This is a genomic window from Pseudomonas sp. AC193 (genome assembly GCF_979258075.1).
In genome coordinates this window covers 1270172-1325768 of sequence record NZ_OZ409832.1, presented here as the reverse complement: position 1 = coordinate 1325768, position 55597 = coordinate 1270172, and the positions used below count along the sequence as shown (strand labels likewise).

At 58.0% G+C, this 55597-nt stretch carries 55 protein-coding genes and 3 pseudogenes (2 of these 58 cut by a window edge); 27 read left to right on the top strand and 31 right to left on the bottom strand.

Annotation, left to right across the window (positions count from 1 at the left end; translation table 11 throughout):
- Positions 1–221, bottom strand: the 5' portion of a protein-coding gene (locus ACZZ0D_RS06240; protein WP_463552699.1) for a hypothetical protein. 178 nt of this gene lie to the left of the window's left edge; only the first 221 of its 399 coding nucleotides appear in the window; it begins with the start codon at positions 219–221; its stop codon lies off the left edge, out of view.
- Positions 222–395: 174 nt separating this feature from the next.
- Entirely contained in the window at positions 396–1556 is a 1161-nt protein-coding gene (locus ACZZ0D_RS06235; protein WP_463552698.1) for an MFS transporter, read from the bottom strand.
- Between the two features lie 98 nt (positions 1557–1654).
- On the opposite strand from ACZZ0D_RS06235, the gene ACZZ0D_RS06230 reads away from it, so the two are divergent.
- The 3 genes from ACZZ0D_RS06230 to ACZZ0D_RS06220 all read left to right on the top strand — a co-directional run bounded on the left by ACZZ0D_RS06230 (position 1655) and on the right by ACZZ0D_RS06220 (position 5217).
- Positions 1655–2419: an AraC family transcriptional regulator gene (locus ACZZ0D_RS06230; protein ID WP_463552697.1), complete on the top strand. Its 765-nt coding sequence runs from the start codon at positions 1655–1657 to the stop codon at positions 2417–2419.
- Positions 2420–2515: 96 nt separating this feature from the next.
- Positions 2516–3625 (top strand): HlyD family secretion protein, encoded by a 1110-nt coding sequence (locus ACZZ0D_RS06225; RefSeq protein ID WP_463552696.1) that lies wholly within the window; start codon positions 2516–2518, stop codon positions 3623–3625.
- Positions 3622–5217 carry a DHA2 family efflux MFS transporter permease subunit gene (locus ACZZ0D_RS06220; protein ID WP_426619621.1) on the top strand — a complete coding sequence of 532 codons (1596 nt, stop codon included), beginning with the start codon at positions 3622–3624 and terminating at the stop codon, positions 5215–5217. Before ACZZ0D_RS06225 ends, ACZZ0D_RS06220 begins: the two co-directional genes overlap by 4 nt.
- Positions 5218–5368: 151 nt before the next feature.
- Here the strand turns inward: ACZZ0D_RS06220 and ACZZ0D_RS06215 are convergent, their stop codons facing one another.
- Positions 5369–5809, bottom strand: coding sequence for a carboxymuconolactone decarboxylase family protein (locus ACZZ0D_RS06215; protein ID WP_129391721.1), 441 nt, complete (start codon positions 5807–5809; stop codon positions 5369–5371).
- A gap of 187 nt (positions 5810–5996) precedes the next feature.
- Here ACZZ0D_RS06215 and ACZZ0D_RS06210 point away from each other — a divergent pair, with 187 nt between their 5' ends.
- On the top strand, positions 5997–6296 hold the full coding sequence (locus ACZZ0D_RS06210; protein ID WP_159815834.1) for a hypothetical protein: 300 nt from the start codon (positions 5997–5999) through the stop codon (positions 6294–6296).
- 156 nt (positions 6297–6452) lie between these two features.
- On the opposite strand, the gene ACZZ0D_RS06205 is transcribed toward ACZZ0D_RS06210, so the two are convergent.
- Positions 6453–8021 carry a sensor domain-containing diguanylate cyclase gene (locus tag ACZZ0D_RS06205; protein ID WP_053121966.1) on the bottom strand — a complete coding sequence of 523 codons (1569 nt, stop codon included), beginning with the start codon at positions 8019–8021 and terminating at the stop codon, positions 6453–6455.
- Between the two features lie 312 nt (positions 8022–8333).
- On the bottom strand, positions 8334–8999 hold the full coding sequence (locus ACZZ0D_RS06200) for a ribonuclease T2 (protein WP_463552695.1): 666 nt from the start codon (positions 8997–8999) through the stop codon (positions 8334–8336).
- 165 nt (positions 9000–9164) lie between these two features.
- Between ACZZ0D_RS06200 and ACZZ0D_RS06195 the strand changes: the two genes are divergently transcribed.
- From ACZZ0D_RS06195 to ACZZ0D_RS06180, 4 genes and pseudogenes are all read left to right on the top strand, one after another.
- A complete protein-coding gene (locus ACZZ0D_RS06195; protein ID WP_159815491.1) occupies positions 9165–9635 on the top strand; it encodes a hypothetical protein in 471 nt (156 codons plus the stop codon).
- 102 nt (positions 9636–9737) lie between these two features.
- Positions 9738–9986: pseudogene (locus ACZZ0D_RS06190) on the top strand (twin-arginine translocation signal domain-containing protein); the annotation flags it as partial.
- A pseudogene (locus ACZZ0D_RS06185) lies at positions 9982–10395 on the top strand (CopD family protein); the annotation flags it as partial. The pseudogenes ACZZ0D_RS06190 and ACZZ0D_RS06185, both read left to right, overlap by 5 nt.
- Before the next feature lie 58 nt (positions 10396–10453).
- A complete protein-coding gene (locus ACZZ0D_RS06180; RefSeq protein ID WP_463552694.1) occupies positions 10454–11245 on the top strand; it encodes a transporter substrate-binding domain-containing protein in 792 nt (263 codons plus the stop codon).
- A gap of 150 nt (positions 11246–11395) precedes the next feature.
- Here the strand turns inward: ACZZ0D_RS06180 and ACZZ0D_RS06175 are convergent, their stop codons facing one another.
- Positions 11396–11611: a hypothetical protein gene (locus ACZZ0D_RS06175; RefSeq protein ID WP_463552693.1), complete on the bottom strand. Its 216-nt coding sequence runs from the start codon at positions 11609–11611 to the stop codon at positions 11396–11398.
- A gap of 136 nt (positions 11612–11747) precedes the next feature.
- Here ACZZ0D_RS06175 and pseH point away from each other — a divergent pair, with 136 nt between their 5' ends.
- The 4 genes from pseH (at position 11748) to dusA (ending at position 14229) form a co-directional block, all read left to right on the top strand.
- Entirely contained in the window at positions 11748–12299 is a 552-nt protein-coding gene (gene pseH, locus ACZZ0D_RS06170; protein ID WP_463552692.1) for a UDP-4-amino-4,6-dideoxy-N-acetyl-beta-L-altrosamine N-acetyltransferase, read from the top strand.
- 16 nt (positions 12300–12315) lie between these two features.
- Positions 12316–12684 (top strand): DUF7079 family protein, encoded by a 369-nt coding sequence (locus ACZZ0D_RS06165; protein ID WP_463552691.1) that lies wholly within the window; start codon positions 12316–12318, stop codon positions 12682–12684.
- 40 nt (positions 12685–12724) lie between these two features.
- On the top strand, positions 12725–13087 hold the full coding sequence (locus ACZZ0D_RS06160; RefSeq protein ID WP_463552690.1) for a DUF7079 family protein: 363 nt from the start codon (positions 12725–12727) through the stop codon (positions 13085–13087).
- Between the two features lie 155 nt (positions 13088–13242).
- On the top strand, positions 13243–14229 hold the full coding sequence (gene dusA / locus ACZZ0D_RS06155) for a tRNA dihydrouridine(20/20a) synthase DusA (RefSeq protein ID WP_463552689.1): 987 nt from the start codon (positions 13243–13245) through the stop codon (positions 14227–14229).
- Between the two features lie 49 nt (positions 14230–14278).
- Here dusA and ACZZ0D_RS06150 read toward each other — a convergent pair whose 3' ends face one another.
- Positions 14279–15112 carry an undecaprenyl-diphosphate phosphatase gene (locus ACZZ0D_RS06150; RefSeq protein WP_053121998.1) on the bottom strand — a complete coding sequence of 278 codons (834 nt, stop codon included), beginning with the start codon at positions 15110–15112 and terminating at the stop codon, positions 14279–14281.
- 572 nt (positions 15113–15684) lie between these two features.
- Between ACZZ0D_RS06150 and ACZZ0D_RS06145 the strand changes: the two genes are divergently transcribed.
- From ACZZ0D_RS06145 to ACZZ0D_RS06135, 3 genes are all read left to right on the top strand, one after another.
- The gene (locus ACZZ0D_RS06145; protein ID WP_463552688.1) at positions 15685–16422 is read left to right on the top strand and encodes a winged helix-turn-helix domain-containing protein; all 738 of its coding nucleotides are present in this window, start codon (positions 15685–15687) and stop codon (positions 16420–16422) included.
- A 279-nt stretch (positions 16423–16701) separates the two neighbouring features.
- The gene (locus tag ACZZ0D_RS06140; RefSeq protein ID WP_463552687.1) at positions 16702–17352 is read left to right on the top strand and encodes a winged helix-turn-helix domain-containing protein; all 651 of its coding nucleotides are present in this window, start codon (positions 16702–16704) and stop codon (positions 17350–17352) included.
- 437 nt (positions 17353–17789) lie between these two features.
- Complete coding sequence (locus tag ACZZ0D_RS06135) at positions 17790–19184, top strand: undecaprenyl-phosphate glucose phosphotransferase (protein ID WP_212551146.1); 1395 nt, start codon at positions 17790–17792, stop codon at positions 19182–19184.
- Positions 19185–19785: 601 nt separating this feature from the next.
- On the opposite strand, the gene ACZZ0D_RS06130 is transcribed toward ACZZ0D_RS06135, so the two are convergent.
- The 6 genes from ACZZ0D_RS06130 to galE all read right to left on the bottom strand — a co-directional run bounded on the left by ACZZ0D_RS06130 (position 19786) and on the right by galE (position 25989).
- Positions 19786–21864 (bottom strand): YjbH domain-containing protein, encoded by a 2079-nt coding sequence (locus tag ACZZ0D_RS06130; protein WP_053122006.1) that lies wholly within the window; start codon positions 21862–21864, stop codon positions 19786–19788.
- Complete coding sequence (locus ACZZ0D_RS06125; RefSeq protein WP_463552686.1) at positions 21861–22622, bottom strand: capsule biosynthesis GfcC family protein; 762 nt, start codon at positions 22620–22622, stop codon at positions 21861–21863. Before ACZZ0D_RS06125 ends, ACZZ0D_RS06130 begins: the two co-directional genes overlap by 4 nt.
- On the bottom strand, positions 22619–23284 hold the full coding sequence (locus tag ACZZ0D_RS06120; RefSeq protein WP_463552685.1) for a YjbF family lipoprotein: 666 nt from the start codon (positions 23282–23284) through the stop codon (positions 22619–22621). The genes ACZZ0D_RS06125 and ACZZ0D_RS06120 overlap by 4 nt, the downstream gene beginning before the upstream one ends.
- A gap of 12 nt (positions 23285–23296) precedes the next feature.
- Positions 23297–24412: a polysaccharide biosynthesis/export family protein gene (locus ACZZ0D_RS06115; protein WP_178124222.1), complete on the bottom strand. Its 1116-nt coding sequence runs from the start codon at positions 24410–24412 to the stop codon at positions 23297–23299.
- Between the two features lie 90 nt (positions 24413–24502).
- On the bottom strand, positions 24503–24739 hold the full coding sequence (locus tag ACZZ0D_RS06110) for a hypothetical protein (protein WP_007910552.1): 237 nt from the start codon (positions 24737–24739) through the stop codon (positions 24503–24505).
- Positions 24740–24972: 233 nt separating this feature from the next.
- On the bottom strand, positions 24973–25989 hold the full coding sequence (galE, locus tag ACZZ0D_RS06105; RefSeq protein ID WP_053122014.1) for a UDP-glucose 4-epimerase GalE: 1017 nt from the start codon (positions 25987–25989) through the stop codon (positions 24973–24975).
- 389 nt (positions 25990–26378) lie between these two features.
- On the opposite strand from galE, the gene galU reads away from it, so the two are divergent.
- Positions 26379–27212 (top strand): UTP--glucose-1-phosphate uridylyltransferase GalU, encoded by an 834-nt coding sequence (galU, locus tag ACZZ0D_RS06100; protein ID WP_158955768.1) that lies wholly within the window; start codon positions 26379–26381, stop codon positions 27210–27212.
- 35 nt (positions 27213–27247) lie between these two features.
- On the top strand, positions 27248–27658 hold the full coding sequence (locus tag ACZZ0D_RS06095) for a mannose-1-phosphate guanylyltransferase (RefSeq protein WP_053122019.1): 411 nt from the start codon (positions 27248–27250) through the stop codon (positions 27656–27658).
- Between the two features lie 111 nt (positions 27659–27769).
- Here the strand turns inward: ACZZ0D_RS06095 and ACZZ0D_RS06090 are convergent, their stop codons facing one another.
- The 8 genes from ACZZ0D_RS06090 to ACZZ0D_RS06055 form a co-directional block, all read right to left on the bottom strand.
- Positions 27770–28897 carry an SGNH/GDSL hydrolase family protein gene (locus tag ACZZ0D_RS06090; RefSeq protein WP_463552684.1) on the bottom strand — a complete coding sequence of 376 codons (1128 nt, stop codon included), beginning with the start codon at positions 28895–28897 and terminating at the stop codon, positions 27770–27772.
- A 207-nt stretch (positions 28898–29104) separates the two neighbouring features.
- Positions 29105–30151, bottom strand: a complete 1047-nt coding sequence (locus ACZZ0D_RS06085) for an acyltransferase family protein (protein ID WP_463552683.1) — start codon at positions 30149–30151, stop codon at positions 29105–29107.
- Between the two features lie 12 nt (positions 30152–30163).
- Positions 30164–31267: a hypothetical protein gene (locus tag ACZZ0D_RS06080; RefSeq protein ID WP_053122025.1), complete on the bottom strand. Its 1104-nt coding sequence runs from the start codon at positions 31265–31267 to the stop codon at positions 30164–30166.
- Complete coding sequence (locus ACZZ0D_RS06075) at positions 31258–32490, bottom strand: MATE family efflux transporter (protein WP_463552682.1); 1233 nt, start codon at positions 32488–32490, stop codon at positions 31258–31260. The genes ACZZ0D_RS06080 and ACZZ0D_RS06075 overlap by 10 nt, the downstream gene beginning before the upstream one ends.
- Positions 32487–33599, bottom strand: coding sequence for a polysaccharide pyruvyl transferase family protein (locus ACZZ0D_RS06070; protein ID WP_212551155.1), 1113 nt, complete (start codon positions 33597–33599; stop codon positions 32487–32489). Before ACZZ0D_RS06070 ends, ACZZ0D_RS06075 begins: the two co-directional genes overlap by 4 nt.
- Before the next feature lie 15 nt (positions 33600–33614).
- A complete protein-coding gene (locus ACZZ0D_RS06065; protein WP_053122031.1) occupies positions 33615–34697 on the bottom strand; it encodes a glycosyltransferase family 4 protein in 1083 nt (360 codons plus the stop codon).
- Positions 34698–34737: 40 nt separating this feature from the next.
- Complete coding sequence (locus tag ACZZ0D_RS06060) at positions 34738–36966, bottom strand: polysaccharide biosynthesis tyrosine autokinase (protein ID WP_053122037.1); 2229 nt, start codon at positions 36964–36966, stop codon at positions 34738–34740.
- 39 nt (positions 36967–37005) lie between these two features.
- The gene (locus tag ACZZ0D_RS06055) at positions 37006–37446 is read right to left on the bottom strand and encodes a low molecular weight protein-tyrosine-phosphatase (RefSeq protein WP_053122039.1); all 441 of its coding nucleotides are present in this window, start codon (positions 37444–37446) and stop codon (positions 37006–37008) included.
- Between the two features lie 292 nt (positions 37447–37738).
- Between ACZZ0D_RS06055 and ACZZ0D_RS06050 the strand changes: the two genes are divergently transcribed.
- Positions 37739–38695, top strand: coding sequence for a glycosyl hydrolase family 5 (locus ACZZ0D_RS06050; protein WP_463552681.1), 957 nt, complete (start codon positions 37739–37741; stop codon positions 38693–38695).
- Positions 38696–38897: 202 nt separating this feature from the next.
- Positions 38898–39824, top strand: coding sequence for a transaldolase (tal, locus tag ACZZ0D_RS06045; protein WP_053122043.1), 927 nt, complete (start codon positions 38898–38900; stop codon positions 39822–39824).
- A 213-nt stretch (positions 39825–40037) separates the two neighbouring features.
- Here tal and rssC read toward each other — a convergent pair whose 3' ends face one another.
- Both rssC and rssB read right to left on the bottom strand, forming a co-directional pair.
- The gene (gene rssC / locus ACZZ0D_RS06040) at positions 40038–40520 is read right to left on the bottom strand and encodes an anti-sigma factor antagonist RssC (protein WP_042560140.1); all 483 of its coding nucleotides are present in this window, start codon (positions 40518–40520) and stop codon (positions 40038–40040) included.
- Entirely contained in the window at positions 40520–41701 is a 1182-nt protein-coding gene (rssB, locus tag ACZZ0D_RS06035) for a two-component system response regulator RssB (protein ID WP_053122045.1), read from the bottom strand. Before rssB ends, rssC begins: the two co-directional genes overlap by 1 nt.
- Before the next feature lie 273 nt (positions 41702–41974).
- Here rssB and ACZZ0D_RS06030 point away from each other — a divergent pair, with 273 nt between their 5' ends.
- The gene (locus ACZZ0D_RS06030; protein ID WP_463552679.1) at positions 41975–42274 is read left to right on the top strand and encodes a PilZ domain-containing protein; all 300 of its coding nucleotides are present in this window, start codon (positions 41975–41977) and stop codon (positions 42272–42274) included.
- 53 nt (positions 42275–42327) lie between these two features.
- Here ACZZ0D_RS06030 and ACZZ0D_RS06025 read toward each other — a convergent pair whose 3' ends face one another.
- Complete coding sequence (locus ACZZ0D_RS06025; protein WP_053122049.1) at positions 42328–43017, bottom strand: MlaA family lipoprotein; 690 nt, start codon at positions 43015–43017, stop codon at positions 42328–42330.
- Positions 43018–43213: 196 nt separating this feature from the next.
- Here ACZZ0D_RS06025 and ACZZ0D_RS06020 point away from each other — a divergent pair, with 196 nt between their 5' ends.
- Both ACZZ0D_RS06020 and ACZZ0D_RS06015 read left to right on the top strand, forming a co-directional pair.
- Entirely contained in the window at positions 43214–43834 is a 621-nt protein-coding gene (locus tag ACZZ0D_RS06020) for an HAD family phosphatase (RefSeq protein ID WP_212545638.1), read from the top strand.
- Between the two features lie 109 nt (positions 43835–43943).
- Positions 43944–44207 carry a DUF4404 family protein gene (locus ACZZ0D_RS06015; RefSeq protein ID WP_053122053.1) on the top strand — a complete coding sequence of 88 codons (264 nt, stop codon included), beginning with the start codon at positions 43944–43946 and terminating at the stop codon, positions 44205–44207.
- Between the two features lie 173 nt (positions 44208–44380).
- Here the strand turns inward: ACZZ0D_RS06015 and queF are convergent, their stop codons facing one another.
- Both queF and copI read right to left on the bottom strand, forming a co-directional pair.
- A complete protein-coding gene (gene queF, locus ACZZ0D_RS06010; protein WP_159814267.1) occupies positions 44381–45211 on the bottom strand; it encodes an NADPH-dependent 7-cyano-7-deazaguanine reductase QueF in 831 nt (276 codons plus the stop codon).
- A gap of 61 nt (positions 45212–45272) precedes the next feature.
- Entirely contained in the window at positions 45273–45800 is a 528-nt protein-coding gene (gene copI / locus ACZZ0D_RS06005; protein ID WP_463552678.1) for a copper-resistant cuproprotein CopI, read from the bottom strand.
- Positions 45801–45964: 164 nt separating this feature from the next.
- On the opposite strand from copI, the gene ACZZ0D_RS06000 reads away from it, so the two are divergent.
- Together ACZZ0D_RS06000 and ACZZ0D_RS05995 are read left to right on the top strand one after the other, a co-directional pair.
- Positions 45965–46645 (top strand): heavy metal response regulator transcription factor, encoded by a 681-nt coding sequence (locus tag ACZZ0D_RS06000; protein ID WP_463552677.1) that lies wholly within the window; start codon positions 45965–45967, stop codon positions 46643–46645.
- The gene (locus ACZZ0D_RS05995) at positions 46645–47994 is read left to right on the top strand and encodes a heavy metal sensor histidine kinase (protein ID WP_463552676.1); all 1350 of its coding nucleotides are present in this window, start codon (positions 46645–46647) and stop codon (positions 47992–47994) included. The genes ACZZ0D_RS06000 and ACZZ0D_RS05995 overlap by 1 nt, the downstream gene beginning before the upstream one ends.
- Positions 47995–48167: 173 nt before the next feature.
- Here ACZZ0D_RS05995 and ACZZ0D_RS05990 read toward each other — a convergent pair whose 3' ends face one another.
- From ACZZ0D_RS05990 to ACZZ0D_RS05980, 3 genes are all read right to left on the bottom strand, one after another.
- Positions 48168–49412, bottom strand: a complete 1245-nt coding sequence (locus tag ACZZ0D_RS05990; protein ID WP_053122062.1) for a lipoprotein-releasing ABC transporter permease subunit — start codon at positions 49410–49412, stop codon at positions 48168–48170.
- Between the two features lie 63 nt (positions 49413–49475).
- Entirely contained in the window at positions 49476–50174 is a 699-nt protein-coding gene (gene lolD / locus ACZZ0D_RS05985; RefSeq protein WP_463552675.1) for a lipoprotein-releasing ABC transporter ATP-binding protein LolD, read from the bottom strand.
- Positions 50167–51417, bottom strand: a complete 1251-nt coding sequence (locus tag ACZZ0D_RS05980; protein ID WP_053122066.1) for a lipoprotein-releasing ABC transporter permease subunit — start codon at positions 51415–51417, stop codon at positions 50167–50169. The genes lolD and ACZZ0D_RS05980 overlap by 8 nt, the downstream gene beginning before the upstream one ends.
- A gap of 94 nt (positions 51418–51511) precedes the next feature.
- On the opposite strand from ACZZ0D_RS05980, the gene ACZZ0D_RS05975 reads away from it, so the two are divergent.
- Together ACZZ0D_RS05975 and ACZZ0D_RS05970 are read left to right on the top strand one after the other, a co-directional pair.
- Positions 51512–52093 carry a PilZ domain-containing protein gene (locus ACZZ0D_RS05975; protein ID WP_463552674.1) on the top strand — a complete coding sequence of 194 codons (582 nt, stop codon included), beginning with the start codon at positions 51512–51514 and terminating at the stop codon, positions 52091–52093.
- 14 nt (positions 52094–52107) lie between these two features.
- A pseudogene (locus ACZZ0D_RS05970) lies at positions 52108–52829 on the top strand (glycerophosphodiester phosphodiesterase).
- Between the two features lie 42 nt (positions 52830–52871).
- On the opposite strand, the gene sthA reads toward ACZZ0D_RS05970, so the two are convergent.
- Positions 52872–54266 carry a Si-specific NAD(P)(+) transhydrogenase gene (sthA, locus tag ACZZ0D_RS05965; RefSeq protein WP_038362239.1) on the bottom strand — a complete coding sequence of 465 codons (1395 nt, stop codon included), beginning with the start codon at positions 54264–54266 and terminating at the stop codon, positions 52872–52874.
- 197 nt (positions 54267–54463) lie between these two features.
- Positions 54464–55513 (bottom strand): FAD:protein FMN transferase, encoded by a 1050-nt coding sequence (locus ACZZ0D_RS05960; RefSeq protein WP_463552673.1) that lies wholly within the window; start codon positions 55511–55513, stop codon positions 54464–54466.
- A gap of 73 nt (positions 55514–55586) precedes the next feature.
- Between ACZZ0D_RS05960 and tcuC the strand changes: the two genes are divergently transcribed.
- A protein-coding gene (gene tcuC, locus ACZZ0D_RS05955; RefSeq protein WP_463552672.1) for a tricarballylate/proton symporter TcuC crosses the window boundary here: on the top strand, positions 55587–55597 show its 5' portion. The gene runs 1291 nt beyond the window's last position; the window shows 11 of its 1302 coding nt (coding positions 1–11); the start codon lies at positions 55587–55589; its stop codon lies off the right edge, out of view.

Here is a 55597-nt window from a genome sequence, read left to right as displayed (position 1 = left end):
TCTTCTTCGTTAACAAATCGACCGATAATTTTTTCCGTACCTGGCAACTCTTCAGAATGGGTTGAACCGATCCATGTAGTCTGGATTGCATCTCCAAGCTTTAAACCTCGAGCTGGCCGGATTTCAAAGGTAACGCCTCTCGTCGGCGTGTCGGAGCTACAATTGATAAACTTTGTGCCGCTCGGATTTTCATAAGTCCGCAGAAAAGTGATCTCGCTCATTTTCTCATCTCCTTGAATTGGCGTTAACGTGGCGGTACGGTCGATATTGAGAAACAGAATTTGGCCATTCCCCACTGCTCCATTAGAGGCAAATACCGAACAACTAACTACTGTCAGAAGTAACAGGCAACCGAGATCAATTTGCTATTAAAAAAACTACTGTCATAACTTGAGTTAACGTGACGTTTCACCCGCCGTAGAAGTTCGATTGCTCCGGCTGTTTCCTGCGGTCAGCAGCAACGCCAGGGCGCTGCACACGATCAAGGTTTCGCCAAGCGCCTGCGACCAACCGGCAAGCATCAACCCCGCGCCAATCAACAGGTAATAGAACAGCCCCAACAACGCCCCGGCGGTACCCAATCGATCCGAATAATCAACCAGCGCCATCCCCAGAATATTCGGGATCGCCATACCGAACGCCAGCACGATCAGCAACATCGGCAGCACAAACGCCGCACTGTCCTGCAGCCACCAGACACCGAGTCCACCGAGCAAACCGCTGACAGCCGCGAGGCGAATCAACTGCATCGCCGCGACCCCGGCCTTCAACAAACGCTTGTTGAACCACGCGCCTAACCCCGAGCCCAGCGCGAGGATCACGCCGCTGTAGCCGAACAACGTGTCACTCAAGCCCAGCCGCTGAAACTGGAACGGCGCGAGGCTGTAATAACTGAACAGCGCCACATTGAACGAGGCAATCCACAACGCCGAACGCCAGATACCCAGGTCACGCAACATGCGCCCAAGGGTTTCAAACAGACTCACCGGCGGCAGTTGCTCCGGCCGGGTTTCCGGCAGGGTGTACATACTCCAAAGCAAGAGCAGCACGGCAAGCACTAGCAAAGCGCCGAGCACACCGCGATAACCAAAGGCCTGCACCAGACTGGCACCGCTGAACAAACCGATCGCCGGACTGGCGGCCAACGCGATGCCCATTATTGAAAAAACCTGCGCGAGTTCTGCGCCCTTGAAGCGGTCGCGCAATACGGTTTGCGTCACCACCGAGCCGACCGCCGCACCAAACGCCGCCACCGCTTGAACCGCTAACAACCCGGTAAAACTGCCAACCCGCAAGCCGATCACCGTCGCCGATGCATAGATCGCCAGCCCTGCAAGCATCGTTGGACGCCGGCCGATGCGATCGCACAACCGCCCCCACACCACCACGCCTACGGCAAACGCGAGGAAATACACCGATAAAGTTTGCGCCGCCGCTTCGGGGCCGACGTCAAACACCCGTCCGATATCGCCCAGCGCCGGGCTGTACAGGGTTTGCGCAATCTGCGGAAACATCAGCAGCGCGATCGCCAGCAGCAACAGATTTCTGTTGTTCATCCTTCGTAACTCCTCAAGTAAACCGCAGAGGAGTTTAAGAAGCGGCGACTGGCGTATTATCCGAATCCTGCCAACTTATCGCTGAAATCGGACAACCCATGGCCTGGCTCGATGCCGACGCAACGTTTGACGCTGACAGTTACCGCGCGCCGGTGATCGGCATCGCCGCGACCCTGGGTGATCACGATTCCGGCCTGCATCAACATCAACGCGGGCAACTGCTATTCACCCGTCAGGGTTGCACGCGCATCACCCTCGCCCAGCAATTGTGCCTGCTGCCACCGTCGCGGGCGGCGTGGATTCCGCCGGGCGTGAGTCATCGCGCGGTGATGCAGCACAGCGTCGATTACCGTTCGATCTACCTGACTGCCGAACTGTGCGTCGAGCTGCCGCAGCAAGTCTGCGTGATCGAAGTCAGCCCACTGCTGCGCGCCGTGCTGGAGCCGATCGCAACAGCGGATTTCGACACCGATTGGCAACAGGGCAAATTCGCCCATTTACTCGGTCTGTGCCTGAGCGAAATCGCCGAAGCGGCGCAGCAACCGATGCTATTGCCGCTGCCTCGGGACAAGCGTCTGGCGCCGTTGCTGACCACGCCGGAACGATTGCCCCCGGAGATGCAAACGCTGGAACAACAGATCGGCGCCAGCAGCCGCACGATCGGGCGGATCTTCCAGCGCGAAACCGGCATGAGCTATCAACAATGGCGTCAGCAATGGCGATTGATGCGCGCCATGGAATTGCTCGCCACCGGGCGCAGCCTCAGCTATTGCGGGTTCGAACTGGGTTTCGCCAGCGACAGCGCATTTATCGCTTTCTTCAAATCAATGACCGGCAGCACGCCCGGACACTGGCTCAAATAAACAACTGACGATCGGCATCCGAAATAAATTGCCAGCAAATATTACCTGCGTCATATTACGGCCGTAATAACGAACCATTTGCGCAGGTATTCCGCCATGACCAGCATGCCCACCCTCGAACCTGTTGCGATGAAGGCCAAGCCTCCCCTGCTTAAACGCGTGCTGCTTGCGGGCGTCGGTTTACTCGCGCTGATTTTCGCCGGCGTGTACGCCGTGCATTGGTGGGGCGCTGGACGTTTTCTCGAAGAGACCGACGATGCCTACATCGGAGGCGACGTCACGGTGATCGGGCCGAAAGTCGCCGGTTACATCGACGAAGTGCTGGTCAGCGACAACCAGCACGTCAAGGCCGGCGATGTGCTGATCCGTCTCGACGCGCGCGACTACCGCGCCAATCTGGCGAAAAGCGAAGGCGCGGTCGCCGCTGAAGAAGCGCTGCTGGCCAACCTCGACGCCACTGAACAACTGCAACAAGCGGTGATCGGCCAGGCCCGCGCCGGCATCGATGCGGCGGGCGCCGAAACCGCGCGTTCGCGGGATGACAACGCCCGCTACAAACGCCTGGTGACGACCAATGCCGTGTCGGTCGAAAGTGCGCAACGCGCCGACGCCACCTTCAAAACCGCGCAAGCCTTGAGCGCCCGCGCCCAAGCCGAGCTGCTCGCCGCACAACGCCAACTCGCGGTGATCGATACGCAAAAACAACAGGCCCGCGCCGCCCTTCAGCAGGCTCGCGCCGAACGTGATCTGGCGCAGTTGAATCTCGGCTACACCGAATTGCGTGCGCCGGTGGATGGCGTGATCGGCAACCGCCGCGCACGGGTTGGCGCCTATGCGCAGGCCGGTTCGCAACAACTGTCGGTGGTGCCGGCCAGCGGCTTGTGGGTCGATGCCAATTTCAAGGAAGACCAATTGGCGCGGATGAAACCCGGCCAACGCGTAAGCATCCGCGCCGATGTGCTGTCCGGACAGGAATTCCACGGTCGTCTCGACAGCCTCGCTCCCGCCACCGGCTCGCAGTTCAGCGTGTTGCCGCCGGAAAACGCCACCGGCAACTTCACCAAAATCGTTCAGCGGGTGCCGGTGCGCATCCTCCTCGACCCGGCGGACGGCGTGCTCGGCCACCTGCGCCCGGGGCTGTCAGTGACAGCAGAAGTCGACACCCGCGCCCAGCCTGAAACCAGCGCGGTGGCCGTCGCGCCATGAGCGCCGCCGCCCTCGCCGCCCCTGCGCAACCGTTCAACGCGGCGGACATGGCCACCGCGACCAAGGTATTCGCCTTCGCGACGATGTGCATCGGCATGTTTATCGCGTTGCTCGACATCCAAATCGTCTCCGCGTCGTTGCGCGATATTGGCGGTGGATTGTCCGCCGGCACCGATGAAACCGCGTGGGTGCAGACCAGTTATTTGATCGCCGAAATCATCGTGATTCCCTTGTCGGGCTGGCTGTCGCGCGTGTTCTCGACGCGGTGGTTGTTCTGCGCGTCGGCAGTCGGTTTCACCCTCGCCAGTCTGCTCTGCGGCATCGCCTGGAACATCCAGAGCATGATCGCTTTTCGCGCCCTGCAAGGTTTTCTCGGCGGCTCGATGATTCCGCTGGTGTTCACCACCGCGTTCTTTTTCTTCACCGGCAAACAGCGAGTAATCGCAGCGGCAACTATTGGCGCGGTCGCCTCATTGGCGCCAACCATGGGCCCGGTGATCGGCGGCTGGATCACCGATATTTCGTCGTGGCACTGGCTGTTCTACATCAATCTGGTGCCAGGGATTTTCGTCGCCGTGGCGGTGCCGATGCTGGTGAAAATCGATCAGCCGGAATTGTCGCTGCTCAAGGGCGCGGACTATCTGAGCATGGTCTTTCTCGCGCTGTTTCTCGGCTGCCTCGAATACACCCTCGAAGAAGGCCCGCGCTGGAACTGGTTCAGCGACCAGACGATTTTGACCACGGCGTGGATCAGCGGGCTCGCCGGATTGGCCTTCATTGGCCGAACCTTGCACGTGGCCAATCCGATCGTTGATCTGCGCGCCTTGAAGGATCGCAATTTCGCCCTCGGCTGCTTCTTTTCCTTTGTCACCGGCATCGGCCTGTTTGCGACGATTTACCTGACGCCGTTGTTTCTCGGCCGGGTGCGCGGCTACAGCGCGCTGGACATTGGTCTGGCGGTTTTCTCCACCGGCGTGTTCCAGATCATGGCGATTCCGCTGTACGCCTTTCTCGCCAATCGCGTCGATCTGCGCTGGATCATGATGGTCGGGTTGGGGTTGTTCGCGGTGTCGATGTGGGAATTCAGCCCGATCACCCACGACTGGGGCGCGGGGCAATTGATGCTGCCGCAAGCACTGCGCGGAATTGCTCAGCAACTGGCGGTGCCGCCGGCGGTGACATTGACCTTGGGAGGGTTGGCGCCAGCACGCTTGAAGCATGCCTCGGGCCTGTTCAACCTGATGCGCAATCTCGGTGGGGCGATTGGGATTGCGGCGTGCGCGACCATCCTCAATGACCGTACCAACCTGCATTTCACGCGGTTGGCCGAGCATCTGAACAGCAGCAATGAGGCGATGAATCAGTGGCTGGCGCAGGTCGGCGGCAACTTCGCCACGCTGGGCCAGAGCGGTGACGTCGGCGTCACCGCCAGCCTGCGCCAATTGTGGTTGCTGACGTACCGCGAGGCGCAAACGCAAACCTACGGCGACACCTTCCTGATGATCATGGTCTGCTTCGTCATCGCCACGGCGATGGTGCCCTTGATGCGCAAGGTGCAACCACCGGCCGCGCCGAGTGCGGATGGGCATTGATCAGAATTCGGGGCGCCTGCACTGTCCCCTGTGGGAGCGGGCTTGCTCGCGAAGGCGGTGTGTCAGTCAGCATTGTTGTACCTGATACACCGCCTTCGCGAGCAAGCCCGCTCCCACAGGGGTTATGTGTTGGGGGCTTATGTGTTGATAGTTAGGCTTGCGGGGTTTTGCGGAAGCCGACGGCCAGGCGATTCCAGCTGTTGATGGTGCTGATTGCCACGGTCAGGTCGACCATTTCTTTCGGGCTGAACTGCGCCGCGACGACTTCGTAATCTTCATCCGGCGCGTGGGTCAGGCTCAGTTGGGTCAGCGATTCAGTCCACAGCAGCGCGGCGCGTTCGCGGTCGCTGAAGAACGGTGCTTCACGCCATGCGGTCACGGCGAACAGACGACGCGGGGTTTCGCCGCCCTTGATGGCATCGGCGGTGTGCATGTCGATGCAGAAGGCGCAGCCATTGATTTGCGAAGCGCGCAGCTTGACCAGTTCAACCAGGGTCTTTTCCAGTGGCAGTTTGGAAACGGCGGTTTCGAGGGCGATCATCGCTTTCAGGGCGTCTGGGGAAGCGGTGTAGAAATCGGTACGAGCTTTCATGGTGAGTATCCGGGGGCGAGTGAATGTGTGACTACGGTAGTCCCGGCGCGGGGTTCGGCAAATAGCCAATATTCCAGAAGAACAGTAGGCCACTTGGCCACGCCGTCGACCGCTGGTCAGCCGACCGGCACCAACGCTCAAACGCGTCAGACCAATATCAGGTAAATCCCCTTTTTGGAGACGTACCATGAAGACGCGCACTTTCACTTCGTTAATGCTCGCCGGCCTGCTCGCCACGGCTTCGGCCGCCAGCTTCGCGGCCAACGATGGCGCTGACGCCACTGGCACCAAATCCGGCGCCACCAGCGGCTCGACCATGCCACCGGACAACACACCGGGCGCGCCTTCTGGCGGCAACGGTTCCGACGGCGCAGGTTCGGGCACCGGCACCAATGGCGGTTCCAGCGGTTCGGGCTCAGGCGCGGGCGGCGGCACCGGTTCGGCCGGCGGCGGGACTGGCGGTGCGGGCGGTGGCACGGGCGGCTGAACGAACAAGAGCCATCCGTGGTGAGCCATTGACGCCGATTCCATGTGGGAGCGGGCTTGCTCGCGAAGGCGGTGTGTCAGGTAGAAATTGTTTATCTGACACACCGCCTTCGCGAGCAAGCCCGCTCCCACAGGGGGTTTTGCATTGATTTGGGAGTTAGCGATCGGAGCGCATCAGTTCGGCGATTCCGCCGTCCAGCGATAACACCGCCGCGCGATTGCGCCCGGCATTTTTCGCTTGATACAACGCCGCATCAGCGCGGTGGATGAACGTTTCCAGACTGTCATTGCCGCTAGGAATAAACGCATAGCAACCCAGGCTCACCGTCAGATACCCGGTGGGCGAGCCGCTGTGGATGATGTGTTTATCGATCACGCTGCGGCGAATCTGCCCGGCAATCGCCAATGCGCCATTGATGTCGGTGTCCGGCAGCAACACCGCAAACTCTTCCCCGCCATAACGCACCGCCAGATCGGCCTTGCGCTGGCAGCAAGTCTTGACCACTTGCGCCACCTGCATCAGGCAATGATCACCGGCGACATGGCCGTAGGCATCGTTGTAGCGCTTGAAGAAATCGATATCGAGCATGATCAGGCTCACCGGACTCACCTGCCGTGCGCCACGGGCAAACTCAATCTCCAGCGAACGTTCGAACAAGCGCCGATTGGCCAGTCCGGTCAGGCTGTCGTGGGTCGCGATCTGCTCCAGCGCGAGTTGTGCCCGGCGCAGATTTTTCTCGATGCGCTCGCCGTTGCGCACCTGATGGATGAACACCCAGCCGAACAGCCCGACGCCCAGAATCACCAGCGCAATGATCACGCTGGACTGAAACGCGCGCTCGTACCAACCCTTGAGAATCGTGTCGCGCGACGACGCCGCCGCGACCACCAATGGATACGACCCCAGTTGCCGATAGCCATACAAACGCACGACGTCATCGACCACCGACCTGATCATCGCCGTGCCGGACTGGGCTTCCGGCAGCAACTTCTGATAAATCCGCCCCTGCGCCAGCGACGTACCAATGAGATTTTCTTCAAACGGTCGGCGCGCCAACAGCGTGCCGTCCGTCAGGCCGAGGAACATGATGCCGTTGTCGTCGAGGCTGAAGCTTTTGAAGAACTGATCGAAGTACGCCATCTTGATCCCGGCCATCAGCACACCCTGAAAATTGCCGGCGTGGTCATTGACGCGTTTCGAGATCGGGATGATCCATTCGCCGTTCTCACGGCTGCGAATTGCCGGGCCGATGTGCGCCAGCGTCGATTCATTCTGCTGATGAAACTTGAAGTAATCGCGATCGGCCACGCCGTTGCCACGGGGCAAATCGGCGAACGAAGTGATGATCCACTGGCCCTGTTTGTCGAAGAAAAAGATGCCGTGCAACTGCTCCATCTGCTGCACGCGCCGGGCGAAGGTTTTCTGCAAACGCGGCTTCTGCGTCGCGCCGTAACCGTCGTCCTCAATCCAGTCGACCAGACTGGTCATCACCAGATCGGCGGAGTGAAACGTGTCCTCGGCCTGTTGCGCCATCGCCCGGGTCAGGTTGCTCGATGCCACTTTCGCCACGGCCAGATCCTGACGCCGCGACTGCTCCAGTTGCAGGTAGAGCAAGCCGAACAGACACAGGCACACCGCAACGATAAACAGCACAGCCGCTTTACGCAGTGGCAAGCGCTTCAGCGCGCCGGGAGCCTGTTGCGGATCGTGAATGGGAATAGGCAAAAGCGTGTCCTGGGCAGGTACGACAAGGGCGTAGGCCCGAAACCCTTACGGTCTGAGCGTAGTCCACCGGGGTGCTCGGGGCAAACGCCACGATCCCGCCCCGTTGTATCGGCGCGCCGCGAATTAGGATGATCGCTGTTGGCAGATTTATTTTCGATTGCTTCTTTACGGTTAATCCATTCTGAAGCGCCAGACATCACACAACCCCCTGTGGCGAGGGGATTCATCCCCGCTGGGCTGCGAAGCGGCCCCAAAAAATCTCATGAGCGCTGAGCACTCAAGCAGGAGCAAGCGCCCTCACCACAGATGGCCTCAACGCTTCGGCGGCACCCGAATATCCCCCTTCCGACACTGCGTCCTCACCCCTTTGCCACACGCTGCAAAGCGCAAATCCTTGTCCAGACAAACACGCACCTCCGACAACTCCGGCCCGCTGCAAATCACCGCAATGCCATCCGCCGGAATCTTCGGATTACTTTTACGGAACAGATCAGCAATTTCCTGTGCCTTGAGGTAATAAGAATCGCCAAACGGCTGCAACTGCTCAGGGATGTTCACCGCCGCCAGCGCTTTGTCCGCCGCATCTAAGTAGCCCGTCGCACCGAGCCCGCTGCACGTGCCGTGCTTGCGCCATTCGTGATAAAGCAACTTCTGCGTCGGGAACAACGTCAGGCCTTTGCTACGTTGTTCAGCCGAAAGCTTGCTCAGCGGCGGACACGACTGCGGCCAGCCGCCTTGCGCATACTGTGGCCACAATCCATGCAAAACAAAGCCATAACCCTTACCGGAGCACTGCGCGTCATCCTTGTGCGTCAGGCAAAACGTCGGCGACCAGGACAGCGTCAGCAAGTAATAATCGAACGCCCCCGCCGCTGCTTCCGGCCGCTCCTTGTGGCTCGGCGACTGACGTGACGACATCAGCCCGATGCTACCGGCCGTCAGCACGATCAGCGCGAAAATTGTAAACAGCTTTTTCATGTACCCGCTCCCTGAGACGCCTGCGCCCGTGGTTTTCGATGCTGACCTGACGTGATTTGTAATGAATGAGGCACGCTGACAGCGCCGGCGCATGACGCAAGGCAAGGCCGTACGCCGCTGCAAGGTCTACGATTAACAGGCAGACATCAAACCAAGGGAACCGAAATGAGTAAAGCAGACGAACTCGCCGCGAAGCTCAAGCAAACCCGGCACACCCAAGCGGACGCGACGCTGGAGATCGATTGCTGGGCCAAACAAGTGGACAGCCTGTACCACCGCATCGAGGCGTGGTTGCAACCCGTGGCGGAAGTCGGCCTGAAGATCCGGCGCAACCCGACCCACGTGTGTGAAACCTCCCCGGATGGCGAGAGTCATGACTACGCGGTGGATCAATTGGTGATCGAAGGCAATGAGCACAGCCTTACGTTTGATCCGATTGCGCGGTTTACTGAGGACGGTGCGGGTCGGGTTCAGATCCTCGTGCCGGGCAGAGACACTTTTCTGCTGCGCACTGTTGACGAACATGGCGAAAGCCATTGGTGGATGCAGTCGATCGAAACCGGGCAACAGCTGGATGCGATTGCGTTGACCGAGAACAATTTGTTGTTGGTGGTGCAGGAAGGTCTGGGGCTTTGAAGCGAACGCCCAACCTGTCAAAACTGTAATCCCGCCCTCATACAACTGAAAGCCAGCGCTGGTTAGCCTCCCCGTCATGTGTCAAACGGGGACTTCCAGCGCATGCCTTCCAACACTTCAAGACGCACCTTCGTCAAAGGCCTCGCAGCCGGCGGTTTGCTCGGCGGCCTCAGCCCGTGGCGCGCGCCGGTCTGGGCGCTGAATGGCCCCGGGCAGATCAATGAGCTGAACGGCAGCGAGTTCGAGCTGTTCATCGGCGAAACCCCGGTCAACTTCACTGGCAGTCCACGCACCGCGATGACCATCAACGGCAGCCTGCCCGGCCCGTTGCTGCGTTGGCGTGAAGTCGATGCTGGCGCTGGTGTTGCTGGCGCGGGGGCTTGTCGATGAAACGCGTATTCGGCTGCTGATGTTTTCAGTGAAGCGCTTTGAATGGGTGGGTGCGGTGATTGTGCTGACGCTGTCGGTGACTGGCGTGGTGAATTACCTGTTTATCGTTGGCCCCAAGCTTAATGAGATCCTGCTCAGCACGTATGGGATATTGCTCACGCTGAAGATTTTACTGTTCGCCGGGATGCTGGTTTTGGCGGCGCTAAACCGCTTCCATTTAGGGCCTTCGCTGGAGCAATCGTTGCGCGACGGCCAGCCTGTCATCGCCGCGAACGCACTCAGACACAGTGTTCTGCTGGAACTGGCGATCGCGCTGCTGATCGTGGCATTGGTGGCGTGGCTGGGCACGCTGAGTCCGGACGCGGGATGACACCCGCGAAAGCCTTTCACTACACTGGGCCACCGTCCCTCTCAGAAGCCCGATCTCAATGACAACACTAAAAAGCACGATGATCTTCTGCAGCCTGCTGAGCCTGGCCGCCGGCGCACAAGCCGAGCAATCCCCTTCGCACCTCGACAGCATCCAGCAACAAGGCCAGTTGCGCGTCTGCACCACCGGCGACTACAAGCCCTACACCTTCAAACGCCCTGACGGCGAATTCGAAGGCATCGACATCGCCATGGCCCGCTCGCTGGCCGACAGCCTCGGCGTCAAAGTCGAATGGGTGCAGACCACCTGGAAAACCCTGATGCCCGACATGCAGGCCGGCAAATGCGACATCGGCATGGGCGGCATTTCGGTAACGCTCGAGCGGCAGAAAAAAGCCTACTTCAGCAACACCCTCGACACCGACGGCAAGATCCCGTTGGTGCGCTGCGCGGAGGTGAGCAAGTACCAAACGGTCGAACAGATCAACCAGCCCAACGTGCGCCTCGTCGAACCCGCCGGCGGCACCAACGAAGCTTTCGTCCACGCCTTCCTGCCCAAGGCGCAACTGGCGTTGCACGACAACGTGACGATCTTCCAGCAACTGCTCGACAACAAGGCCGACGTGATGATCACCGACGCCTCGGAAGCGCTGTATCAGCAGAAACTCAAACCGGGATTGTGCGCGGTGAACCCGCATCAATATATGCAGTACGGCGAGAAGGCTTATTTACTGCCGCGCGATGACATCAGCTGGAAACAGTATGTCGATCAATGGCTGCACCTGAGCAAAGCCACCGGCAAATACCAGCAAACCCTGAGCGAATGGATTGCCGTACCTGCCGTCCAATAACCCTGCGGCTTCACTCAAAACCCTGTGGCGAGGGGATTTATCCCCGTTGGACTGCGCAGCAGTCCCGGCTTCTTATGTCATTAGAAGCAGGGGGCCGCTACGCGACCCTTCGGGGACGATTCCCCTCACCACAAGTTATGTGTTCCCCCATCAATCCTCATGCAACATCCCGGAACTGTACTGATTCAAACTATTGCCAATACTGTTCCCGCCAAACTTCAACGTCGTCGCATTATTACGTCCATTCGGCGACTGACAATCAGTAGAAAAACAACTGGTCGTGGTCAACCCTCCCGCCCCCGAACAAGCACTCAGAACCGACACAACAGCGGCAACCAACAGCACTTTGGCAACATTCAGGCGCATGGCACGATTCCCCTCGGGATGAAAAACGACGATCTTGTGCCAACATCCTAGGCCCGCCCCGCACGCGCTTACATGAAACTTTGCCGATCGACAGCAGCGGTTCAGAATCGACCCTCCGCCCGACAAGGACATCCCCATGCAATTCCTCCCCCTCACGGACGCCAGCCCCGCCATTCAGGCCCACGTCCGCACCCTGCGCAACCAGCCGGACGTGCGCAAATACATGTACACCTCGCACGAAATCAGCGAACAGGAACATGCCAATTGGTTGGCCTCATTGCAGGGCAACCCACGCCAGCAAGTGTTTGTGGTGATCAAGGATGAGCAAGCGGTTGGGGTTGTTTCGTTGAACGCGATCAATGATCTGCAGAAAACGGCGGACTGGGCGTTTTATCTGGATGTTGGTTTGCAGGGTAAGGGGCTGGGCAGTGTGGTCGAATTCTGGATGCTCGATTACGCATTTGGTGTCGCAGGTCTGGAGAAGCTGAATTGCGAAGTGCTGGCGATGAACTCGGCGGTGGTGAAGATGCATCAGAAGTTTGGCTTTGAGGTGGAAGGTGTTCGGCGACAGAACATCCTGCGCGATGGCGCTCGGATCGACGTTGTCCTGCTGGGAATCACCAAAGAGGAATGGCAAAACAAGCGTCCAGCGCTGGCGCCGGTGATCGACCGAATCAGCGCCGTTTAACGCCGGGAGCCGGATTTTGAAACGTGAACTGAGCCCGGACGATCTATACAAAATCAGAGAGGCGTTGTCGTGGATCTTTGTCGACACCGCAGTTGAATTTGCCTACATCGCCAGACAAGTCGAAGGCTACGATCCGGAACAGATCAGAGAGATTTTGTATTCGGAAGTTGCCGTCGTCTGCGCCGGGAATCTTGCAGGGCCATTGCCTCCGATCTGGACGGGGTTTCAAAGCGATGAGTTGAATCGGGATATCGAGGAAATGTTGCTGGCGAAGAACACAAGCTGGATTCGTAAAAAGCGCTATCGCCTACACGTAGCCTGGTTGCGGTTTACCTATAAGGAGGCTTGGAAAGAGCTTTCAGCGCACCTTAAACAATCGGAATGAATCCTTCCAAGGCAACTTTAATTTCCAAATGGGACACTCTATGACGAAGCAACAAAGAGCGGATATTCGCTGGGCGTTGTCAGACGCTTTCGTAGATAACGAAGTCGACTATGCTGCGATCGCACGACAGACGGAAGATTTTGACAAGAATGAAATAAAACGCATCTTATTTGAAGAAGTGGCACCAGTTTGCCACTCCAACCTTGAAAGCACACTCCCTACTTTATGGATTTGCTTCAATAGAGAAGAGCTAGAAAGTGACATTGAAAAAATGCTGTCCACAAAGAGCGAAAACTGGGTACAAAGAAAAACAAATGACATATTAGTCAAGTGGTTGAAATACAAATACAAATACATTTGGCAAGAAATTGAAAAGCAGTACCAACATATTGGTAAATCATGAAAAATCAGTACCAACATATCGGGTGCAAACCCCAATACTCAGCCGATCCGTGTCCACGTCATCAGTGAGGATGACCATGTGACGATACGTAAGCCTCTGCCCCATCCCATACCTGATAAACTCAAACACCTTCGCCCCTCTGATTCAGATTTCCCATGTCTCTAGAACACGCCCCACTCTCCCGCCGCTTCTCCGTCGCCCCGATGATGGATTGGACCGATAGGCATTGCAGATACTTCCTACGACTCCTGTCGAAGAACGCCCTGCTCTACACAGAAATGGTTACCACCGGCGCTCTGCTCAACGGCGATCACGAACGCTTCCTCCGTCACAACGAAGCCGAGCATCCATTGGCGTTGCAACTCGGCGGTAGTGTTCCCCTCGACCTGGCCGCCTGCGCACGCATGGCGCAAGAGCACGGTTACGACGAAGTAAACCTCAACGTCGGCTGCCCAAGCGATCGCGTACAGAACAACATGATCGGCGCCTGCCTGATGGGTCACCCACAGTTGGTGGCGGACTGCGTCAAAGCCATGCGCGACGCGGTGTCAATTCCAGTAACGGTCAAGCACCGCATCGGCATCAATGGTCGCGACAGTTACGCAGAGCTGTGCGATTTCGTCGGCACCGTCCGCGATGCCGGGTGCACGAGTTTTACCGTGCATGCGCGGATTGCGATTCTGGAGGGGTTGTCGCCGAAGGAGAATCGCGACATTCCGCCGTTGCGTTATGACGTGGCGGCGCAGTTGAAGGCGGATTTTCCGGAGTTGGAGATTGTGCTGAACGGCGGGATCAAGACGATGGAGGCTTGCCATGAGCATTTGCAGACGTTCGACGGCGTGATGTTGGGGCGTGAGGCTTATCACAATCCGTATGTGCTGGCGGAGGTGGATCAGCAGTTGTTCGGCAGTTCGGCGCCGGTGATCAGTCGGGCTGAGGCGTTGGCGCAATTGCGTCCTTATATAGCCGAGCATTTGGCGGCCGGCGGCGCGATGCATCACATCACGCGGCATGTGCTGGGCCTGGGCACGGGGTTCCCGGGGGCGCGTAAATTCCGTCAGTTGTTGTCGGTGGATATTCACAAGGCCAAGGATCCGCTGGCGTTGCTGGATCAAGCCGCCGAGTTGCTTGAAGGGCGTTGATGCCCTCCCCCAGTTTCAACCAGGCGGTTTGATCCGCCTGGCTTGACCTTCACCCCGCCGCTGCCGCTGTCCAGTTGACCCAACCAAACGCCCACGTCGCCAGAATCAGTAAACCAAACGCGATCCGATACCACGCGAACGCGGCATAGCTGTGGTTGGCAATAAACTTGAGCAAACCGCGCACGGCGATCATCGCGAAGATGAACGCGGTGACGAAGCCGAGCGCGAACACCGGCAGGTCGTTGGGCTGAAACAAGTCGCGGTATTTGTAGCCGGAATACACGGCGGCGCCGACCATGGTTGGCATGGCGAGGAAGAACGAGAACTCGGTAGCGGCTTTGCGTGACAGGCCGAAGAGCAAGCCGCCGATGATGGTCGAGCCGGAACGCGAGGTGCCGGGAATCATCGCCAGACACTGTACGAAACCGACCTTGAGCGCGTCAGACCAGCGCATGTCGTCGACGTGCTCGACGCTGATCACATGACTGCGTTGTTCGGCCCACAGCATCACCACGCCACCCACCACCAGCGCCACGGCGACGGTAATCGGGTTAAACAGGTAATGATGGATGGTGTCGGCGAACAGCACGCCGAGTACAACGGCGGGTAGAAAGGCGATCAGTAAGTTGACGGTGAAGCGTTGTGCATTGCGCTCAGTGGGCAGGCCTTTGATGATTTCGAAGATCTTTGGCCGAAACTCCCAAACCACGGCAAGAATGGCACCCAGTTGAATAATAATGTTGAACGCCATAGCGCGTTCGCCACCAAAGTCCAGCAAGTCGGCGACGATGATCTGGTGACCGGTACTGGAGATGGGCAAGAACTCGGTCAGGCCTTCTACCGCACCCAATATCAACACCTGGAAAAAAGTCCAGAAATCCATTAATCCTCCGTCAGAGCGCTCGGGTGAGCGACCGGGTAATAACACTCAGGGGTTGAGTATCTGCAATTAAACAATTGGCCAAAATGAAAGATCAAAAGATCGCAGCCTTCGCCAGCTCCTACAATTGAAATGCATTCCTCTGTAGGAGCTGCCGAAGGCTGCGATCTTTTGATCCCGAAAGAATAGGTCTAATGAAATGCCACACTCAAGCCATGTTAGTAATCGTCGGACGACGAACTACGCAGAAAATATTTAGGGGCTGAATGGCAAAAAGTTAGTCCAGCCAATAAAGCGTGATGAATCTCACATTCACGCAGATGGCCAAACAATGGCAATTGGACATTAACAAAGCGATGGCCAGCGATTCAAAATAGTGGCACCATTGCATATCGCCACCATCTAAGCGCTAGTTCACCTACTCGACAAAATCAACTAAAAGCTTGAAAAGCTTAATTATTGTTAGAAAACTCGGGAGCCACGTCTAAAAAGCGCGTGAATGTTACCAATTGTCAGTCACAGATGAGAACCGGTGCTTTAACATCCCGATGTCAGCACTTAATTCGAGTCAATGCATGATGCTCTCTGGGAACTTAGCGACTAGAAGTCCGCGCCCGCAAAACGAAGACCCCGGTGTTCTCACTTTGGGTCGTACCCGTGGCGTGGCCGAACATTTTAGAACGCTGGTGGCCAGGCATGTGCGTAGCGATATGGCACTAGAGGTCGATTCGTACACTTGTTCATTTCAGCAGAATGATTATTCTGGCTATCGCGCCATTTTCCTGGTCATCGACAGCCCTCAGGCCCTCGAAGACAATTTGGCGCTGGTGCAAAGCGTTCGCAGCGACAACTTGAAACCGATCATTTGCGCAGTGATCACTGGGCGCGGCGCCTTCAACAAGATCAAGTATTTTCTGGCCGGCGCTGACTTTTGTATCAAACTCAATACCCTCTCTGAGGACAGCGCCGAGTTGCTTGCCGAGTTCTTCAACAGTGAAGAGTGGCAACGCGATATCAATCTGACACTCGACCCGACGCGCATTTGCCTGATGGGCTCCCGCCAGAAACTTGATATCTCGTTTGCCGAAATGAAGATCCTCGAAGCCTTTGCGCAAACTCATAACCACATTCTGAGCCATGATGAAATTGCCAACATCATGGGCCTCAACCCCAATTTCTACGACCCTCGAGCGCTGGAGAAATCGATCAGCCGCTTGCGTGGAAAAATCAAGGACATGTATGGTACCAACGCGATTCAGAGCATCCGCGGCCATGGCTATCGCCTGCTGCGGGGTCTGATATCGACTGCCTGACTCAAGGGCAGCCATCCCTTTTGCATACGTACGAAGGATCGTCCCATGCAACGCTATCGTTTTATCTGTACTGCACGCCTATTAGAAATCAAGCGACTGAATGAGCGCGACAACACTAACCATAACAATAACTCCATAACATAGCAGCAGATCGAGTGGAACTTATCGAGGGCCATCATTGGGCCCAGACCCTGCCTATCGATTACTTCCGAGGAAGTCATTGCTCGCCTGCCGATTGACCCTTTTTAGCCAATTTTGGTGTGTATTCAGGAGAGAGACATGGAAACTAGTACAACCCTCCCAAGAAAATATTTTGTTGTCGTGACTAATAGCACAACGTCGCAACGTGAACTGGAAAGCATTTTGTCCAGTGAACGCTTCAATTCATTTGGCACGTCTCAGGCACAAATGTTTATTGAAGGTTCAGCTTCGCCCTCTTCCGCCCCGACCGTGATGGAGTTCACATACCCAAGCGTTAGTCGAAAGAACGTCGCACGCACGATTGAATATGACACCCAGAAAATCATCGCCACCCTCGAATCCGAATGGCGAGCCGCGCAAATCGCTAATCCCTTTCAGAGCAATCCATCGGTAACCGGCGAGATAATTCCCGCCAATGCTGACGATACGCCTGGCAACGAAACCTGGCATCTGGACAACGATCAAGGCGCACTGGTCAAAGACGATGTCGAGATCAGTCTCACCGGACTTGAAACAGCACTGGTCAAAAAAATGCTCAGCCATGAAGAACGGGTTGTCAGTCGAGACGAGTTGATTCTGAGCATTGGCCGAGAGCCGGAGCAATATCGCGGACTGGAGATGTGCCTGAGCCGCCTGCAAGACAAGTTCAAAATGGCCAGTAACGGTGAACGACTGTTCCGTGCCGTCAGAAACCGTGGCTATTGCCTCATCCAGGAAGTCGTCGCCTAAACACAGCCGACCGCCCAGACCAGATAAACAGATAAACAGATAAACAGATAAACAGATAAACAGATAAACAGATAAACAGATAAAAGTGCGATTACAAAAACAACAAGAGCACTCTGTTTGGTTTCAACTCCCTCCTTTAATTAACACTCCCTGCCTCCACCCCTCCAACAGTAACAAATACGACATCCTTTATTCACCCCCTGCTATTCGACCTTTTCTAACAATCAGCTTTCAAATATTTAAAAGTTGGCACTGTGCCATCTTGTTAGAACTCGTCAGACACCCTTATCGCCAATAACTTAGTCTATTGACTGACGACAGTTCGACCTATCGGCGTTGTTACCTCAGGACACTCGCTACAACAAAAACAATAAGCCTGTTTAACAACTCGGATTTCAACTGTTGAAACCTGAATGGACGTCTTTTGGGGATATCGTATGGATCTTTCTCTTAGTATTAATCGAAGCACGGGCCTCAAGGGACTGACCTTTTGGGGCCAATGGGCGCTGGCGCAGGGCTTCGTTGTAACGCTGTTGTTCGTACTGGCTGAACAGCACACTGGAAGCGTCGCGTTCTATTACCGGATGTGCGCAACCCTGGCGGTTTTGGCTTCGGTGCCGGCTTATACGTTTAGCGGTGTTTATCGCAAACGCGACAACTACCTGACCGGGTTGGGTCGGTTGTTCATGGGTTGGTCGATGACCATGGCAGCGCTGGCCTGCATCGCGTTTGTCTGCCAGGCCGATGAGTTGTTTTCGCGCCAGGTGATTCTGAGTTGGGCGGTTTACGGCTTCCTCGGTCAGGCGTTTTTGTACGCACCGTTGCATGCGTTTTCGAAGTACTACCAGCGTTCGCGTAAAAGCGAGCACAAGACCCTGATCGTTGGCACTGGCGAACTGGCTCTGGGCTTGGCGAAGAAGCTCAGCCTCTCGGAAAACCTGCCGCTGGTGGGGCTAGTGAGCAACGGCACCCTGCCCGCTCTCGACGCCGATGCACCGCGCGTCGTCGGCGCTCAGGAGCAATTGCTGGAGCTGATCGAAGCACACGATATCCGCCGTTTGTACATCACGCTGCCGCTGTGCGAAGCGGCGCAGATCGAGGCGATGTATGTCGATTTGCTCGGCGCCAACGTCGATGTGGTGTGGGTGCCGGATCTGAACGCGCTGACGCTGCTCAATCACTCGGTGAAAGTCGTGGATGGTTTGCCGGCGATCTACTTGAACGAGAGCCCGCTGACCAGTCGCCCTACCGCTGCGTTGAGCAAAAGTCTGGTTGAAAAAACCGTGGCGTTGCTGGCGATCATCGCGTTGAGCCCGATCCTGCTGATCATCGCTCTGGCGGTAAAGCTCAACTCGCCGGGGCCGGTGTTTTTCAAACAGGATCGCCATGGCTGGAACGGCAAGGTGATCAAGGTCTGGAAATTCCGCTCGATGAGCGTGCACGACGACCGCGAAGTGAAACAGGCCAGCCGTAACGACTCGCGCATTACTGCGGTTGGACGCTTTATTCGCCGCACCTCGCTGGATGAATTGCCGCAGCTGTTCAACGTGCTGCAAGGGCATATGGCACTGGTCGGGCCGCGTCCACATGCAGTGGCACACAACCACTTCTACTCGGGGAAAATCCTCGCGTACATGGCACGCCACCGGATTAAACCGGGGATCACCGGGCTCGCACAAATCAGCGGCTGCCGGGGCGAGACGGACACGATCGACAAAATGCAGAAGCGTGTCGAGATTGACCTGCAGTACATCAACAGCTGGTCGTTGTGGCTGGATCTGAAGATCCTGGTGAAGACACCGTTTACGCTGTTGTCGAAGGATATTTACTGAGGCCGGTTGCGCAAATGCACGGGGACGAAAGTCCCCTTTTTTGTGCCTGGGATTTGGGTTGGAATCGAGATTTTCGGTTCGGCCAATATCCCTTGTGGGAGCGGGCTTGCTCGCGAAAGCGGTGGGTCAGGCAACATCTATGTTGGATGTGCCGACGCCTTCGCGAGCAAGCCCGCTCCCACAGGGGATTTGTGTTGGTCTCGGGATAGCGGGAATGCCACAGATCATTGTAGGAGTGAGCCTGCTCGCGAAAGCGGTGGGTCAGGCAACATCGATGTTGAATGTGCCGACGCCTTCGCGAGCAAGCCCGCTCCCACAGGGGGTTTGTGTTGATCACTGGATAGTGGGAATGCCACAGATCATTGTAGGAGTGAGCCTGCTCGCGAAAGCGGTGGATCAGGCAACATCAATGTTGAATGTGCCGACGCTATCGCGAGCAAGCTCGGCTCCTACAGGGGATTTGTGTTGATCACGGGATAGCGGGAATGCCACAAATCATTGTAGGAGCGGGCTTGCTCGCGAAAGCGGTGGGTCAGGCAACATCAATGTTGAATGTACCGCCGCCTTCGCGAGCAAGCTCTGCTCCTACAAAGATCACGGGTTACTCGGTGATTTTCTCGAAGTTGCGATAGAACATGTCCCCTTCCCGGCTATCCGTCATCGAGTGCAGCTGGAAACTGCGGCTCAGTCGGGCGCCACCGTCTCGGGTCAACGGGGCCCACACCAGGTTGGCGCGGCGCATGGTCGACATGCTCATCATTTCGTCGAACGGGATCGACAGGTACAGGCCTTTGTCGAAGCTACCTTCACCGTATTCGGCGCTGTTGGCCGTGGTGATCGTCGCCCACGCACCAAAGCGCACGCCGTTGAAAAACTCTCGCGAGATATCCACGGTACCGCCCCAATCCCCCGCCAGATAACGACCGACACTGACGGCTGCTAACGTATCAAACGGCAGATCCGTATACCCAGTGATATGCCCGGTCACCACCGAGTAATCACGCAAACCCAAACCCTGATCAAAATCACGCTGGCGCACCCAGTTCAGATCCGCGCCCACCGACCAGCGTTCACCGGTCGGGCGGAACAACACCTCCCCGCCCACACCGGCAAACATCGACTCCAGATAACCGCCGTACACCATGCCGTAGAGGTCTTTATCCAACTGCTCGGCGTGGCTGACCTGGAACAGCGGCATGGTCACATCGGAGGTGGTCAGGTACTGGCGCAAATCCGTGCGCACACGCGGTAATCCGCTCGGTGCGTCGTAGGTGAATTTGTCGAAGTTGTTCGCCAGATTGGCGCTGAGCAGACCGCTCCACCAAGTGTTGCGATTGAAGCGATATTCGGCGTCGGCATCCGCACTGAATTGATAGAGCAAACCATCCGGGCCGCCGACGTTCTGTTTGAAGCCCAGACCGACGCCGTAACTGAAATGCTGCGGCGCTTCGGTGTAGAGGGTTTTCTCGTTGTGCGGCATCGCCGGATTGATCTCGGTGGTGCGGTGCAGCGACTGCAGCGGCTCCTCGTTGTTGATCACTTCGCGGAAGGTCTGGCGCGGCACGCTGGTTTCTTCCAGCGGCAGGTCGTAGCGCTTGTTGACCACGGTGAACCAGTCGATGTCGTCGTTGACGCTGTTATCGAGAATCCGGCTCGCACGCCCGACTGCCTTGGACGAATGGAAGTATCGCTGCTGCTCGCCGTACACGATCAGCTCGGAATCGCGCTGGGCAATGCGCTCGACTTTGTAGCCGGCATTCTGCTGCAAACGCTGCGAGACGTTGGCCCAGTCAACCTGCTCCATCGACGTGGTCGGTGCCTTCGCCGGCAGCGGTTCCGGGGTCGGGTCGTAGGTCTTCGCCGGCGCTTTGCGGCTGACGAAATTGGTGTGAAAAGTCACGCCAAACATCGCCGTATTACCGCGCTCCCACGCCGCGCTGAGGTCGATCGAATCCGTGACTTTGAACACGGCGCCGAGGTTGATCGGCGAGTCCTGTTTGATCTCGTTGTCCTTAGGCTCGTTTTTATAATCGTTGCCTTCGTATTCCAGCTTCAGGCTAAGACGATCCCACGGCGTCTGATAGCTCACACCGCCGAACAGCGAAGGCCGGCCACGGAAGTACGAACCCGCGTTGACGTCACCGGTGCCTTCGGTTTCCGGACGGGTTTTGAAGCGATCACTGGCGAAGCCCAACGGGTTGTCGAAGTCGCCGCGATTACCGATGTAACCCCAGGCGATGCCGGCGCTGAAATCAAAATTGTCGAAGCGTTTGTTGGCGACGAAAAACTCACTGGAGAACAAACCGGTACCGCCGATATCTCGGAAGCCCAGCGCCACTTCCGGCGCCCAGTGGCTCTCCTGCCACAGCCGGACTTTGGCGTCGACCGCCTTATCCTTATAGCTTTGGCTGCCGCTGAGGGCCTCCGAGCCGTAGGGCCGGTTGGTGATCGCGGTGTAGCGAAACGAGCCTTCGAGCCAGTCCAGCGGCTGCAACGAAACGCTGTAGCGGCTGTACGGATCGGTACGGTTGGCGTTGACACTCAACTCGCCGGCCGGGGCCATGCGTGCGGTCGGCGTCTGCCACAGACCGGCGCCGCCGAAGTCATTCTGGGTAATGCGCGGCTCTGCATGAGCCAGACCACAGGGCAATAACAACACAGCTGCAAAACGTAACTTCAACGAACCACCTCGGCCAGCTGCGTGGCAATAAATTCGGCCAACTGCTGATTCAGCTCAGGGATAGGCGGATCAAGATCATCATTTTTCAGCGGCACCAGAATCTTGCTGCCGGCCACGGGAAAGTGCCCGGACTCGCGATTCCAATGCGCAATACCGACGCGCTGCGAAGCGCCGTTGGGCTGGATCAGCCACAGATAATCGGCCTCGGCATCGCTGGAAATCGCACAGCCTTGCAGGTACTCGCGAGCTTCCTGCAACGGCTGATACGGCAAGTGACACGGCGCGTCGACAGCGCCCAGCACTTCCACCTCATCGACGCGTGTCGGGTAGATCAGCCGATCGCCATCGTCGAGACGGATGTTGCGGGCGAAGCCGACTTCCAGCGCCACCGGATCCAGATCGGCAATTTGCCGCCCGGTCACCGGCATTTGTCGAACCTCATCGGCAACACGCTGCGCCAGCGCCGCCCGGCTCGGTCTGTCGAAGAGCAACGCCATGCGCCGCAGCACATCGAGATCGAACAGCACGCCGACCTTCAGCCGCGTCTGTTGCTCAATCAGCGATTGGCGCAGCAAGCCGCCCGCCAGCCAGTAACCTTCGGCATTCGGTACGGCAACGCTGATCACATCGAGCAAACGCCCACCCGCCGGCAACTCGACCGGGCCCGGGTTGGCGACATCGCCGCTGACAATGACGGCGGCCTGACTCGCACCTGCGACCAACAGCAAAAAAGCGGAAAAAACCCTCAGGCGCTTCACGGCAAATGCCTGCGATCAGGGGTCAGTTGCACGAGCTTCACACGCAGTTGCGAAGTGAGTTGCTGCTCGCTCTGCACGATGAAACCGTCACGCGGATCGACCCAATAACGGTTGGTCGCACTGAGACCAATGGCCGGCGCATCAATCTGCTCGTCGACACGCAGCACGGCGTAGTCCTTGTCCAGAATGGTCAGGGTTTCAGTGGCGCGGCGGGTGAAGCGACTGTTGACGATCACCCCCACTTCCTGGCCCTTGTAGAGATCGATCCAGCGCCGCGTGGTGAAACCATCCGGCACTTGATGCAGGCCTCGTTTGAACGGCGAGTTGTCAGCCAGGCGTGTGCCATCGAGATCGCCTTCGAGGCCAAGGCCAATGCTGCGCACGGCGAGGCCATCGCGCAGCAATAACACCTGTTTGCCGGAGGCGACCCAGAACTGCAGATCCTCGCGCTCGCGCACCAGCGCCAAAACGCCGGAGCCGGAGGGCGTGGTCAGTTTGAGTTGCGGGTAATTGACCCCGGCCACTTCGGCGGGCGTCACCTCGACTTCATCCGGGCCGACGACCGCGGCCTTCAAGTTGTTCAGCGATGCGCTCATCAGCGGGTTACAGCCGCACAGCAACGCGGTCGCCATCAGGCAGACGCCGATTTTCAATATTTTCACGGACGGGCGGCCTTATTTGCTGTTGTTGCTGTATTCGCTCCAGTTCTTCGCAGCGGAAGCGCCGGTGCCGACAATCGATGCCGACGGCACCAGTTGGCTGATCAGACGGTTCCAGCGAGTCACGTTGGCAGGGCCGACATACACGACGTCCTGAGGACGCACTTCGAAGTGCGAAGCGAGCGCCATGGCGGTCGGCGATTCAGCTTCGAGTTGATAGATTTTTGCGGGCTCGACATCGAGGTTTTCCACGCCGCGAATGACGTACACCGCGTTGCCGTTGGAGGTGGTCTGGCTCAAGCCGCCGACCGAACCGAGCACGTCGGAAAGGTTCATCGTCGCGGTCTTGAAGCTCAACGCGCGTGGCTGATTGACTTCACCCATCACGTAGATGCGCTTGTTGTCGTTGTACGGCAGATACAACTGATCGCCGCCCTTGAGGTAGACGTTCTGCAACTCGGAATCCGCTTGATTGAGCGAATCCAGATTGAGCGGATACACCCGGCCCTTACGGTTGAGCAGCAGCCCGGACAAGTCGGCATTATTGGTGTCGATGCCGGCAGTGCCCAGCGCCTCGACCACGCTCAGCGGGTTGGTGGAAATCGCTTGTGGGCCAGCCTTGGTGACGGCACCGGTGACCACGACTTTCTGGCTGGCGAAACGCAACACCGCGACATCGACCTGCGGCTCGGCGATGAACGCCGACAGCCGTTGTTCGATGTCCGAGCGCAGTTGCTGGATAGTCCGGCCGGTGGCCTGAACTTCCTTGATAAACGGGTAGTACAGCGTGCCATCGGAGCGCACCAGGCGGCCGTTGGCATCGATCTGTTGTTGCGCGCCGGACGGTGCGGTCAGTTCCGGGTGATCCCACACGGTGATGTACAGCACGTCGTTGTTGCCGATGCGGTATTCCGCGGGCGTCGCCAACAACTCTGCCGGCAGCGACTCACGTTTCTGCGTGGCGCGGTTCATGGCAATCAGCTTGGGCGTGATCGGAATCAGCTCGACCCGGCTGCTTTCACTGGCACCCTGACGCGTGATGTCCTGGGTGCTCAGGTATTGACCGGGGGAAAACATGCAACCTTGCAAAGCGAGACTTGCCAACATTAAAAGATAAACACTACGAGTCATAATGGCACTACGCTATTCAAGGGCGAATCCAAAAACAAAGTCACCCGACTCACGTCGGGCGACCTTGTACTGCACTAACAGAACTTCCTGTTAGTTATGCGTGCCGGTTGTACCGGTGGTACCCGTTGTACCGGTGGTACCGCCGTTGGCACTGCCACCGCTGTTAGACGCCGCGACTGCACTGGCGACCATTGCAGTACTGGCTGCCGGCGCTTGAGAAGCCGCCACGTTGCCACCTACATTGGTCACCGCAGTAAGCGGTGCTTCAGCGGCGGCAGCCCAGTTGCTCAACATCGTCAACAGGGCAACTGCCATCACTTTTTTCATAACAACTCCTTTCTAACATTCAGCCTGTTAAAAAACCGGCGTGTGTTAGAGGTGGTAGCGTTCAAGCCCGCAAATAGCGCGAACAAGATCCGTTGTTCTTTCACAGTCTTACCCAACTGATAAAAGTCGAACGGCAGGTTTATATCTACGGACTTGCAAAAGGCATTGCCAGTGTAATTTCCCGACGGAATCTAACAACCTGACTGAAAATAACATTGGACTTTAAATGGCCATCATCCCAAGTAACCATTGGGATGCGTGGATTGCCAGCGCCAGGTGTCGGTGACCATGTCCTGCAAACTGCGCGTGGCTTTCCAGCCAAGTTCTTTGGCAGCCTTGGAGGCATCGGCCCAACTCTCGGCAATATCGCCGGAACGACGCGGCATCATCCGGTACGGCACCGGTTGCCCGCAGGCCTGTTCGAAGGCATGTAGCACCTGCAACACGCTGTAGCCATCGCCAGTGCCGAGGTTCCAGGTGTGAATGCCAGTGCGCCCGGCAATCGATTGCAGCGCCTTCAGATGGCCGTCCGCCAAGTCGACCACATGGATGTAATCGCGCACCCCGGTGCCATCGATCGTCGGGTAGTCGTTACCGAAAATCGACAGCTCTTGAAGGCTGCCGACCGCGACCTGACTGATGTAAGGCACCAGATTGTTGGGGATACCGTTGGGGTCTTCGCCCATCTGCCCGCTGTCGTGGGCGCCGATCGGGTTGAAGTAGCGCAGCAAAGCGATGCTCCAGCGCGGCTCGGCCTGGCTCAGATCGCGCAACACGTTCTCGACGATCAGCTTGGACTGGCCGTAGGGATTGGTCGGATTGCCGGTAGGAAAATCTTCGCGAATGGGCATTTGCTCGGGTTCGCCGTACACCGTGGCGGACGAACTGAACACCAGACGAAACACCCCCGCCGCCGCCATTGCCTGACACAGCGTGATGCTGCCGCTGACGTTGGTTTCGTAGTACTCCAGCGGCTTGCGCACGCTTTCGCCGACAGCCTTGAGACCGGCGAAATGCAGCACGGCCTCGATGTTGTGTTCGCGGAAAATCCGGTCGAGCAAGGCCCGATCACAGACATCGCCGCGAATCATCCAGGCACTCTTGCCGCAGATGGCCTCTACGGCATGCAACGCCGCATCGCTGCTGTTGCAAAGATTATCCAGCACTACAACTTCATAACCTGCTTCCAGCAACGCAAGTGTGGTATGCGAACCGATATAGCCGGCACCGCCGGTCACGAGAATCTTCATGGCGCGATCCGTCATTTGATAAATGCCAAGTAGCGTGTCAAGCCCGACTGCATGGATATGTGTCGCAATCCACACAAACGAACGACAACAACCGAAAACAAAACTAGTTCAATGACTGGCAATAAATATTTTTGCAGGTCACACTGTATTGCCCGCTACTTATTAGCACTGCAAGTGCACGAATCACTATCAACAGATACCGACTAAAAATAACTAATCACGCACTCACCGACATCTCATAACATTGTCGGGTTTTATCCTCATGAACAATTGCCATTAATAACCTGACTCAGGTATTAAAGTAAGCCTTCAATCATCATTGAAACTTGCAGACCGAAGTTATGGCCTGCATGCGTCGCCTGTGTTCCATGACTGTCCAGGATACTTTTATGATTCGTAAATGTTTGTTCCCCGCTGCCGGCTACGGCACGCGTTTCTTGCCGGCCACCAAAGCCATGCCGAAAGAGATGCTGCCGATCGTCAACAAGCCGTTGATCGAATACGCCGTTGAAGAAGCACGGGACGCCGGCCTGCAACACATGGCCATCGTCACCGGCCGGGGCAAGCGTGCGCTGGAAGACCATTTCGACATCAGCTACGAACTCGAACACCAGATTCGCGGCACCGAAAAAGAGAAGTTTCTGGCCGGCACTCGCGAGCTGATCGACACCTGCACCTTCTCCTACACCCGTCAGGTGGAAATGAAGGGCCTCGGCCACGCGATCCTCAGCGGCCGTCCGTTGATTGGCGACGAGCCATTCGCCGTGGTACTGGCCGACGACCTGTGCCTGAACCTTGAAGGCGACGGCGTGCTGACGCAGATGATTCAGCTGTACAAGAAATTCCGCTGCTCGATCGTCGCGATTCAGGAAGTCCCGGCCGACCAGACCCACAAGTACGGCGTCATCGCCGGCGAGCTGATTTCCGACGGCATCTACCGCGTCAACAACATGGTGGAAAAACCGGCGCCGCAAGACGCACCGTCGAACCTGGCGATCATCGGTCGCTACATCCTCACGCCGGATATTTTCGACCTGATCGCCGACACCGAACCGGGCAAGGGCGGCGAAATCCAGATCACCGACGCGCTGATGAAACAGGCGCAAAACGGCTGCGTGCTGGCTTACAAATTCAAGGGCCTGCGCTTCGACTGCGGCGACGCCGAGGGTTACTTGCAGGCGACCAATTTCTGCTACGAAAACGTCTACCTCAAGGGCCGCTGAGACGGCTCCCTCCTTTTCATTTCAGGCAGGCCACCATGAACATTGCACAACATTCCGTAGAGATTGAACGCGAGGTGGGCAACCTCGGAGTGATGAGTTGGCTGTCACGCCATCAGCCATTGCCCAGCGCCAACGAAACCTGGCTGGGCACGATTTTGCTGGTGGAGCGCATTGGCGTGTTCCCGGCGTCCGGGGATATCCGCCGGCCGCTGCGCGATCCGTATCCGCTGCTCGCGCATTTGAAAAAGCGCTATGGCGAGCAGGCGCTGGAGATGGATGACAGTGATGGGCTGAAAGTGATCTTCAGCGACTGGCGCTTCCGCGTGCGGATTTGCTGCAACGACCCGGCGATCATCATCAACGTGGAAACCCGTTGTGATGCGCGGCTGATGCCGCAGAAGCTTGCGGAATTGCTCGAACAAGTCGACGCCTTCACGCAAGACTGACCTGATCGTTCCCACGCTCTGCGTGGGAATGCATCCTGTGACGCTCTGCGTCACCCAGCGAAGGAACGCGGAGCGTCCCGGGCGGCATTCCCACGCGGAGCGTGGGAACGATCATTTTGGGGCATCGCAGCGATTGTTGGCGCCAGTGATCCAGCCGTAGAAGTAATCTGCAATCACCTTCCCGCCCGTTGCCGGCAGCGGATGAATCTTGTCCGGGCCGATCATCGCAGCAGCGTAGCGCTTCACGTCCGGGCCAAACGCGCATTGCAGATTGGCGTAACCGAAACCCTGCTCCCGCGCCCAAGGCTCAAGCACCTGCGCATACGCCGACATCGGATAAGCGCTCGAACGCGTGGTGTCCTGACGCATGATCAGGTTGATACTCGCCGCCGGTTGAATCTCGCGAAGCATGCCCACCAGACCTTGAACGTTCTGCAGATACTGCGCGGGTTTCACGCCAAAGCCCTGATCATTGCCACCCAGCATGATCAGATAAACATCGGCAGGGATCTTCGACACAGCGGCTTTCCACTGGGTCTGCCATTGCGCATCGTTGTGATAGAAGTCAGAGGATGCAGCGCCGGACGCTGCGAGTTTCGAGACGCGCACGCCGTTCTGATCGTTGCTCATCCACAGTCCAAACAGGGTTGGCGCGCCTTTCACGACTTCCAGTTTGAATGACCAGTCCGCTGCTGCCGGAAGACCCGAGAGGGTTGCTTCCTGAACGCCAGAACCTGCCAACGTCATCGGCTGCCAATCTTCTGAGGGTGACCAGCGATAGCGGATCTCGACAGGTTCGCCATTGCCCAGGTAAAACAATTTAGCCTGAGTGACGGCGGTGTTGATCGCCGGTGTCGGGCTGGCGTCGACTTGCAGCCATGCACCTGGCCGGCCCTTCACCGTGCGGCTGTCCGGACTCGCCTGGCCCAGACCTGAAACCGTCCAGTCCCCGCCGAAGTATTTTTCACTGCTGCGGGTGTATTTGAAATGCGTGCCGCCGAGCGCGGCGCCATGGTTGAAGCCGATATAGCCGGGCCCGGCAAAACCTACCTCCCCGGCCACGCGCTGCACCAGTTTGTTCAGATAGAAATCCTGCCCGGCGCTGTAACTGTCGCCGATCACCGAGACCGACAACACCTTGCCGGCCTTGCCTTCACGCCACTGGGCAAACCGCTCACGCGCATCACCCACCTCAACCACCGACGCTGCAACGGGTTGAGCGTCATTCACTGCCAACATGCAAAATTTCCTTCCGTCCGTAAGGGCCCCTTCGCGAGCAAGCCCGCTCCCACACTGGATCGGCGTCATACCCAAATCCCCCTGTAGGAGCTGCGGCACGCTGCGATCTTTTGCTGTTGCTTCTAAAGATCAAAAGATCGCAGCGTGCCGCAGCTCCTACAGGAGATCTCTATATCCACTGTGGGAGCGAGCCTGCTCGCGAAGCTTCTAGCTATTCTGAACCGGCACCACCGGGGCAACGACCACCACAGGTTTCTTCACCGCCGCACGCTCACCAAGAAACAGCACCGAGGTGAAATTAAACCGGCTGAACACCATCGACAACACCACCGGCCCCAGCAGCCCACCAGTCAATCCACCCAGCAACAACAAGCTCTCATCCTTCACACCCAAACGCCCCAGCAGCACCCGCGACGTCGCCGCGAACAGCACATGAAACAGAAAAATCGCATACGAATACCCACCCAACCACGTCAACGCCTTCGAGCGCATCCCACTCGACAACAACGCAAAGCAAGACACACACCCCACCGTCAAACCGATCAAGCTACGGCGATCAACAATCAGCTCACGATCCAGCGCCGCCACATACAGCAACGTCAGCGAAATCAGCACAAACACCACCGGCCCAATCATCGCGAACCGTTGCTTCAGCGCCTCGACATTCTCCTGCCCGATCATTCCCGCAACAAAAAACGGCAGCAGGTAAATCGCACCGTTAATCCCGAACGCATCAAGCTTGAACGGCGGCAGCAAAAACAACAGCACCGCAAACGCGAACAACCCATACAAGCGCGTCGCCGAGCGCAGCATCCCGCGCCACTCCAGCAGCCCGACGAACATGAAAATGATGAACACCGCCTGCAAAAACCAGAAGTGGTTGATCGGCACCCAGAACGACAGCAACGCGTCGATCACGCCGACGTCCTTGTTCACTCCCGGCCCCACCGCTTGCAGCACCGAAAACGGCACACCGACGCAAAACAACGGCACGATCAAACGCCGCACTTTGCCGCTGAAGAACGCGGAAAAGTCGTTGCCACGGATTTTGTAGATCGAATAGATGTACCCGGAAATAAAGGTGAACAGCGGCATGCGCACGTACACCATCGAGTCGGCGATCACCCGGAACGGCGAGCCGATATCGATCTTCAAGCCGCCGCCCAACGGCCCGATGACGTGGTAAAGCACCAGCAGCAGGCACGCCAGACCGCGCAGGGTTTCAATCTCCAGGGACTTTTTCTTGCTCGACATAAAGCACCTGCCTCAATTCAGAATTCTTGATTCAACCTGCACCGGTTTGTTCGCCCGCAGCATCAAGCCCAGCCCTACGAACAGCACCGGCACCACCATCGAAAAGTGCCGGGCGAAGGAGCCAAAGTCCGGCTCGAACAAACCCTGCACCAACAGAAAAGCCAGCGGAATCGCGATCAGTTCCTTGGGTTTGGTCTGGATCGGCGCGCCTTTGTAATCGGTCGAAGTGATGACTTTGAACAGCAGCAGCGCGGTCATGATCATCAACGCCACGAAGATCACCTGCCCCGGCCCGGACAGCAGAATCAGCTCCACCGGGAACGACAAACGGAAGAAGATGATCATCGAGTCCAGCGCCTGCGAAACGAAGTCGCTGCCGGTGAGCCACGAGACGATCAGCGACTTCGAGCCCTCCTCGCCCGCCGTGCGCAGTTCGTTATTGCTGGCGCGAATCGACGACACCGGGAAGCCCAGCGCCAGCTGAATCGCCATGGCCACTGCCAGGTAGAACAGAAACAGCATCAGAAAGAACGTCGTGCGTGATACGTACTTTTTCATCACGCAGACGCCGACCCACGACAGTGAAAACAGAATCCAGTACGGGCGGATCAGCACGCCGTAGATCACCGCTGAGAGAAAGAATCCGCCACGATATTTGCGCGTCAACGAGCTGAGCAAAATGCTCAACACCGCCACCGACACGATGATTTCCTTGGTCAGGTTCTCAAGGAAAAACGAGCGGACAATGCCCCACAGACACAGGGTGCCGAAGATCGCCAACGGCATGCGCCGAAACACCACCACCGGAATCGCCGTGAGGAAGAAATTGCAGAACATGCCGTAGGCCCAGGCATTGGTCAGGTTGATCCCGGTGGGCCGCAGCAGGAACGCCGAACACTCGTAGGACGAGCGATCCGGCGAGAACGGATTCCAGAAGTTGCAGTTGTCGGCGCGCGCGTAGGACGACCACAAGGTCATCGCATCCGGCCCCGGATCGCGAGGAATCAGCAGCGGCATGGCCACCGACAAAAACAACCCGGTGAACAGAATCAGGAACGACACATACGAATCGAGTCGCTTGCCGCGAAACTCGATGCACGGCAGCTTCAGGCCCATGACACGGCAGCCTTTTTCGCAGCGGTCACGCGCGTAAAAACGGCAATAACGCCGAGCTGCACGATGATCGCGAAGACATTGCCCCACGCTGCGCCATAAATCGAATAATGCTTGATCAACACGTAGCTGACCGGCACCGAAACCAGCAGGCAGATCGCCGCGCTGGCAAGCGATACACGGCTGTTTTTCGAGGCAATCAAACCGCCCCAGACGATGTCGCCAATCGCCCGCAAGGCGAAGGAAAAGATCAACACGCCAAGAATCGCATTGTCCGGACGCGGCACGCTGGTGGCGACGTAATCGAGCACCACGTTGAAGAACAGATAAATTGCCACCGCCACCGCCGCCGACACCACCAGCGAACGCATCACCCATTTGTTGACGAACAACTGCTTGACCGTAAACGCCTGCTGATCGGCCTGAAACCGCTTGGCCAACACCGGAATGCCAACCACCGCGACCACCGCATACGACAAGGCTTGCAAGGTGTTCGCCGCCGACCACGCGTACACATATTTACCGAGGCTGGCGTACGGCTCCAGATCGATAATCAGGAACCGCTCGGCGTACTGACTCAGCGCGATCAAACCGGTGCCGAGGTAGAACGGCAACCCGGCCTTCCACACCGCGCCCGTTGCCAGCGTCGAGCTCTCGCGGCCCTTGTGCACGTTCACCACAATCAAGTATCCGGCGACAATCACCAGCACATTCGCCGCGACCCACAACCACAACACACTGGCGATGCCCGACACCCAGCCGAGCATCATCCCGCCCACCGCCAACACCGCCCACAGACCGGTCTTGATGAAGAAAAGCAATGCGCCGGCCGTGGCTTTTTGTGCGGAAAACACGAACGAGTTGATCTCGAACGACAGGTGCTCGGTGAGCAAAACCAGGGTCACGCAGAGGATCAGCGTCGCCGTCGCTTCAACGGTCTGGAACAGTGAATAAATCAGCACCGTCACCACCGACAGCACCAGTCCCACCGCCAGGTACAACAGCAAAACCTTGTCGACCACGCGGCGCGAACTGCCGCCGACGCTGATCAAGCGATTGATCTCGGAACTGAAACCGACGCTGTAAAACTTCGAGGCGATCAACGACGCGGCGACCACCACACCGTAAAAACCCAGCGCCTCATAACCGAGGTAATGGGTGATCGCCAACACCAGCAAAAACTTCGCGCCCAAAGCTCCGCCGCGAAGCAGTAGCCGAAATATCATCGAACGACACCCTTGATGATTTCGTCCATGGCCACGGTTTTCGCTTCGATTTCACGGCAGGTATCGGTCAGACGCTGGCCGAAATTCGACAGCGCATTTGGCGCGTAAACCGTGTTGATGATGGTGTCGACATCGATGTCACCGCCATTGATCACCCAGTCCTCGACGCCCATGTCCTGATAGGCGCCGAAGCCTTTGCGCTCATAGCTGATGTGGTACGCCGGCACGCCGGACAGCAGCGATTCGATCGCGCCGTGCAGGCGCACAGAGATCACCAGATCCGGCTGATATTTGGCGATGGTCGCCTTCAACGACAGCAGGTCTTCAGTGATGCCCAGCTCGCGATAGAACGCACCGTCATCGTTGCCGCGAACAGCGCTCTGCACGGCGCAGACCACTTTGCTTTTTTGCTTCAGGCGTTGCAGCAGCAGTTTCAGATTGGCGACGTAGGCGACCTTCTTGTCTTTGCTCCACTCCGGCGGCTTGCGCAGCACTACGCACACCGTGGCTGGCGATGCGGCGCAACGGGTGAATTTCGGTTGCTGAAGGATCTTGCTCGCCAACGACTGCACCGCCAGATCCGGCGCGCGGTAGACGTTTTCGCAAGCGTCGAAGATCGCCGAGGAACGGTTGTCACGCACGAACACCGCATCGGCATTGGCGTAATGCTCGACGATTTTGCTGCTCTCGCCATGGAACGGGCCGATGCTTTGCGGCAGGTACACCGACGGCACTTTGCTGAGGATCGCGGTTTCCAGTTGCTTGGCGTGACCGAGCTTCAACTTGATGTGTTCGAAAGCGCTTTTCGAGCGCATGTAGCCGCCGCCAACGCCGACGATCAGATCGGTTTTCTGCAACAGATCCGCCAACCCGGCGTAGGACTGATTGAGAAACACCGCTTGCTTGACCCGGCCCAAACCCTTGGCCGCCATCACTGGCGCGTCGAAACGCGGGTGCGGCAGATAGCTGAAAGAATCCGGATCGGAGGCGACCACGCTGATCGCGGTGTCGTCGCCAAAGTTGCGCTGCACCAAGGCAATGGCCAGATCGACGAGCAGGCCGTCACCGGAGTTGGACGCACTGTAGCCATGCAAAATCGTTACGTTCATATGCTTGAGTTCTACTTAAAAAGTGGGAGCGCGATACAGGTCGTAGGTCTGGCGAATCATCAACGCGGCGCTGAAACGCTCGCGGACGATGCTGCGCCCTTCGCTGCCGAGATCGAGCAAGCGCGGCTTCTGGATTTGCGCCAGCACATCGGCCAGCGCCTGGTGATCACCGGACGGAAACACGTAGCCCGACACGCCGTGCGTGACCAGCTCAGGCAGCGAGGTGCAATTGCTGGCGATCACCGGCAGCCCCATGGCCATGCCTTCCAGCGGCACCATGGCGAAGCCTTCCCAACGACTCGGGACGATCAACGCATCGGCTTTCTGGTACAGCGCCTGCACTTCGCTCGGCGTGACCCACGGCAGGTATTCAACCGAATCCATCGGCGGACACTCCACCGAATCTTCGTTGACCGCGCTGCCGACCACCGTCAGTTTGAGGTCATTGCGCTGCACATTGGCGAAGGCCTTGAGCAGCACGTCGAAGCCTTTCTGGTAATCGAGACGGCCGACAAACAGCAGATGAATCGGCTCGGGACTCGCGGCTTTCGGCGCGTCGTCCTTATGATGAATGCCGTTGTAGATCAGCTTCATGCGTTTGCGCTCGATGCCGAAGCGCGCGGCTTTGTCGAGTTCGTACTGACTGACGCAAATGATCACGTCGGTGACCTTTTGCAGCACGCGCTCGATCCACGCATAGACCTTCTGCTTGATCGGCGAGCTTTCCATCAGGAACGAAAACGCGTGCGGGCAGTAGACGATTTTCGGCTTGCGCCACGGTCGCAACAGCACGCAGACGCAGCGGCCAATCACCCCGGAAAAGGTGCTGTGCAAATGCACCACATCGGGTTTTTCCTTGAGCAGCACTTGCGTCAGACGCCAGGCGAAACGCAGCAACGACGGCACATTGCGCCCGGTGCGCGGGAAGGTGCGGATCTGTTGCGCACCGATGCCGTGCAGTTCTTTGGCCTGATCCTCCGGCACCAGATACACCAACTCGTAGTCGGCCGCATCGCCTTCCGGCGACGCCGAAATCGTGCGAATAACGGTCGCGACGCCACCTTTGATCGTCTCTGCCACGTGCAGTATTTTTTTCACAACTCACCCACTTCAAACAGGAAAGGACAATCGCCAAAATTCAGGATTTGTCGGACGCGTATTCGTAGTTGTAATAGCCGTAGCCGCCGTTGCCGTAGTAGCTCGCGGCACGCTTCTCGACGCCGTTGAACACCGCGCCTTTCAACTCGATACCGTTCTGCGCGAAGCGGCGGATGGTCAGCTCGATCTCTTTGGCCGGGTTCACCCCGAAGCGCGTGACGATCAGGCTGATGCCCGCTTCACGGCCGACAATCGCCGCATCGGTCACCGCCAGCAGCGGCGGCGTATCGATGATCACCACGTCGTACATCTCGCTGAGTTGCGCGAGCAATTCGCGGAAGTTCGCGTGCATCAACAGCTCGGACGGATTCGGTGGCACCTGACCACGGCTGATGAAATGCAGGTTGTCGACTTCAACTTTGTTGATCGCCTGATCGATGCTGCAGCGCTTCACCAGCAGGTCGGACAAACCGTTGCTGATTGGCGTGTTGAGGGTTTTGTGCAGGTGCCCTTTGCGCATGTCTGCATCGATCAGCACCACGCGCTGACCGCTCAAGGCCATGACTGCGGCGAGGTTGGACGAGACGAAGGTTTTGCCGACTTGCGGGCTCGGCCCGGAAATCATGATGCGGTTGTTGGTCGAATCGAGCCCGGCGAAGTGCAGGCAAGTGCGCAGGCTGCGGATCGACTCGATCGACAGATCGGTCGGATTGCGCAGCGCCAACAGGTACGCCGGTTTGTCGACACCATCGCGGGCACGGCCCTTTTTGTTGTCTTCTTCCTGTTGCAGCGCGCTGTAGGGAATCGACGCGTACACCGGCAAACCGAGTTGCTCGATGGCTTCGGGGCCTTCCAGCCCACGGCTCAGGGATTTGCGCAGCAGCACCAGCGCCACACCGACGAAGGCGCCGAAGAATGTCGCGATCAGCACGATCAAGGCTTTCTTCGGTTTGACCGGGCTGGTCAGGTCGACGTCCGCCGTATCGACCAGACGCACGTTGCCCACCGCACCGGCACGAACGATGTCCAGCTCCTGGGATTTGTTGAGCAACTGCGTGTAGATCTGCGAGGCGACTTCGACATCGCGGGTCAGGTTGAGCAGTTCTTGCTGGGTGGCCGGCAAGTCCTGGACTTTGCCTTCCAGCGACTTCTGCTGCTGGGTCAATTCACCGATCTGGCTCATCAACGCGCGGTAGGCCGGGTGCTGTTTGGTGAACTTGCGATCCATCTCCGCCTGCTGCATTTTCAGCTCGGAAATCCGCGTTTCCAGCGCGACGGACTGACCCAGCACCGATTGCGTTTCCAGGGAAATGTTCACGGTTTTGCCGTGGGTCTGATAAGCGTTGAGGGCATCGCTGGCCTTGGCCAGATCACGTTTGACCTGCGGCAACTGACTTTGCAGGAAGGCCAGACTCTGCGCCGCTTCCGCCGAGGTACGGCGTACGTTTTGCTCGACGTAGAGCGAGGCAATCTTGTTGAGAATCTTCACCGCTTCAGGCGCGTCGGCACTGGCGAGGGCCAGACGAATGATTCCCGACTCTTTGCCTTGTTCAGAGATATCCAGTGCATCCTGATAACCCTGAATCGTCACGATGCGTGGGTTGCGCACCACTTCGAAACGCGTGCCGGGATTGGCCTGCAATTGAGTGATCAAGCCTTCCACGCCATCCTGGGCAAAGGCTTCGCCCATCGCGCCCTCAGCCAGCAGGTTGTCGTTGTCATCGAGCAACTGGAAACGATGTTGTTCGCCAGCGATCAGCGTGAGTTTTTTGCCGAGCAGTTCTTTTGGCAGATTGAGCCGGGCAAACTCCAGCCGCTCACCGCCCCAGGCGTAGCTGTTCAGGCCGAAACGCGGCGCGGCGACGCTGGTGTCGGTTTCGCCGCGATAACGCCGGGCGAGAAAGCCGCCGATGAGCGGAAAGGTGTTGGGGCTGACGTCGATGTCGAGGCGCAGATCGTCGACGGTTTTGCCGATCACTGCGCGGGATTTGATGATGCCGATCTCGGTCACCGACGGCGATTGGCCGCCGAGCATGCTGTTGAGGTCGGAGAAACCGAGCATGTCGTTCTTTTTCGGTTCGACCTGCACCAGCGCGTTCGCCGAATACACCGGCGTGGCCAAAACCGCATAGGCAATGCCGGTGACCATAAACGCGCCGGTGAGCGCGCCAATCAACCATTTCTGATCGATCAGGCTGCCAAAGATGCCGAGCAGATCAATGCTGTCTTGATCATTGTCACGGGTGCCGATTACGGACGGTAACTGCATAAGTCTGTTCTTACCATTCACTGTTCTGAAGAATATTCGTCAATGCCCGAGGCGCTGCGCCCATGAACTAACTGCATCTTCAATCAATGCATGCGCATGGATAAAAGCGGCTTTACCTTGACGATACGGATCGTGTATTTCGCGCTCGCTCTGCCACTTGCCAAGCAGAAACACTTTGCCCCGCGCATGCGCGGCAATCTTCAGTACTTGATTAACGTGTTGTTTTTCCATGACCAGAATCAGGTCTGATTCATTGACGATGTCTGATGTCAGTTGCCGAGCCTTGAACGTTTCGGCGCTGTGGCCGTGATCTTCGAGCACCTGACGCGCCGACGCTTCGACACCCTCGCCGACCCGCGCCGCAAGGCCTGCGGAGGTGACGGTGATCGCTGACGAGGCCAGCGCGTTACGCAGCAACAGTTCTGCCGTCGGACTGCGGCAAATATTGCCCACGCACACAACAAGGATCTTTCTGAACAAGGTTTTACTTTCCCGGGTAATGTCAAACGGCCAACATGCCAAAGGATTGCAATGAACCCTGTGGATCTTTCTGCACTCAGAAATAGAATCGCCCTGTTAGTACTGGAGCATTAAGTACCACAGCGTTTTAAAGGCGCCCAACCACTATTAGCGGACTAAAAATAACTGTGATTTTCGGCTGATTGTTTTCCGACAAAAAATAACATTCGCGCACTAAGTGCCATCACCTCACTCGAAAATTGAGAAAAGAGATCATTCTTCGTAGTTGTCACTTCTCTTCGGGAGAGCAGACATGAAATCGACACCTCTGCAACAACTTGGCGCGCTGACGTTGGCGCTGCTCGGCGCCACCAGTCAGGTTCACGCCAGTGAGCTGTTCCCTAACCTCCCCGCCAAGACCGTCGGCGTGCAGGTGAAGATCCAGAACTTCACCGCCGCCGATGCCGCGCAGATCAAAGCGGCCGGGTTCAGTTTTGTGCGCTTCGGTGTGTGGAGCGACAGCCTGAGCGCCAAGGCCTATCAACAGCAGGTCAGCGCTGCCTTCGCGGCAGCGCGATCGGCGGGGTTGCCGGTGCTGTTGACGGTGCGTGCGATCAAGCCGTTGCCTGCCTCGTCAGGCAGCGAACTGGCGACGGCGGGCGAAGCGTTCGCCAATGCCGTGACAAGCCTGGAAACGTCCTACAGCGCGCAACTGGTGGCGATTGAGCTGTGGAACGAGCCGGATCTGCCGACCTACTGGCCGACGGGCAATCTCGACACGACGTTCGTGCCGTTCATGAGTTCGGTGTGCAAGACGTTGCAGGGCAAGCCGCCGGCGACGCCACTGGTGGGTTACGGCTTCGCGCGGCCGCCGACCGCCGGTTCCGCATCCACCGTGGCGCTGAATCGCATCGTCAGCGAATACCCGAAGTGCCTGAGCGCGGTGTCGTATCACCCGTATGGCATGACTGCTGCGCAGATCAGCAGCGCGCAGGCATTCATTCAGCAGAACTTCCATTTGCCGGGGGTTATCAGTGAGTGGGGTGTCTCAGCGCTCAGCTCTAATGGTGGCGCCGATGGTCAGGCGAGCAAGATCAACGCCTTTATTGGCGATGTTAAAAAACTGCAGATCCCGCTGACGTCTATCTATGAATGGAAGAACAGTGAGTCCGGCAGTAACGATCGCGAGAAGAACTTCGGCCTGTTGACCTCTGACGGTCAGCCGAAACCGGCGCGATTGTCGGTTGAATCCTTGTTGAACGCTGAGTAGTCCGTGCGCAACCGATCTGTACGCAGGTCGGTTGCTTTGAACCTGTGCGCTGTTTTGGCATCGTATTCATCGATAGCCCGCCCCACCTTTCAAACAATCGTTTTCAGGTTGTTGCCGCAGGGGCCATCGATACACGTCCACGCCCTTGAGTGACCGTCAGCGCTCGGGTAATGTCTTCAGACCCATAGGATAGAGCACGCCCATGACTTCCAAGCTGGAACAACTCAAACAATTCACCACCGTAGTGGCCGACACTGGCGACTTCGAAGCGATCGCCCGAGTCAAACCGGTCGACGCCACCACCAACCCTTCCCTGCTGCTCAAAGCCGCGGCCATTTCCGGCTACGCCGAGCTGCTGAACGCTTGCGTCAGCGACTGCAAGGGCGATGTCGGCCTGGCCAGCGACCGTTTTGGCGTCGCGGTAGGTCAGGAAATTCTTAAAGTGATCCCGGGCCGCATCTCCACCGAAGTGGATGCACGCCTGTCGTTTGACAAAGACGCCGTGCTGAAACGCGCACATCGCCTGATCGAGCTGTACGACAAGGCTGGCATTGGCCGCGATCGCGTCTTGATCAAGATCGCTTCGACCTGGGAAGGCATCCGCGCCGCTGAAGTGCTGGAAAAGGAAGGCATTCAGACCAACCTGACCCTGCTGTTCTCCTTCGCCCAGGCCGCAGCCTGCGCCGACGCCGGCGTGTTCCTGATTTCGCCATTCGTGGGCCGCATCTACGACTGGTACAAAAAGGCCAACGGCAATGACTACACCGGCGCCGATGATCCGGGCGTACAGTCGGTGACGCGCATCTACAACTACTACAAAGCCAATGACTACAAGACCGTGGTCATGGGCGCGAGCTTCCGTAACCTGAATCAGATCGAGCAACTGGCCGGTTGCGACCGCCTGACCATCAGCCCGGATCTGATCGACAAACTGGCAGCGGATAACGGCAAGCTGGAGCGCAAACTGGCCCCAGGCCACGCCGGTGAAGCCCGTCAGAGCCTGAACGAAGCGCAATTCCGCTGGTTGTCCAACGAAGACGCGATGGCCACCGAGAAACTGGCTGAAGGCATCCGTCAGTTTGCTCGCGACCAGGAGAAGCTTGAGGCGCTGTTGCAGGCCAAGCTGTGATTTGATTGTTTGAAATGCAAAAAGGGCGAACCTGTGAGGGTTCGCCCTTTTTTATGGCTGGGAAATATTCGGTGTTCTTGCGGAAGCTATCGCGAGCAGGCTCACTCCTACAGGGGATCTGTGGAGTGATCGCGATTATGTGGCTAATGAAGAACCCTGTAGGAGTGAGCCTGCTCGCGATAGGGCCAGCCGCCCTACCCTCAGCTCAAACTATCAATGCCTTTCGAGAGCATTCACCAGGTCATGAAACGCTTCGCGATTGGAATCGTTCAGGCCCATGAGGATTTTGTGTGCTTCCAGCACCTTGATCCGCACCACTTCTTCCGACTGATCCTGATCTGGCAGGTCGTCCAGGCACTCCGGGCATGGCACCGGGTGGTTGACGATGTTGAACACCTGCTCAAACCCCATCGATTGCAGCAGACGGGTGATGTCATCGTGGGTGGTCACGACAGTCGGCAGCAGGCCGACCTTTTGCCGCGACAGGATCGACAGTTTGGCCAGCAAGCCCAAGGTGGTGCTGTCGATGCTGCGGGTTTCGGTCAAATCGATCACGATCGCGTTGAAATTCAGCGCGGTGAAGATTTTCTCAATAGTCGCATCCAACGCCGAACACAGGGTCAGGCGAACTTCACCGACGAATTTCAGGACGAAGGTGCCGTCCTGCTCGGCGAACTGGATTCTACCGGTACTCATTAAAGATTCCTGCTCAACACCAACAGGGCGATATCATCCGGCATCTCCCCTAGCGTGGCCAATTCAAACACTTGCCGCAGACCATCCAGGCTGCCGCCCGCCGACTTCACCCGTTGGGGCAAAGCAGCTTCTTTTTCTTTGAGCGTGGGTTCTGGCAACAGATCCAGAATGCCATCGGACATCAGCGTCAGGCTGAACGTCGGCGGCAGCTCAAGCACGTGGTCTTCGTAGGTGGCTTCATTGAAGAGGCCCACCGGCAACCCGCGCCCTTCGAGATAACGAACACTGTCAGGCGTGTACAACACTGGCAAAGGCAGATGACCGCCGATGCTATAGGTCAACAAACCGGTCTCCTCGTCGATGACTCCACCGACCATTGTGACGTGTTTGCCCAGCTTACAACTGATCAGCCCCCGGTTGATATGACCAAGGACTTCTGAAGGCTTGAATTCCGGCAATGTGCCGTTGCGCTTGGATTCGAACAGCAGGCGCGTGGTCATGAACTTCAACAGCACCGTGACGAAGGCTGAAGAGGCGCCATGCCCGGAAACATCCGCCAGGTAAAACGCAACCCGGCGCTCGTCGACGCGGAAATAGTCGACAAAATCACCCGACAGGTACAACGACGGGATGATCTGGTGGGCAAACTTGAACTCGTCGATGCTCCACGGACTTTCCGGCAGCATGTTCATCTGCACCTGGCGACCGGCGTTCTGGTCTTCCTGGAGCAGGTTCAGGCTGGCGGCGAGCTCACGGTTGGCCTTTTCCAGCTTCTCGCGGTAGCGCTGGTTTTCCAGCAGCAGACGCGAACGATCGAGGGCCCGGCGCACGGAGTGCTCGAGCACGGCCAGATCTTCGAGAGGCTTGATCAGGTAATCCGCCGCGCCCAGGCGCAAGGCCTCGACCGCGTCGTTCATCACGCCGGCACCCGATACCACGATCATCGGCGTCTGCGGCGAACGCTCGGTAACCTGGCGAATGAATTCGAGTCCGCCCATCTGCGGCATGCGCAGATCGCAGATAACCAAATCGGGCTGTTCTTGCTCGAATACCTTGAGACCCTGTTGGCCGTTGCTGGCCTGCAGGACGCTGAAACCACTGTCTTCCAAATAGGCCGCGAGGCTCGCGCGCACTACTTCGTCATCATCGATTATCAGCAGCGTGGCACTGGTTTTTGGCATGTGGGCAAACGGCGCCAGAATTAGGTTGGCGTAGTGGGCAAGGTAACAACCCTGCGCGGACTACTGGATTCGCTTTCTAGCCTCTCTGTCGCACCGCTTTCGAGCATTGGCCGAAACGCGGTTACTTCAGAGGTGCCCTTCTAAGGCGCAGACGGTACTCCCATCCGCAGAGCGTTTCAAGCATGCGCCGATGGTCGCTTGACGACTTTACTTGTCAAATCACTGGGAGTTATAAGAACAGCTCAAACCGTAACCCAATGGAAGGACGAAGGCATGAGTCAAACCGGTCGGGACTACAGCGAAAAGCGCGATTTCATCCGCATGCGAGTCGATGCCGATGTCGTGTTGATTCATGAGGGTGATGAGGTTTCAGGGGTGTGCATCGACCTCTCGAGCAGTGGCATGCAGGTCGAAGCGCCCAGACAATTCGCGGTCGGCGACCGTTTGAGCGTGCGGATCGACTCCGACCATGCAGCGCTCACTGGCCTTGAGGCCGAGACCGAAGTGGTCTGGGTCAGCGCCCGGGACGGCGGCGCTCAGAAACTCGGCCTGACCATTCTGAAGATGAAATAAGCGCACACAAAAAAGGCGACCCGGGGTCGCCTTGTTGTTTCTACAGGTCGAGATTAAAAATCGTCTTCAACCTGACCATCTTTAACTTTGAACTCGCGGTTCTGCAGGTAAGCGTTGCGGATGAACGTGTACTTGTCGCCGCTGATCAGCTTCTCGCTCGACAGCAGGCTGGCGCGGGTGTCGACGATGTTCAGACCGAAGATCGAGTTACGCGCCGGTACGTCGTCGATGTAGCGATACATGCCGGTGAAGCTGTCGACGTACTTGGACGGCGCGTCACGCAGGGTGCTCGGGCCCATCAACGGCAGCATCACGTACGGGCCGCTGCTCACGCCCCAGTAACCGAGGGTCTGGCCGAAATCTTCGTCGCTGCGGTGCAGGCCCATTTTCGTGCCGACATCGAAGAAACCGAGCAGACCGAAAGTGGTGTTGAAGATCAGACGCGCCGTATCCACGCCAGCAGCAGCCGGTTTGGCTTGCAGAATGTTGTTCGCCAGGTTGGTGACGTCGCCAACGTTCTGGAACATGTTGTGGATGCCGTCTTCGACGAACTGCGGCGTCACGAACTGATAACCCTGAGCCAACGGCTTCAGCGCGTAGGTATCAACGAAATCGTTGAACTGGAAGATTGGACGGTTAACGCTTTCCCAAGGGTCTTCTTCCGTCGCAGCGTTGGCGGCGAACGGAACCAGCATGACACTGGCGCATACACAAAGCTGAGCGAGAGGATTGCTCCAGCGCATAGAAAACTCCTTGGATTTGATTCTGGCACGGGCAGCTGAGGCCACGCGTAAGAACGCTAGTATAAGCGCAATCGGCATTTTGGGCAGTCCGGCATCAAGTTGTATGTAGGAAATTTCCCTCATTCATATCCGTAACTGCTGTCATCCAACTGTCATTGTCGCGCCCTAGCCTTTACGCTATTTCAGGGACGCTTCCATGTCACAGGCCGAAACCTTACCGCTCGCCACACCCAGCCTGACCGCCGTGCTGTTCGGGCTCAGTGGCTGTCTGGTGGATTTCGGCGCACGTGCGCGGCAGCTTGGCGGCAGCGACCCGGAGCACGCTGAAACAACTCCCGGCGCACTCGATAGCCTGCTCAGCCTGCAGCGCCGTAAAATCCCCTGCGCATGGATCGATGAGCTGCCCCCTGCCCTCGCGAAACCGCTGTCGGCCGCTTTACCGGAGTGGATCAAACCTTCGCAACATTCAGCAACAAACAATCCATGGCCCGCCCCGAATGCTTGCTGGCAAGCACTGATGGGACTCAACGTCGATCGGCTCGATGGCTGCGTACTGGTCAGCGGCGAACCTCGTTTGCTGCAAGCCGGGCTGAATGCCGGATTGTGGACGATCGGCCTCGCCTCCTGCGGTTCACTGTGCGGTCTGGCGCCGAGTGAATGGCAAGCGCTGACGCAAAAAGAACGCGAACAACTGCGGGGCAAAGCAACGGTGCAATTGTTCGGGCTTGGCGTGCATTCAGTGATCGATCACTTGGGCGAGCTCGACACCTGCCTCGCCGACATTAGCCTGCGCCGCCTCAAAGGCGAAAAGCCCTGATCGGGATCATGCAGTTTGAACGAGAGTGGATTAATCTAAAGGTCAGCCACAGACCTTTGGCGCGCGGCTGCGGTCAATGCCAGTGCCTCTCGATAAAAGGAAAACACCAATGCCGGCCCAAGAACTGCAAAAACAGCTCGAAACCCTGCGCGAGCAACTGGAGCAGAATCCGCCACTGTCGGAAGCCGAACGTGAAGATCTGCGCGTGTTGATGGCGCAAATCGAGTCTGAAATCCAATTGGAGAACGCTACTCAGGACGCCAGCATCGCCGATGGCGTGAACTTGGCGGTCGAGCGCTTCGAAGTCGAGCACCCGGCCATCGCCGGCACCCTGCGCAATATCGTCAATGCGCTGGGTAGCATGGGGATCTGATTTCCCCTGATACATAAAAAAGCCCTGCCATCACCGGCAGGGCTTTTTCATTTCTAATTTGGCAACGCATTCCCTTGTAGGAGTGAGCCTGCTCGCGATAGCTGACTAACATTCAACGATGATGTCGACTGCTATACCGCTATCGCGAGCAGGCTCACTCCTACATTGGGTAATTATTGACGCACGAGCCGGTCGTTCGGCAGTTGTACGCTTTCGGTGCTGCGGTACGGGTTGATGTCCAGACCACCGCGACGCACATACCGCGCAAACACCGTCAGCTTCTCCGGCTTCAACAGTCGCTGCAGATCAAGAAAGATCCGCTCCACACACTGCTCATGAAAGTCCGAGTGCTGACGGAAACTCACGATGTACTCCAGCAAACTCGCGTGATCCAGCGCCGAGCCGCGATATTCCACGACCACCGTGCCCCAGTCCGGCTGACTGGTCACCGGGCAATTGGATTTGAGCAGATGACTGTAAACAGTCTCCTCGACGATCCGCGACTCATCGCAACGCAGCAACTCCGGGCGCGGATGCTCATAGTTGCTGACACTGATATCCAGATCATCGATGCACACGCCCGGCAACGCCACAACGCCTTCGGCTTCAACGTCTTTCAAACTGCGCACCCGCACGCCCACCGGTTTCCCGGCAGCGGCCGAGAGATCCTTGACCAGCGTCGCTTCCAGCGTGGCGACGTCAGCAAACGGCGTCTGATTCAACGAGTTCAAGTACAGCTTGAACGACTTCGACTCGATGATATTCGGCGAATCCGCCGGAATGCTGAACTCTGCAATCGCCACCACCGGTTTGCCCGACGGCAACAACCACGACAGCTCAAAGCAGTTCCAGAAATCCACACCTTTATAAGGCAGGGTCTCGGCGGTCAGCCCCAGCTCCGCCCACTTCGCAGTGCGCGGAATCGGGAACAACAAGGACGGCGTGTAAGTGGCGATGTATTCGCTGGACTTGCCCAGCGGCGAATGTTCGGCTGCGGGATGCATGGCGGAAACCTGACTGAAGAATCAGCGGATTCTACCAGCCTTTGCGCGCGGCTTTGAGTGGTTACTGACTGACAGTCAACTTACCCACCATCCCCGCCTGATAATGCCCCGGAATATTGCAGGCAAATTCCAGGCTCGTGGCTTTGCTGAACGTCCAGGTCAATTCCGCTGTTTTACCCGGTTCAACCAGCACGCTGTTCGGGTCGTCATGCTTCATGCCATGGCCCATCGCGGCGTGATCCATACCGGCCATGTCGTGGGACATTTCTTTCATGCCGGTAGGCGTAAGCATGCCGCTTTGCTGCATCTGCAACATTTCCTGCTGGTGTCTGGCATGCATCGCTGCGTCACCGAGGTTGAATTCGTGCAGTAACTGGCCTTTATTCACCAGCACAAAACGAACGGTCTCACCGGCCTTGACCTGAATCGCCTTGGGGTCGAACGACATGTCGTTCAGCACCACTTCAACGCTGCGCGTGGCTTTGGCGGTGGGCGCTGGCTGGCCGAAGTCGTAAGTGTGCGCGGGAGCCGCCCATACCGGCGAGCTCAACGCCAACAAACACAAGGCCAGGGATTGGCGTAAAAACATGGTCGTTCTCCAACAAGATAAGGTTCAGCCTGTGGGAAACTTTAGCTGCCCTGCACTGGCATCAACCTGACAGGCAGATTACAACTTTGTCAGGTTGGCGCTCGCCGCGTGCTCTCACGGTATAAAGCCTTCACTGAATCATCCCCGAATAACCCGAGTCGCCCATGAAACTGTTGATCGTCGAAGACCAAGCGAAAACCGGCCAATACCTGCGTCAGGGCCTGACCGAGGCCGGTTTTAATACCGAACTGGTGGCCGACGGCAACAGCGGTCAGCAACTGGCATTGAGCGGTGATTATGCGCTGTTGATCCTCGACGTGATGCTGCCCGGTCGCAGTGGCTGGCAGATTCTGCAAGCGGTGCGCAGTGCCGAACTGGACACACCGGTACTTTTTCTCACGGCTAAAGACGCGGTGGAGGACAGGGTTCACGGCCTCGAGCTCGGTGCTGACGATTATCTGGTCAAACCCTTTGCCTTTTCCGAGTTGCTGGCGCGGGTGCGCAGTCTGTTGCGTCGTGGCAGTGCCACGCCACAGGAAACCAGTCTGCAACTCGCCGACTTGCGTCTGGATCTGATTCGCCGCCGTGTAGAACGCAGTGGCCAGCGCATCGACCTGACCGCCAAAGAGTTCGCCCTGCTGGAAATGCTTCTGCGGCGCCAAGGCGAAGTGCTGCCGAAATCGCTGATCGCCTCGCAGGTCTGGGACATGAATTTCGACAGCGACACCAACGTCATCGAAGTGGCGATCCGCCGTTTGCGTCTGAAAATCGACGACGAGTTCCCCAACAAACTGATCCACACCGTGCGCGGCATGGGTTACGTGCTTGAAGAGCGCAGCGTCTGATGCGCCGTTTGTCCCTGAGTTCGCGCCTGGCATTGTTATTCGCCGCCTGCACCGCGGTGGTCTCGCTGTTCGCCGGGGTGCTGTTCAACCGCGCCAGCGAGGCGCACTTTATCGAACTCGACCAGCAACAACTGGATGGCAAACTGATTGGTCTGCGCCGCGCGCTGCAGGACGTTCAGCCGGCTCAGCGTGAAGCGCGACTGGCGGATGAGCTCAGCCGTCAGGCCGATTTGTCGCTGCGCATCACCGGTGCTGACGGCCAACGCTGGTACGACAGTTCGACGCAGATCCCCAAGGATTTGCCGCCGCAAAACGGGCTGTCAACGATCAGCACTGACGGCACCGATTACCGCGTGCTCAATGCCCCGCTCTACCCGGACAAGTCCGATTCGCCGCACTTGAGCCTGTTGCTCGACATCACCCATCACCAACACTTCCTGCAACGCATGCAGCATTTGATCTGGCTGACCGTCGGCCTCTCGGCACTGGCCACGGCGTTGCTCGGCGCGTGGGCCGCGCGCAGCGGATTGCGTCCATTGCGGCGCATGAGTGCGGTGGCGCGTGGGATTTCTGCACAATCGCTAAATGCCCGACTGCCGGAAGCGCAAATGCCGCCAGAGCTTGCGGAAATGGCCCACAGTTTCAACGCCATGCTCGGCCGTCTCGACGATTCGTTTCAGCGACTCTCGGCGTTCTCGGCTGATATTGCCCATGAACTGCGCACGCCGCTGTCGAACCTGCTGACTCACACTCAGGTCACCCTCACCCGCCCCCGGCCGATCGAGGACTACCGCGAAGCGCTGCACAGCAACCTCGAAGAACTGCAATGGATGGCGCAACTGGTCAACGACATGTTGTACCTGGCCAAGGCTGACCACGGTTTGCTGATGCCCAAGCGTGAGCCGCTGGAATTGGCGGATGAGACCGATGTGTTGCTGGAGTTTTTTGCGCCGCTGGCGGAGGACGCCGGGGTGACGTTGACGCGTGAGGGTAATGCGCGGATTGAGGGGGATCGCAATATGTTGCGGCGGGCCTTGTCGAATTTACTGGATAACGCGTTGCGGTTTACCCCGGCGGCGGGCTCAGTGAGTTTGCGGATCGCTGAATTACCGGGTGCTGTGCGGGTTTCGGTTGAAAACACTGGGGATGGGATTTCTGCGGAGTTGTTGCCACGGCTGTTTGACCGGTTTTATCGGGCCGATCCGGCGCGGCAGGAAGGCAGCAGTGAGCATGCGGGGTTGGGGTTGGCGATTACTCAATCGATTGTCCGCGCGCATGGGGGGCAGATTCGTTGCGAATCAGAGGCGGGGTGGACGCGGTTTGTGATTGAGTTGCCCAAGAAGGATTGAGGCCAGTAGTTCCGGCCTCTTCGCGAGCAAGCCCGCTCCCACATTGGATCTTTGTTGATCAGGTATCTGTGATTCAACTCATCCTGTGTGAGAGATAGCTGCCACACATTGGATCTGTGTCGTTCACAAATCCCCTGTGGGAGCGGGCTTGCTCGCGAAAGCGGAGTATCAGATTACGAATATCTGAGTGCGTGAGCCGGCTCGATCTTCGCCGCTCGCCACGCCGGGTACACCGTCGCCAGGAAGCTCAAGATGAACCCCGCCGAGCAGATCAACAGCACGTCCCCGCCCTGCAATTCCGACGGCAGATTGCTGACGAAGTACACATCAGAACTGAAGATGTGCTGCCCACTGACTCGCTCGATCCAGCCGACGATCTGACTGACATTCAACGCCGCAATCACGCCCAACACGCCGCCAATGATCGTACCGACAATCCCGATCACCGTGCCCTGCACCATGAAAATCGCCATGATCTGCCGGGGCGTCGCGCCGATGGTACGCAGGATCGCGATGTCCGCGCCCTTGTCGTTCACCACCATGATCAGCGTCGCGATGATGTTGAACGCCGCCACCGCGACGATCATCAGCAGCAACAGGCCGATCATGGTTTTTTCCATCTTCATCGCACTGAACAGGCTGCCCTGAGTGTGCGTCCAGTCATCAGCCTTGAACTCGGCGCCCAGACTGGCGGCGATGTCTGCGGAGACTTTCGGCGCCGCGTACAGGTCTTTGACTGCCAGACGCACGCTCTGTACCTGATTCGGTTCCCAGTGCTGCATGGTCGCGGCATCGGCGACATGGATCAGGCCCATCGAGCCGTCCAGTTCAGCGCCAACCTTGAACACACCCACCACGTTCAGCCGTTGCATGCGCGGGGTGATGCCACCCGGCGCGGTGCTGACTTCCGGGACGATCAGGGTGATTTTGTCGCCGACGTTGAGACGAAAACGTCGCGCAGTGATTTCACCGATCACCACACCGAACTCGCCCGGTTTCAACGCATCGAGACGGCCCTGCACGATGTGCTGGGCAACGATCGAGACCTTGCCTTCTTGCGCAGGATCGACGCCGCTGATCTGGATCGGTTGCATCATGCCTTTATAGGAGAGCATGCCTTCCATTTCGGTGAACGGCACAGCGGCAGTCACTTCAGGATTTTTCATCGCTGCGGCGGCCACTGGCTGCCAGTCATCAATCGGCTTCACGCCAACGATGGTCGCGTGCGGCACCATGCCGAGGATGCGCGAGCTCATTTCGCGCTGGAAGCCGTTCATCACCGACAACACCACGATCATTGCGAGCACGCCGAGGGCGAGGCCGATCATCGAGGTCATCGAAATGAACGAAACAAAGCGATTGCGGCGCTTGGCGCGGGTATAGCGCGTGCCGATAAAGATCGATAACGGTCTGAACATTCGCTGGGGCACCGTATAAAAATAAAAGACCCGACGCCTTTGCAGGAGTCGGGTTTCAGCCAATCAGATAGGCGTGAGGCGACCTTCTTGCAGGTGCAGTACGCGATCCATCTGGCGGGCGAGGTTCATGTCGTGAGTCACCACCAAAAACGCGGTGCGCATCGAGGTGCTGAGTTCCAGCATCAAATCCTGAATGCCCTGCGCGGTGTGGGAGTCGAGGTTGCCGGTCGGCTCGTCGAGCATCACCAGGCCTGGCTTATTCACCAAGGCACGGGCAATCGCCACACGCTGACGCTCACCACCTGACAGTTCCGAGGGTTTGTGCTCCAGACGATGGCCGAGGCCGACGCGTTCCAGCAAAGCGGTCGCGCGCTGACGGGCTTCCGGGATTGGCGTCTTGCCGATCAGCAGCGGCATGCACACGTTTTCCAGCGCGGTGAATTCCGGCAGCAAGTGGTGGAACTGGTAAACGAAACCGAGTGCACGGTTGCGCAGCAGGCCGCGCTTCTTCTCGCTCAGCGCCGACAGTTCTTCGCCGTCGAGCCAGACGCTGCCCTTGGTCGGCGTATCCAGTCCACCGAGCAGGTTGAGCAACGTACTTTTGCCCGAACCCGAGGTGCCGACAATCGCCACACGCTCACCCGGGTGCAACTCCAGTTGCAGACCGCCCAGCACTTCCACCGACTCCGGGCCTTCCTCGTAGGATTTGCCCAGGTTGCGGCAGCTCAAGATTGCTTGTTCACTCATGCCCGACTCACTCATAACGTAGCGCCTCCGCCGGCTGGGTGCGCGCGGCACGCCAGGCGGGATACAGGGTGGCGAGGAAACTCAGAACCAACGCCGCCGCGCAGACCATGACTACGTCCTGGCTCTGCACCTGCGACGGAAGATAATCAATGAAATACACGTCAGCATTAAGGAATTTGTGGCCGATCAGCCCTTCCAGTGCCGAGATCGCCGCGCTGACATTGAGCGCCGCGAAAATCCCGACCACCGCGCCAATCGCCGTGCCGACTACACCGATCACCGTGCCTTGCACCATGAACGTGCGCATGATCGTGCCCGGCGTTGCGCCCAAGGTGCGCAGAATGGCGATGTCGCCCTTCTTGTCATTCACCACCATCACCAATGTGGAAATGATGTTGAACGCGGCAACAGCGACGATCAGCAGCAACAGCAGGCCGATCATGGCTTTTTCCATGCGGATCGCCTGATACAGATTGCCGTGGGTGCGCGTCCAGTCGCGAGCGTAATAATGGTCTTCGCCAAGTTGCTGGGCGATGTTCCATGCCACACGCGGCGCCTGGAACAGATCGTCGAACTTCAGGCGGATGCCCTGCACCTGATCAGGCTTCCAGCGGTGCATCTTCGCCAGATCCTGCAGGTTGGTGACGCCCAGGTAGCCGTCGAGCTCGCCGGCGCCGACATGGAAAATGCCGACCACGGTGAAGCGCTTCATGCGCGGGAACATCCCGGCCGGGGTCACGCTGACCTCTGGCGCGACGAAGGTGACCTTGTCACCGATGCCGACGCCCAGCTTGGTCGCGGCCTTGTCGCCGATGACGATGCCGAAGCTGCCCGGCGTCAAATCGTCGAGTTTGCCCTGCTTCATGAAGTTGTCGATGATCGACACCTTGCGCTCGAGCGCAGGGTCAATGGCATTGAGCAACACCTTGGAGACCTGACCGTTGTTGGTCAGCAGGCCCTGCATCTGGGTGAACGGCGCAACCGCCGTCACCTGCGGGTTCTGCTTAACCTTGGTGGCCAGGCTTTGCCAGTCGTTGATCGGCTCAGTGGATTCAATGGTCGCGTGGGGCACCATGCCCAGCACGCGGGTGCGCATCTCATGATCGAAGCCATTCATCACCGACAGCACGACGATCATCACGACCACGCCAAGGGCGAGCCCGATCATCGAAGTCAGGGAAATGAATGACACAAAATGATTGCGACGCTTTGCACGGGTATAACGCGTGCCGATAAATACGAAGAGAGGTCTGAACATGTCGGGGCTTGTTCGGAGGGAAAAGGAACGTCCTTGTGGCGGGGGTCGATAACCAGCTTTACACTCAGACCACCGCCGCTACCATGGGTTCGCCATGTCGACATTAGATGAAGAAGATCGCCGCGAATACTACCGTATCGAGGACACGATCGCACTGGAAATTCGGCCCCTGTCCGCTCCCGAAGCCGCAGGCCAGGAAGTGTTGCAGGATGCTTCCCCGCTGTTCAACCTGCTCAGCGAACTGCACCTGAGCGAATTCGAGTCGCAGCACTTGTTGCGCCAGATCAGCGAGCGCGACCGCGCCATCGCCGCGTTCCTGAAATCCCAGAACAAACGCATCGACCTGCTCAGCCAGGTGGTCGCCCTGACCGTGCTCGGCCATATCGGCGAGCCGCAACCGGTGATCATTTCCGAAGGCGGGATCGACTTTCAGCACCCGACACCGATCGCCGCCGGCGCGCACCTGTCGGTGAAACTGGTGCTGATGCCGCAAGCGCTGGGCCTGTTGCTGCGCGCCCGCGTCACCCATTGCGACCCCAAGGGCAACGGATTCGACGTCGGCACCGAGTTCGAACACTTGACCGACGCCCAGCGCCAATTGCTCGCCCGCTATATCTTGCAGAAGCAGGCCCAGGAACGACGTCTGGCCCGCGAACAGAACGAATCAGGCATTTAATTTAAGGAAGAACCGTGACCCTCATCTACGGCCACCGCGGCGCCAAGGGCGAAGCACCGGAAAACACCCTGAGCAGCTTTCAGGAATGTCTCAAGCACGGCGTGCGCCGTTGCGAACTCGATCTGCACCTGTCCAAGGACGGCGAGTTGATGGTCATCCACGACCCGACCCTCAAGCGCACCACGGATCGGCGCGGCAAAGTCGTCGAGCACACCGCCGCCGAGCTGGTGACTTACGACGCGCGCAAGGGTGGCCCGGGCTGGATCAAGCCATGCCCGATTCCGACGCTGGAAGAGTTGTTTGAGAAATGTGATTTCGAGCACTGGCAACTGGAAGTCAAAAGCGCTTCACGCACTCGCGCGGCAACCACGGTGCTGGCGATTCGTGAAATGGCCCAACGGCATGGCCTGCTCGACAAGGTGACGATCACCTCGAGTTCGCGGGAAGTGCTGAAAGCGGCGCTGGATCTGGTGCCGGACGTGTCACGCGGACTGGTCGCCGAATACGCCTGGCTCGACCCGTTGAAGGTCGCGGCCAGCTATGGCTGTGAGATTCTTGCGCTGAACTGGACGCTGTGTACGCCGGAACGCCTGCAGAAGGCGCAGCGTCAGGGGCTGCATGTGTCGGTGTGGACGTCAACGAGCCTGCGCTGATGCGCAGACTCGCCGACTTCGGCGTTGACAGCCTGATTACAGACTTTCCCGGTTTGGCCACTGCCACGCTCGAGAATTGCTGAAATCGGTCTCCCCGGCCGGCTCAGGCCACCGGCCGGAGCCCGTCAAAAAAGCCGGTTGAGGCCGTCGTACGCCGCTACCCGATAGGCTTCAGCCATGGTCGGGTAGTTGAACGTGGTGTTGACGAAGTACTTCAGGGTGTTCAACTCGCCCGGCTGGCTCATGATCGCCTGACCGATGTGGACGATCTCCGACGCCTGATAACCGAAGCAGTGCACGCCCAGCACTTCCAGGGTTTCACGGTGGAACAGGATCTTCAGCATGCCTTGCGGCTCGCCGGCGATCTGCGCACGCGCCATGCTCTTGAAGAACGCCTTGCCGACTTCGTACGGCACTTTGGCCTGGGTCAGTTCCTGCTCGTTCTTGCCGATCGAGCTGATCTCCGGAATGGTATAGATGCCGGTCGGCACGTCATTCACAAAGCGCCAGCTACCGTTATCAACGATGCTGCCAGCGGCCGAACGGCCCTGGTCGTGGGCGGCACTGGCCAGGCTCGGCCAGCCGATCACGTCACCGGCACCGTAAATGTTCGGTACGCAGGTGCGGTAAGCCTCGTCGACTTCGATCTGGCCACGGCTGTTGACCTTGACGCCGATGTTTTCCAGACCCAGCGTGTCGGTGTTGCCGGTACGGCCGTTGCACCAGAGCAAGGCGTCGGCCTTGATCTTCTTGCCAGACTTCAGGTGTAGGATCACGCCGTTGTCGACGCCTTCAACGCGATCGTAATCTTCGTTGTGGCGCACAGTGATGTTGTTGTTGCTGAAGTGGTAGCTCAACGCCTGGGAGATTTCCGAGTCGAGGAAGCTCAGCAACTGACCACGGTTATCGACCAGTTCAACCAGTACGCCCAGACCGCTGAAGATCGACGCGTATTCGCAACCGATCACGCCAGCGCCGTAAACGATCAGTTTGCGCGGGGTGTGGTTGAGGCTGAGGATAGTGTCGCTATCGTAGATACGCGGGTGGTGGAAATCGATGTCCGCCGGGCGATAAGGACGCGAACCGGTGGCGATGATGATGTGCTTGGCCACCAGTTTCTCGACCACGCCGTTGGCGCAGACCACTTCGATGGTTTGCTCGTCGGCGAAGCTGCCGGTGCCGAAGAACACGTCGACGCGGTTACGGGCGTAATAGCCGGTGCGCGAGGCGACTTGTTTGGAAATGACTTTCTCGGCGCTTTTCAACACGTCCGGGAAGGAGAACCAGCGTGGCTCGCCGATCGCCCGGAACATAGGATTAGTGTTGAACTGCATGATCTGCCGCACCGAGTGACGCAGTGCCTTGGACGGGATGGTGCCGAGGTGGGTGCAGTTGCCGCCGACCTGACGACGGCTGTCGACCATCGCGACCTTGCGCCCTGCTTTGGCGGCGTTCATTGCCGCGCCTTCTCCCGCCGGGCCGGAGCCCAGTACCACCACGTCGTAGTTGTAGACAGCCATGCGTACTCCTCAGAACAGGCCGCGGTGCCAGCAGCACCTACGGCTAAATCACGCCGAACGGCGGCGCGAAGGAACAATTGGGGGTCAATCAAGAACCCGGACACAGTCTATAGAAGCGTCAACGCCGCGCACATTAACCCTTGGTCGCGTCGTAGGCTACTTTTGCCTGCACTACAACGCCAGCTTTCGTATTGTTCTCAGTCGGTTTTTTTGCCACTGAGGCGTTCGAACGCCGGACTGGTGCGGATGACGAAACCTGTATCGGCACGAATCACCAAGAATGCACCGATGTCATGTTTTTCGGCATAGTCCATAGCCCTTTCGGGGCCGAGAATAAGCAACAGCGTCGATAGTCCATCGGCCATCAACGCTGAAGGATGAATTACCGTGACTGACGCCAGGTCGTGTAGGACGGGTGTGCCAGTCCGCGCATCGAAGGTGTGGGAATAACGCCGGCCGTCCTGCAGGAAATAGTTGCGGTAGTCGCCGGAGGTGGAAACGCCGTAGCCGTCGACATTGATGATGCGCTCGGCGATTTGTTGATCGTCGCGGGGCTCTTCCAGAGCGATGCGCCACGGGGAGCCGTCAAGTTTTTTGCCTTTTGCCTTGAGTTCGCCGGTGGCTTCGGCGAGGTAATCGTGGATGCCCATGGCGTCGAGCCGGGCCGCAATGGTGTCGACGGCATAACCGGCGGCGATGCTATTGAAGTCGACCTCGACAGCGGCGTCCTTGCACAACTGATCACCATTGATGTGCAGATGCTGATGACCGACCCGCTGCATCACCTCAGCCAGTGCAGCGGCATCGGGGACTTTTTCTTCGCGACCCTGCGGGCCGAAGCCCCAGAGATTCATCAGCGGTTCAACGGTGAGGTCGTAGGAACCTTCGCTTTGCGCTGACAGTTGTTCGCCGACGCGGATCAATTCGAGTATCGACGCGGGCATTGTCTGACAGCTATTGGCGGGCAAAGCGTTGAAACGCTCGATATCTGAATCATTGCGGTAAGTGGACAGCTGCTGGTCAACTTCGGCGAGGATCCCTTCTACTTCTCTGCGAACTTGCGCGGAATCGGGATATCCCGCATGACGCACGTACTTGATCGAATACGTGCTGCCCATGGTTGGCCCGCCAAAGCTTTCCATCGATTCACCCTTGCCGCAGGCCGCCAAAAAAGCCGCCAAAACCACAAGCCCCACAAACCGTCCAGTGAACAATTCTTCATCTCCCCGCAAAACCGCGCCGGCCATTATGAATCAAAGGGCCCGCTCGCTCCCAACGGATGCAACGCGCTTCTAAAAATCCAATAAAGAGTATCTAAAAATGTCCACTTC

Excerpts from the sequence above, each read along its gene's own strand:
- ACZZ0D_RS06235 (WP_463552698.1), bottom strand. The coding sequence starts at position 1,556 with ATGAACAACAGAAATCTGTTGCTGCTGGCGATCGCGCTGCTGATGTTT.
- ACZZ0D_RS06230 (WP_463552697.1), top strand. The coding sequence starts at position 1,655 with ATGGCCTGGCTCGATGCCGACGCAACGTTTGACGCTGACAGTTACCGC.
- ACZZ0D_RS06225 (WP_463552696.1), top strand. The coding sequence starts at position 2,516 with ATGACCAGCATGCCCACCCTCGAACCTGTTGCGATGAAGGCCAAGCCT.
- ACZZ0D_RS06220 (WP_426619621.1), top strand. The coding sequence starts at position 3,622 with ATGAGCGCCGCCGCCCTCGCCGCCCCTGCGCAACCGTTCAACGCGGCG.
- ACZZ0D_RS06215 (WP_129391721.1), bottom strand. The coding sequence starts at position 5,809 with ATGAAAGCTCGTACCGATTTCTACACCGCTTCCCCAGACGCCCTGAAA.
- ACZZ0D_RS06210 (WP_159815834.1), top strand. The coding sequence starts at position 5,997 with ATGAAGACGCGCACTTTCACTTCGTTAATGCTCGCCGGCCTGCTCGCC.
- ACZZ0D_RS06200 (WP_463552695.1), bottom strand. The coding sequence starts at position 8,999 with ATGAAAAAGCTGTTTACAATTTTCGCGCTGATCGTGCTGACGGCCGGT.
- ACZZ0D_RS06195 (WP_159815491.1), top strand. The coding sequence starts at position 9,165 with ATGAGTAAAGCAGACGAACTCGCCGCGAAGCTCAAGCAAACCCGGCAC.
- ACZZ0D_RS06180 (WP_463552694.1), top strand. The coding sequence starts at position 10,454 with ATGACAACACTAAAAAGCACGATGATCTTCTGCAGCCTGCTGAGCCTG.
- ACZZ0D_RS06175 (WP_463552693.1), bottom strand. The coding sequence starts at position 11,611 with ATGCGCCTGAATGTTGCCAAAGTGCTGTTGGTTGCCGCTGTTGTGTCG.
- pseH (WP_463552692.1), top strand. The coding sequence starts at position 11,748 with ATGCAATTCCTCCCCCTCACGGACGCCAGCCCCGCCATTCAGGCCCAC.
- ACZZ0D_RS06160 (WP_463552690.1), top strand. The coding sequence starts at position 12,725 with ATGACGAAGCAACAAAGAGCGGATATTCGCTGGGCGTTGTCAGACGCT.
- dusA (WP_463552689.1), top strand. The coding sequence starts at position 13,243 with ATGTCTCTAGAACACGCCCCACTCTCCCGCCGCTTCTCCGTCGCCCCG.
- ACZZ0D_RS06150 (WP_053121998.1), bottom strand. The coding sequence starts at position 15,112 with ATGGATTTCTGGACTTTTTTCCAGGTGTTGATATTGGGTGCGGTAGAA.
- ACZZ0D_RS06145 (WP_463552688.1), top strand. The coding sequence starts at position 15,685 with ATGATGCTCTCTGGGAACTTAGCGACTAGAAGTCCGCGCCCGCAAAAC.
- ACZZ0D_RS06140 (WP_463552687.1), top strand. The coding sequence starts at position 16,702 with ATGGAAACTAGTACAACCCTCCCAAGAAAATATTTTGTTGTCGTGACT.
- ACZZ0D_RS06135 (WP_212551146.1), top strand. The coding sequence starts at position 17,790 with ATGGATCTTTCTCTTAGTATTAATCGAAGCACGGGCCTCAAGGGACTG.
- ACZZ0D_RS06115 (WP_178124222.1), bottom strand. The coding sequence starts at position 24,412 with ATGACTCGTAGTGTTTATCTTTTAATGTTGGCAAGTCTCGCTTTGCAA.
- ACZZ0D_RS06110 (WP_007910552.1), bottom strand. The coding sequence starts at position 24,739 with ATGAAAAAAGTGATGGCAGTTGCCCTGTTGACGATGTTGAGCAACTGG.
- galE (WP_053122014.1), bottom strand. The coding sequence starts at position 25,989 with ATGAAGATTCTCGTGACCGGCGGTGCCGGCTATATCGGTTCGCATACC.
- galU (WP_158955768.1), top strand. The coding sequence starts at position 26,379 with ATGATTCGTAAATGTTTGTTCCCCGCTGCCGGCTACGGCACGCGTTTC.
- ACZZ0D_RS06095 (WP_053122019.1), top strand. The coding sequence starts at position 27,248 with ATGAACATTGCACAACATTCCGTAGAGATTGAACGCGAGGTGGGCAAC.
- ACZZ0D_RS06090 (WP_463552684.1), bottom strand. The coding sequence starts at position 28,897 with ATGTTGGCAGTGAATGACGCTCAACCCGTTGCAGCGTCGGTGGTTGAG.
- ACZZ0D_RS06085 (WP_463552683.1), bottom strand. The coding sequence starts at position 30,151 with ATGTCGAGCAAGAAAAAGTCCCTGGAGATTGAAACCCTGCGCGGTCTG.
- ACZZ0D_RS06080 (WP_053122025.1), bottom strand. The coding sequence starts at position 31,267 with ATGGGCCTGAAGCTGCCGTGCATCGAGTTTCGCGGCAAGCGACTCGAT.
- ACZZ0D_RS06075 (WP_463552682.1), bottom strand. The coding sequence starts at position 32,490 with ATGATATTTCGGCTACTGCTTCGCGGCGGAGCTTTGGGCGCGAAGTTT.
- ACZZ0D_RS06070 (WP_212551155.1), bottom strand. The coding sequence starts at position 33,599 with ATGAACGTAACGATTTTGCATGGCTACAGTGCGTCCAACTCCGGTGAC.
- ACZZ0D_RS06060 (WP_053122037.1), bottom strand. The coding sequence starts at position 36,966 with ATGCAGTTACCGTCCGTAATCGGCACCCGTGACAATGATCAAGACAGC.
- ACZZ0D_RS06050 (WP_463552681.1), top strand. The coding sequence starts at position 37,739 with ATGAAATCGACACCTCTGCAACAACTTGGCGCGCTGACGTTGGCGCTG.
- tal (WP_053122043.1), top strand. The coding sequence starts at position 38,898 with ATGACTTCCAAGCTGGAACAACTCAAACAATTCACCACCGTAGTGGCC.
- rssC (WP_042560140.1), bottom strand. The coding sequence starts at position 40,520 with ATGAGTACCGGTAGAATCCAGTTCGCCGAGCAGGACGGCACCTTCGTC.
- rssB (WP_053122045.1), bottom strand. The coding sequence starts at position 41,701 with ATGCCAAAAACCAGTGCCACGCTGCTGATAATCGATGATGACGAAGTA.
- ACZZ0D_RS06030 (WP_463552679.1), top strand. The coding sequence starts at position 41,975 with ATGAGTCAAACCGGTCGGGACTACAGCGAAAAGCGCGATTTCATCCGC.
- ACZZ0D_RS06025 (WP_053122049.1), bottom strand. The coding sequence starts at position 43,017 with ATGCGCTGGAGCAATCCTCTCGCTCAGCTTTGTGTATGCGCCAGTGTC.
- ACZZ0D_RS06020 (WP_212545638.1), top strand. The coding sequence starts at position 43,214 with ATGTCACAGGCCGAAACCTTACCGCTCGCCACACCCAGCCTGACCGCC.
- ACZZ0D_RS06015 (WP_053122053.1), top strand. The coding sequence starts at position 43,944 with ATGCCGGCCCAAGAACTGCAAAAACAGCTCGAAACCCTGCGCGAGCAA.
- queF (WP_159814267.1), bottom strand. The coding sequence starts at position 45,211 with ATGCATCCCGCAGCCGAACATTCGCCGCTGGGCAAGTCCAGCGAATAC.
- copI (WP_463552678.1), bottom strand. The coding sequence starts at position 45,800 with ATGTTTTTACGCCAATCCCTGGCCTTGTGTTTGTTGGCGTTGAGCTCG.
- ACZZ0D_RS06000 (WP_463552677.1), top strand. The coding sequence starts at position 45,965 with ATGAAACTGTTGATCGTCGAAGACCAAGCGAAAACCGGCCAATACCTG.
- ACZZ0D_RS05995 (WP_463552676.1), top strand. The coding sequence starts at position 46,645 with ATGCGCCGTTTGTCCCTGAGTTCGCGCCTGGCATTGTTATTCGCCGCC.
- ACZZ0D_RS05990 (WP_053122062.1), bottom strand. The coding sequence starts at position 49,412 with ATGTTCAGACCGTTATCGATCTTTATCGGCACGCGCTATACCCGCGCC.
- lolD (WP_463552675.1), bottom strand. The coding sequence starts at position 50,174 with ATGAGTGAGTCGGGCATGAGTGAACAAGCAATCTTGAGCTGCCGCAAC.
- ACZZ0D_RS05980 (WP_053122066.1), bottom strand. The coding sequence starts at position 51,417 with ATGTTCAGACCTCTCTTCGTATTTATCGGCACGCGTTATACCCGTGCA.
- ACZZ0D_RS05975 (WP_463552674.1), top strand. The coding sequence starts at position 51,512 with ATGTCGACATTAGATGAAGAAGATCGCCGCGAATACTACCGTATCGAG.
- sthA (WP_038362239.1), bottom strand. The coding sequence starts at position 54,266 with ATGGCTGTCTACAACTACGACGTGGTGGTACTGGGCTCCGGCCCGGCG.
- ACZZ0D_RS05960 (WP_463552673.1), bottom strand. The coding sequence starts at position 55,513 with ATGGCCGGCGCGGTTTTGCGGGGAGATGAAGAATTGTTCACTGGACGG.